58 protein-coding genes and 4 tRNA genes (2 of these 62 cut by a window edge) are annotated in these 55599 nt (G+C 68.6%); 38 read left to right on the forward strand and 24 right to left on the reverse strand.

Annotated features, from left to right (window positions below; translation table 11 throughout):
* Together dmpG and BLT25_RS11765 are read left to right on the forward strand one after the other, a co-directional pair.
* On the forward strand, positions 1-157 hold the 3' end of the coding sequence (gene dmpG, locus BLT25_RS11755) for a 4-hydroxy-2-oxovalerate aldolase (protein WP_091045788.1). 869 nt of this gene lie to the left of the window's left edge; the window shows 157 of its 1026 coding nt (coding positions 870-1026); the start codon falls outside the window, past its left edge; its stop codon occupies positions 155-157.
* A gap of 478 nt (positions 158-635) precedes the next feature.
* Positions 636-1103 (forward strand): hypothetical protein, encoded by a 468-nt coding sequence (locus BLT25_RS11765; RefSeq protein WP_091045792.1) that lies wholly within the window; start codon positions 636-638, stop codon positions 1101-1103.
* A gap of 8 nt (positions 1104-1111) precedes the next feature.
* On the opposite strand, the gene BLT25_RS11770 is transcribed toward BLT25_RS11765, so the two are convergent.
* The 3 genes from BLT25_RS11770 to BLT25_RS29865 all read right to left on the reverse strand — a co-directional run bounded on the left by BLT25_RS11770 (position 1112) and on the right by BLT25_RS29865 (position 1344).
* Positions 1112-1184 (reverse strand) — tRNA-Arg (locus BLT25_RS11770).
* A gap of 2 nt (positions 1185-1186) precedes the next feature.
* Positions 1187-1252 (reverse strand) — tRNA-Met (locus tag BLT25_RS29860).
* Positions 1253-1272: 20 nt separating this feature from the next.
* Positions 1273-1344, reverse strand: a tRNA-Trp gene (locus BLT25_RS29865).
* Between the two features lie 265 nt (positions 1345-1609).
* Between BLT25_RS29865 and BLT25_RS11775 the strand changes: the two genes are divergently transcribed.
* The 7 genes from BLT25_RS11775 to mgrA all read left to right on the forward strand — a co-directional run bounded on the left by BLT25_RS11775 (position 1610) and on the right by mgrA (position 6892).
* Positions 1610-2455 carry an LLM class flavin-dependent oxidoreductase gene (locus tag BLT25_RS11775; protein ID WP_091045795.1) on the forward strand — a complete coding sequence of 282 codons (846 nt, stop codon included), beginning with the start codon at positions 1610-1612 and terminating at the stop codon, positions 2453-2455.
* Positions 2448-3068 carry a class I SAM-dependent methyltransferase gene (locus BLT25_RS11780; protein ID WP_091045797.1) on the forward strand — a complete coding sequence of 207 codons (621 nt, stop codon included), beginning with the start codon at positions 2448-2450 and terminating at the stop codon, positions 3066-3068. Before BLT25_RS11775 ends, BLT25_RS11780 begins: the two co-directional genes overlap by 8 nt.
* Positions 3069-3239: 171 nt before the next feature.
* Complete coding sequence (locus BLT25_RS11785; protein WP_091045799.1) at positions 3240-3749, forward strand: hypothetical protein; 510 nt, start codon at positions 3240-3242, stop codon at positions 3747-3749.
* Between the two features lie 106 nt (positions 3750-3855).
* Complete coding sequence (locus tag BLT25_RS11790) at positions 3856-4095, forward strand: helix-turn-helix domain-containing protein (RefSeq protein WP_091045802.1); 240 nt, start codon at positions 3856-3858, stop codon at positions 4093-4095.
* Positions 4088-5347, forward strand: coding sequence for a type II toxin-antitoxin system HipA family toxin (locus tag BLT25_RS11795; RefSeq protein WP_091045803.1), 1260 nt, complete (start codon positions 4088-4090; stop codon positions 5345-5347). The genes BLT25_RS11790 and BLT25_RS11795 overlap by 8 nt, the downstream gene beginning before the upstream one ends.
* 79 nt (positions 5348-5426) lie before the next feature.
* On the forward strand, positions 5427-5837 hold the full coding sequence (locus BLT25_RS11800) for a DoxX family protein (RefSeq protein ID WP_091045806.1): 411 nt from the start codon (positions 5427-5429) through the stop codon (positions 5835-5837).
* Positions 5834-6892, forward strand: a complete 1059-nt coding sequence (gene mgrA / locus BLT25_RS11805) for an L-glyceraldehyde 3-phosphate reductase (RefSeq protein WP_091045807.1) — start codon at positions 5834-5836, stop codon at positions 6890-6892. Before BLT25_RS11800 ends, mgrA begins: the two co-directional genes overlap by 4 nt.
* On the opposite strand, the gene BLT25_RS11810 is transcribed toward mgrA, so the two are convergent.
* Positions 6871-7323 carry a DUF4440 domain-containing protein gene (locus BLT25_RS11810; protein WP_091045810.1) on the reverse strand — a complete coding sequence of 151 codons (453 nt, stop codon included), beginning with the start codon at positions 7321-7323 and terminating at the stop codon, positions 6871-6873. The two genes, mgrA and BLT25_RS11810, sit on opposite strands and share 22 nt — an antisense overlap.
* Before the next feature lie 81 nt (positions 7324-7404).
* Between BLT25_RS11810 and BLT25_RS11815 the strand changes: the two genes are divergently transcribed.
* The 4 genes from BLT25_RS11815 to BLT25_RS11830 all read left to right on the forward strand — a co-directional run bounded on the left by BLT25_RS11815 (position 7405) and on the right by BLT25_RS11830 (position 14182).
* Entirely contained in the window at positions 7405-8880 is a 1476-nt protein-coding gene (locus tag BLT25_RS11815; RefSeq protein ID WP_091045812.1) for an amidase, read from the forward strand.
* 81 nt (positions 8881-8961) lie between these two features.
* Positions 8962-10788 carry a serine hydrolase domain-containing protein gene (locus BLT25_RS11820; protein WP_091045815.1) on the forward strand — a complete coding sequence of 609 codons (1827 nt, stop codon included), beginning with the start codon at positions 8962-8964 and terminating at the stop codon, positions 10786-10788.
* 104 nt (positions 10789-10892) lie between these two features.
* A complete protein-coding gene (locus BLT25_RS11825) occupies positions 10893-12212 on the forward strand; it encodes a M20 family metallopeptidase (RefSeq protein WP_091045817.1) in 1320 nt (439 codons plus the stop codon).
* 170 nt (positions 12213-12382) lie between these two features.
* Complete coding sequence (locus BLT25_RS11830; RefSeq protein WP_091045820.1) at positions 12383-14182, forward strand: bifunctional metallophosphatase/5'-nucleotidase; 1800 nt, start codon at positions 12383-12385, stop codon at positions 14180-14182.
* 79 nt (positions 14183-14261) lie between these two features.
* Here BLT25_RS11830 and BLT25_RS11835 read toward each other — a convergent pair whose 3' ends face one another.
* Positions 14262-15734 carry an MFS transporter gene (locus tag BLT25_RS11835; RefSeq protein WP_218131312.1) on the reverse strand — a complete coding sequence of 491 codons (1473 nt, stop codon included), beginning with the start codon at positions 15732-15734 and terminating at the stop codon, positions 14262-14264.
* 83 nt (positions 15735-15817) lie between these two features.
* Between BLT25_RS11835 and BLT25_RS11840 the strand changes: the two genes are divergently transcribed.
* Complete coding sequence (locus tag BLT25_RS11840; protein ID WP_091045823.1) at positions 15818-16291, forward strand: MarR family winged helix-turn-helix transcriptional regulator; 474 nt, start codon at positions 15818-15820, stop codon at positions 16289-16291.
* Here BLT25_RS11840 and BLT25_RS11845 read toward each other — a convergent pair.
* Positions 16267-16968: a TetR/AcrR family transcriptional regulator gene (locus tag BLT25_RS11845; RefSeq protein ID WP_091045825.1), complete on the reverse strand. Its 702-nt coding sequence runs from the start codon at positions 16966-16968 to the stop codon at positions 16267-16269. The two genes, BLT25_RS11840 and BLT25_RS11845, sit on opposite strands and share 25 nt — an antisense overlap.
* A 144-nt stretch (positions 16969-17112) precedes the next feature.
* Here BLT25_RS11845 and BLT25_RS11850 point away from each other — a divergent pair, with 144 nt between their 5' ends.
* The 4 genes from BLT25_RS11850 (at position 17113) to BLT25_RS29870 (ending at position 19059) form a co-directional block, all read left to right on the forward strand.
* Positions 17113-17979: a helix-turn-helix domain-containing protein gene (locus BLT25_RS11850; protein ID WP_091045827.1), complete on the forward strand. Its 867-nt coding sequence runs from the start codon at positions 17113-17115 to the stop codon at positions 17977-17979.
* Between the two features lie 41 nt (positions 17980-18020).
* Positions 18021-18096 (forward strand) — tRNA-Lys (locus tag BLT25_RS11855).
* A gap of 367 nt (positions 18097-18463) precedes the next feature.
* On the forward strand, positions 18464-18667 hold the full coding sequence (locus BLT25_RS11860; RefSeq protein WP_045548871.1) for a cold-shock protein: 204 nt from the start codon (positions 18464-18466) through the stop codon (positions 18665-18667).
* Between the two features lie 245 nt (positions 18668-18912).
* Positions 18913-19059, forward strand: coding sequence for a hypothetical protein (locus BLT25_RS29870; RefSeq protein ID WP_008360628.1), 147 nt, complete (start codon positions 18913-18915; stop codon positions 19057-19059).
* Between the two features lie 5 nt (positions 19060-19064).
* On the opposite strand, the gene BLT25_RS11865 is transcribed toward BLT25_RS29870, so the two are convergent.
* On the reverse strand, positions 19065-20198 hold the full coding sequence (locus tag BLT25_RS11865) for a hypothetical protein (RefSeq protein WP_091045830.1): 1134 nt from the start codon (positions 20196-20198) through the stop codon (positions 19065-19067).
* Positions 20199-20248: 50 nt separating this feature from the next.
* Here BLT25_RS11865 and BLT25_RS11870 point away from each other — a divergent pair, with 50 nt between their 5' ends.
* From BLT25_RS11870 to pstB, 5 genes are all read left to right on the forward strand, one after another.
* Positions 20249-21115: an NUDIX hydrolase gene (locus BLT25_RS11870; RefSeq protein ID WP_091045831.1), complete on the forward strand. Its 867-nt coding sequence runs from the start codon at positions 20249-20251 to the stop codon at positions 21113-21115.
* A 187-nt stretch (positions 21116-21302) separates the two neighbouring features.
* Complete coding sequence (locus BLT25_RS11875) at positions 21303-22400, forward strand: phosphate ABC transporter substrate-binding protein PstS (protein ID WP_091045834.1); 1098 nt, start codon at positions 21303-21305, stop codon at positions 22398-22400.
* Between the two features lie 98 nt (positions 22401-22498).
* Positions 22499-23458: a phosphate ABC transporter permease subunit PstC gene (gene pstC / locus BLT25_RS11880; protein ID WP_176883818.1), complete on the forward strand. Its 960-nt coding sequence runs from the start codon at positions 22499-22501 to the stop codon at positions 23456-23458.
* Entirely contained in the window at positions 23455-24510 is a 1056-nt protein-coding gene (gene pstA, locus BLT25_RS11885) for a phosphate ABC transporter permease PstA (protein WP_091045837.1), read from the forward strand. Before pstC ends, pstA begins: the two co-directional genes overlap by 4 nt.
* Before the next feature lie 9 nt (positions 24511-24519).
* On the forward strand, positions 24520-25293 hold the full coding sequence (pstB, locus tag BLT25_RS11890) for a phosphate ABC transporter ATP-binding protein PstB (protein WP_091045840.1): 774 nt from the start codon (positions 24520-24522) through the stop codon (positions 25291-25293).
* A 99-nt stretch (positions 25294-25392) separates the two neighbouring features.
* Here the strand turns inward: pstB and BLT25_RS11895 are convergent, their stop codons facing one another.
* The 3 genes from BLT25_RS11895 to BLT25_RS11905 all read right to left on the reverse strand — a co-directional run bounded on the left by BLT25_RS11895 (position 25393) and on the right by BLT25_RS11905 (position 29293).
* A complete protein-coding gene (locus tag BLT25_RS11895) occupies positions 25393-26394 on the reverse strand; it encodes an inorganic phosphate transporter (protein WP_091045843.1) in 1002 nt (333 codons plus the stop codon).
* Positions 26395-26398: 4 nt separating this feature from the next.
* The gene (locus BLT25_RS11900) at positions 26399-27016 is read right to left on the reverse strand and encodes a DUF47 domain-containing protein (RefSeq protein ID WP_091045846.1); all 618 of its coding nucleotides are present in this window, start codon (positions 27014-27016) and stop codon (positions 26399-26401) included.
* Between the two features lie 81 nt (positions 27017-27097).
* Complete coding sequence (locus BLT25_RS11905; RefSeq protein ID WP_091045850.1) at positions 27098-29293, reverse strand: RNA degradosome polyphosphate kinase; 2196 nt, start codon at positions 29291-29293, stop codon at positions 27098-27100.
* A 122-nt stretch (positions 29294-29415) separates the two neighbouring features.
* On the opposite strand from BLT25_RS11905, the gene BLT25_RS11910 reads away from it, so the two are divergent.
* Positions 29416-30474: an alpha/beta hydrolase gene (locus BLT25_RS11910; RefSeq protein ID WP_256328556.1), complete on the forward strand. Its 1059-nt coding sequence runs from the start codon at positions 29416-29418 to the stop codon at positions 30472-30474.
* A gap of 7 nt (positions 30475-30481) precedes the next feature.
* On the opposite strand, the gene BLT25_RS11915 is transcribed toward BLT25_RS11910, so the two are convergent.
* Positions 30482-33121 (reverse strand): coiled-coil domain-containing protein, encoded by a 2640-nt coding sequence (locus BLT25_RS11915; protein WP_143033724.1) that lies wholly within the window; start codon positions 33119-33121, stop codon positions 30482-30484.
* Positions 33122-33226: 105 nt separating this feature from the next.
* Positions 33227-33586, reverse strand: a complete 360-nt coding sequence (locus BLT25_RS11920) for a DsrE family protein (protein WP_091046302.1) — start codon at positions 33584-33586, stop codon at positions 33227-33229.
* A 60-nt stretch (positions 33587-33646) separates the two neighbouring features.
* Between BLT25_RS11920 and BLT25_RS11925 the strand changes: the two genes are divergently transcribed.
* Genes BLT25_RS11925 through BLT25_RS11935 form a run of 3 tightly spaced genes read left to right on the forward strand, consistent with a single transcriptional unit; the run spans position 33647 to position 35556 of the window.
* Positions 33647-34150: a heme-binding beta-barrel domain-containing protein gene (locus tag BLT25_RS11925; protein WP_091045857.1), complete on the forward strand. Its 504-nt coding sequence runs from the start codon at positions 33647-33649 to the stop codon at positions 34148-34150.
* 5 nt (positions 34151-34155) lie between these two features.
* The gene (locus BLT25_RS11930) at positions 34156-34587 is read left to right on the forward strand and encodes a Fur family transcriptional regulator (protein ID WP_008360653.1); all 432 of its coding nucleotides are present in this window, start codon (positions 34156-34158) and stop codon (positions 34585-34587) included.
* Between the two features lie 9 nt (positions 34588-34596).
* On the forward strand, positions 34597-35556 hold the full coding sequence (locus BLT25_RS11935; protein ID WP_091045860.1) for a CAF17-like 4Fe-4S cluster assembly/insertion protein YgfZ: 960 nt from the start codon (positions 34597-34599) through the stop codon (positions 35554-35556).
* 12 nt (positions 35557-35568) lie between these two features.
* Here the strand turns inward: BLT25_RS11935 and BLT25_RS11940 are convergent, their stop codons facing one another.
* From BLT25_RS11940 to BLT25_RS11955, 4 genes are all read right to left on the reverse strand, one after another.
* Positions 35569-36135: a hypothetical protein gene (locus BLT25_RS11940; RefSeq protein ID WP_091045862.1), complete on the reverse strand. Its 567-nt coding sequence runs from the start codon at positions 36133-36135 to the stop codon at positions 35569-35571.
* 166 nt (positions 36136-36301) lie between these two features.
* Entirely contained in the window at positions 36302-37264 is a 963-nt protein-coding gene (locus BLT25_RS11945) for an ADP-ribosylglycohydrolase family protein (protein WP_091045865.1), read from the reverse strand.
* Between the two features lie 11 nt (positions 37265-37275).
* Positions 37276-38112 (reverse strand): mycothiol synthase, encoded by an 837-nt coding sequence (gene mshD, locus BLT25_RS11950; RefSeq protein WP_091045867.1) that lies wholly within the window; start codon positions 38110-38112, stop codon positions 37276-37278.
* 9 nt (positions 38113-38121) lie between these two features.
* Positions 38122-38868 carry a response regulator transcription factor gene (locus BLT25_RS11955; RefSeq protein ID WP_091045869.1) on the reverse strand — a complete coding sequence of 249 codons (747 nt, stop codon included), beginning with the start codon at positions 38866-38868 and terminating at the stop codon, positions 38122-38124.
* A gap of 122 nt (positions 38869-38990) precedes the next feature.
* Between BLT25_RS11955 and BLT25_RS11960 the strand changes: the two genes are divergently transcribed.
* From BLT25_RS11960 to BLT25_RS11985, 6 genes are all read left to right on the forward strand, one after another.
* On the forward strand, positions 38991-39266 hold the full coding sequence (locus BLT25_RS11960) for a MoaD/ThiS family protein (RefSeq protein WP_091045872.1): 276 nt from the start codon (positions 38991-38993) through the stop codon (positions 39264-39266).
* Positions 39267-39294: 28 nt separating this feature from the next.
* Complete coding sequence (locus BLT25_RS11965; RefSeq protein ID WP_091046305.1) at positions 39295-39756, forward strand: thioredoxin family protein; 462 nt, start codon at positions 39295-39297, stop codon at positions 39754-39756.
* Positions 39757-39998: 242 nt separating this feature from the next.
* A complete protein-coding gene (locus tag BLT25_RS11970) occupies positions 39999-40445 on the forward strand; it encodes a DUF4395 domain-containing protein (RefSeq protein ID WP_091045874.1) in 447 nt (148 codons plus the stop codon).
* 37 nt (positions 40446-40482) lie between these two features.
* Entirely contained in the window at positions 40483-41331 is an 849-nt protein-coding gene (locus BLT25_RS11975) for a sulfurtransferase (protein WP_091045876.1), read from the forward strand.
* Positions 41331-41630 carry a DUF1416 domain-containing protein gene (locus BLT25_RS11980; protein ID WP_091045878.1) on the forward strand — a complete coding sequence of 100 codons (300 nt, stop codon included), beginning with the start codon at positions 41331-41333 and terminating at the stop codon, positions 41628-41630. The genes BLT25_RS11975 and BLT25_RS11980 overlap by 1 nt, the downstream gene beginning before the upstream one ends.
* 117 nt (positions 41631-41747) lie before the next feature.
* Positions 41748-42572 carry a beta-keto acid cleavage family enzyme gene (locus tag BLT25_RS11985; RefSeq protein ID WP_091045881.1) on the forward strand — a complete coding sequence of 275 codons (825 nt, stop codon included), beginning with the start codon at positions 41748-41750 and terminating at the stop codon, positions 42570-42572.
* Positions 42573-42576: 4 nt separating this feature from the next.
* On the opposite strand, the gene BLT25_RS11990 is transcribed toward BLT25_RS11985, so the two are convergent.
* Both BLT25_RS11990 and BLT25_RS11995 read right to left on the reverse strand, forming a co-directional pair.
* Positions 42577-44034: a hypothetical protein gene (locus BLT25_RS11990; RefSeq protein ID WP_091045882.1), complete on the reverse strand. Its 1458-nt coding sequence runs from the start codon at positions 44032-44034 to the stop codon at positions 42577-42579.
* A 66-nt stretch (positions 44035-44100) separates the two neighbouring features.
* Entirely contained in the window at positions 44101-44661 is a 561-nt protein-coding gene (locus tag BLT25_RS11995) for a TetR/AcrR family transcriptional regulator (protein WP_091045884.1), read from the reverse strand.
* A 112-nt stretch (positions 44662-44773) separates the two neighbouring features.
* On the opposite strand from BLT25_RS11995, the gene BLT25_RS12000 reads away from it, so the two are divergent.
* A complete protein-coding gene (locus BLT25_RS12000; RefSeq protein WP_091045887.1) occupies positions 44774-45925 on the forward strand; it encodes an FAD-dependent oxidoreductase in 1152 nt (383 codons plus the stop codon).
* Between the two features lie 124 nt (positions 45926-46049).
* Here the strand turns inward: BLT25_RS12000 and cysC are convergent, their stop codons facing one another.
* From cysC to BLT25_RS12025, 5 genes are all read right to left on the reverse strand, one after another.
* Positions 46050-47237, reverse strand: coding sequence for an adenylyl-sulfate kinase (cysC, locus tag BLT25_RS12005; protein ID WP_091045888.1), 1188 nt, complete (start codon positions 47235-47237; stop codon positions 46050-46052).
* Positions 47238-47356: 119 nt separating this feature from the next.
* Positions 47357-48607 (reverse strand): sulfate adenylyltransferase subunit 1, encoded by a 1251-nt coding sequence (locus tag BLT25_RS12010; RefSeq protein WP_218131313.1) that lies wholly within the window; start codon positions 48605-48607, stop codon positions 47357-47359.
* Positions 48607-49521 (reverse strand): sulfate adenylyltransferase subunit CysD, encoded by a 915-nt coding sequence (cysD, locus tag BLT25_RS12015; RefSeq protein WP_091045891.1) that lies wholly within the window; start codon positions 49519-49521, stop codon positions 48607-48609. Before cysD ends, BLT25_RS12010 begins: the two co-directional genes overlap by 1 nt.
* A 168-nt stretch (positions 49522-49689) precedes the next feature.
* On the reverse strand, positions 49690-50538 hold the full coding sequence (locus tag BLT25_RS12020; protein ID WP_091045892.1) for a HipA N-terminal domain-containing protein: 849 nt from the start codon (positions 50536-50538) through the stop codon (positions 49690-49692).
* Positions 50538-50825, reverse strand: coding sequence for a helix-turn-helix transcriptional regulator (locus tag BLT25_RS12025; RefSeq protein ID WP_218131314.1), 288 nt, complete (start codon positions 50823-50825; stop codon positions 50538-50540). The genes BLT25_RS12020 and BLT25_RS12025 overlap by 1 nt, the downstream gene beginning before the upstream one ends.
* A gap of 90 nt (positions 50826-50915) precedes the next feature.
* On the opposite strand from BLT25_RS12025, the gene BLT25_RS12030 reads away from it, so the two are divergent.
* Both BLT25_RS12030 and BLT25_RS12035 read left to right on the forward strand, forming a co-directional pair.
* Positions 50916-52082 carry a nucleotide sugar dehydrogenase gene (locus BLT25_RS12030; RefSeq protein WP_091046310.1) on the forward strand — a complete coding sequence of 389 codons (1167 nt, stop codon included), beginning with the start codon at positions 50916-50918 and terminating at the stop codon, positions 52080-52082.
* Between the two features lie 140 nt (positions 52083-52222).
* On the forward strand, positions 52223-52594 hold the full coding sequence (locus tag BLT25_RS12035) for a phosphomannose isomerase type II C-terminal cupin domain (RefSeq protein WP_091045897.1): 372 nt from the start codon (positions 52223-52225) through the stop codon (positions 52592-52594).
* 3 nt (positions 52595-52597) lie between these two features.
* Here the strand turns inward: BLT25_RS12035 and rfbA are convergent, their stop codons facing one another.
* Positions 52598-53470 (reverse strand): glucose-1-phosphate thymidylyltransferase RfbA, encoded by an 873-nt coding sequence (gene rfbA, locus BLT25_RS12040; RefSeq protein WP_091045899.1) that lies wholly within the window; start codon positions 53468-53470, stop codon positions 52598-52600.
* 94 nt (positions 53471-53564) lie between these two features.
* On the opposite strand from rfbA, the gene rfbB reads away from it, so the two are divergent.
* Together rfbB and BLT25_RS12050 are read left to right on the forward strand one after the other, a co-directional pair.
* Positions 53565-54563, forward strand: coding sequence for a dTDP-glucose 4,6-dehydratase (rfbB, locus tag BLT25_RS12045; protein ID WP_091045902.1), 999 nt, complete (start codon positions 53565-53567; stop codon positions 54561-54563).
* A gap of 5 nt (positions 54564-54568) precedes the next feature.
* Positions 54569-55599, forward strand: partial view of a sugar nucleotide-binding protein gene (locus BLT25_RS12050; protein WP_091046313.1) — the 5' portion only. The gene runs 352 nt beyond the window's last position; only the first 1031 of its 1383 coding nucleotides appear in the window; the start codon lies at positions 54569-54571; the stop codon falls past the right edge of the window.

Below are 55599 nucleotides of genomic sequence, written 5' to 3' on the forward strand. Positions count from 1 at the left end.
CCTCCGCCACGCCGAGAACGCCTCCGCCCGCTACGGTGTCGACACCCGCGACATCCTCATGGAGTGCGGCCGCCGCGGTTTGGTGGGTGGCCAGGAAGACATGATCGTCGACATCTGCCTCACGAAGCTGGCAGAACGCGAAGCCGCAGGCGCGTAGTCGAGTCAGCCGACGTGGGAGTCCTGAGGTCAGTGGGTGACCTCAGGACTCCCACGTGGTCGGTCCTCCGCCACTCGGTTCGTCAACTTCCGCACATATGCGCGGAAGTGACGGCTGGCCGGCCGCTGAGGCCGCAAGTTCGGCGCATGTGTGCGGAAGTTGCGGAGCCGCGACGCATGGTCGCGCCCGCCAGATCCGTTGGCGGTACGAAGAGGACGGGCCGCTGCCGTTGTCCTGGCGCGAGGACTGTATGCCGGCCCTGGACCAGTTCCGGGGTGAGGTCCTTCGTGAGTGTTCCCTGCAGGAATGGACCGGGGACGACATCGCGAACGGCATGGTCGCGGTCGGACTCACCTTTGACGAAGGCGGGTTCTTGGTGAGCAACGGGCTGGATGAGAACCGGATTGACGTCGGACCGACGGGTCCGCGCTTCCGGAGGGTCCGATGAGGCGTTGTCCGACGGGTAGGGTCAGGCGCCGTGAGTTTCGATCTGTATTTCTTCGACCTCGAACCCGGCCAGAGCTGGGACGATGCACTGAAGTCGATGGAAGCGGAGGCGCTTCGCGACGACGATGCGCCGATGACCGATGCTCAGCTTCAGATCTGGGAGCGGATCAAGGGAGCGGTCGCTCCGGTACTCCCTGATGCGACCGAGCACGTCACCGAACAGAGCCGTGAGCTCACCGATGATGCGAGTGCGATTCAGGTGTCGGTGTTCGGCGACGAGCTGAGCATCACCGTGCCGTACTGGTATCAGGGCGAGGAAGCCGAGCGGCTGGTGGCGCTGTTGCGCGAGGTGGCCCGCAGGGTCGAGGAAGCCACCGGCAGGGTTGCATACGACCCGCAGGCTGACGCAGCGTTCCTGGGTACGGGTGACAAGAGTGCTGCCGTGGCGATGTCGAAGATCCGCAGATTGCTTCTCGATCGGTGGCACAGGTCTGAGTGAGACGTTCGTGCCCTCGGGAGGAGTCGAACCTCCATCTCCGGTTTCGTAGACCGGCGTCGTGATCCATTGGACCACGAGGGCGTTGCGGGGCCTGGAGTCGAACCAGGGCCACTGGGCTTATGAGGCCCACGGCGTCGCCGGACACCCGCGTCGATGGGCAGTAGCACAGCCCGGGCGGTGGGAGTCGAACCCACATTCGGCCGGAGTTGGAATCCGGTCGCCTATCCGCTGGCTCACCCGAATCGAGGCGTACGACGTCGCTACGGCCGTGCCGACGGGAGGGGCGCGACGTCAGAGAGATCGTCGCCAGGGGCGCAAGGCGGAGGGATGCGCAGCGTCGACGTGCATGTCGGGTCTCACGGCCTCTCCTCTCGCAGATCCGGCCGGGCGCCGGGCACGGAGACAACGGTAGAGCTCCGCCCGCAGCCGTTGCCAATGGTTATTCGGCAAGATCCAGCAAGAATGGTCGAGCAGCGTTGTCGGTGGTCGCGTCTAGCGTGAGAGCCATGAAGTTCGGGTTCGTCGGAAGCTTCGGTACGCCGGCTCAGCACGTCGCACTCGCCCGGGAGGCAGAGGCGCACGGCTGGGACGGGTTCTTCACCTGGGACGCGATCAGCATGGGGTCGTTCGGGCCGACCTGGGACCCGTTCGCGGTGCTTGCGTCGGTGGCGGCGGTCACCGAGCGGATCACGCTCGGGGCGATGGTCTTCGCGGTGCCGCGACATCGGCCGTGGGAGTTCGCGCAACGGGCGCTGACGGTCGACCATCTCTCCGGTGGGCGGCTGGTGCTGCCGGTGGGGGTCGGGGTGCTGGACGACCAGGGCTACACCTCGGTCGATGGGCAGCTGACCGGGCTCAAGGAGCGAGCCGAGCTGCTCGACGACCTGCTCGGTTTTCTGGAACAGTCGTGGAGCGGTGAGCCGTTCACCTTCGCGGGTAAGCACATCCATGTCGGCGAGATGGTCTTCCCGGAGCCGCCGGTGAACGGGCGCATCCCGGTCTGGCCGGTCGGGGTGTGGGACGCCGAGCGTCCCTCGGTCAAGAACCTGCGACGTACGCTGCGCTGGGACGGCATCGTCGCCCAGATCCACAGCTCGATGGAGGAGCCAGGGCCGGCCGAGATCGCGGCGCTGGCGACGTGGTTGGGCGACCACGCCGAGGAGCCGGGCAAGCCGTTCGAGATCGTGACCCCGGGGCAGCTCTCCGGCGATCGTGAGCAGGACGCCGAACTGGCTCGCGCTCGCGCCGACGCCGGCGCGACCTGGTGGATCGAGTCGTGGTGGGATCCGGAGACCACGACCTCCGAGACGTTGCTCGAGAAGGTCCGCCAGGGCCCACCGCGCCATGGCTGAGTCCGTGGTCGACGCGGTTCACCGTGCCTACTACGACGAGGAGCTGCGAGCGCGGGCTGATCGGCCGCTGACCGAGGGGCGTCGGCGTCGGGTCGAGGAGTTCGCGGCGCGATGCGGGCGCGAGGGCTTACGCAGCGTGGTCGAGGTCGGCTGCGGTGCCGGACGCGACGGCCTGGTCCTCGCCGAGGCGGGGCTGGCGTACACGGGCGTGGACCTCTCGGCGGTCGGAGTGGAGGTCTGCCGGGCGGCCGGACTCGGTGCGCAGGTCGCCTCAGCGACCGCTCTGCCGTTCGCCGCGGACAGCTTCGACGCGGGGTGGACGATGAGCACCCTGATGCATCTCGACGGCGACGGGATGTCGCTGGCACTGGCCGAGCTCGGGCGAGTCGTTCGGCCCGGCGGCGTTCTCGAGATCGGTGTGTGGGGTCGCGATGAGGACGGCGAGTGGGTCGACCGGCACGGCCGCTACTTCCGGCACCGCCCCGACGACGACCTACGCGGACTGCTCGGGGAGATCGGTGTGGTCGATGCCTTCGAGGCGACGGACTTCGGCCTGTTCGGCGCCGGCGAGGAGAACGTCCACTACCAATGGGCGCGCGTACGCATCGCCTAACGGCAAACGAGGACGGCCGGTGTTGCTAGCCCGCCCGCACAACAGCGGCTACTTCCATGCATATGCGCGGACATGACGGGCCGATCGGCGGCAGAGACCGCAACTTCGGCACGTGTGTGCGGAAGTTGCGGGAGCACGTGGCCGAGCTTCCAGGGCGGATACGGTGGTGGCGTGTTCGACATCGACGGGTTTGAGCCGGACTGGCGTAGTGGCGCGAGCACGCTCCTGCTGGCGCATGGTCAGAAGCTGGCCGAGCTCGCCGGCCGGCGCCTCACCGCATGTTGGCTTGTCTGGGATGCCAGTGATGACTCCTGGTTTGCGGATGCTCCGGTTGTGCTCGACTTCGACGGCAGCCATCTGGAGATCTGTCACAACAAGTTCGACGAGCTTGATGTCGCCTGGGACCGGATCGACCTTTCGCGCCCGATCCCTTGGCGGTATGAAGAGGACGGGCCGATGCCGTTGTCCTGGCGGGAAGACCGCATGCCTGCTCTGGACAAGTTTCGCGGCGAGGTTGTTCGCGAGTGTGTCCTGCAGGAGTGGATCGGGGAGGACATGGCGAACGGGATGGTCGCCGTCGGGCTCACTTTTGGTGGCGGCGGCTTCTTGGTGAGCAACGGACTGGACGAGAACCACATCGATGTCGGGCCGATAGATGGGCGCTTCCGTAGGGTCTCCTGAGCTGGGCCCCGCTTCCGACATGACTACCGAAAGGGAGTCAGTCGGCATGACTACGTTTTCGTAGTCGCAGCTCGTGAATACGATATCGTAGTAGCGGAGGTGAGTGATGGCATACACCGGAAAGGTCACCAGCCCGGAGTCCCTCGGGCGGATCCTGCAGCAGGCGCGACTGCTGAACGGGTGGAGTCAGCGTGAGCTCGCGGCGAGGATCGGGACGACGCAGCGCTACATCTGGGAGATCGAGGCGGGCAAGCCGTCGATCTTCGTCGACCGCCTCTTCGCGCTCATGCGGGAGACCGGGACCGAGCTGACCGCGACCATCGATCCGGGGAGCGACGATGAGTGAACTCGTCGTCGAGCTCTACGGCAAGCCGATCGGTCGGTTGGCTGGGTCGAGCACGACGTACGACTTCATCGCCTCTGCCGAAGCGGTGGAGACGTACGGCCTGGACAGCACGATCCTGTCGCTGGCCCTTCCGCTGGCTCCAGTCGCGCCCCGCGGGCGCAAGCCGCGACGGCAGAACTTCTTCGCCGAGATGCTTCCCGAAGGTCGGATGCGGTCGAGGCTCGCGGCGATGGCCGATGTCAGTGAGCGCGATGTGATCGGACTGTTGCGGGCCTACGGGCGAGACGTCGCGGGGGCGCTGCAGATCTGGGACCCGGACGTTCCCGGCGAGCCGCGGACCCCGAAGCTCGAACCGGTCGGTGAGCAAGGTGTCGCGGACCTTCTCGGCGAGGTGAGTTCCTTCCCGCTCGCCAACAAGCCGACTGGCGGCAAGACGTCGCTCGCCGGGGTTCAGGACAAGATCGTTCTGGTGCGCAACGAGGACGGCTGGCACCGAGCGCTCGACGGGTACCCGTCCACGCACATCCTCAAGCCGGTCACCACCGACTTCCCGTCGATGATCTACGAAGAGGAGTACGGCGCTCGGTTCGCGCAGGCCTTGGGGCTGACGACGTACGACACGTTCATCGAGGAGTTCGCGGGCGTGCCGGCGCTGGTGATCGAGCGATATGACCGGGGCGATGCGGTCGATGGTGTTCCGAGTCGAGTGCACCAGGAGGACTTCAACCAGGTCCTTGGTGCTCGAGGAGATCAGAAGTATCAGAAGTACGGGGGCAAGGTCTCGCTGAAGCGGATCGCCGGCGAGTTCAGTGCGCTCGGTGACTCCGACTCGCTGCGGAAGCTGGCCCGGATGACCGTGCTGGCGGCGGCCATCGGAAACCTGGACATGCACGCGAAGAACATCTCGCTTCTCCATCACCCGGACGGCTCGGTCGAGATCGCTCCCGCCTACGACGTGGTCCCACAGCGGCATCTGCCGAACGACGGCGAACTGGCGCTCGCGGTTGACGGGGTCTATCAGCATGCGGCAATCACTCGCGGCAACCTCGTCGCCGAGGTCGCCTCGTGGCGCCTCCGTGATGCGGAGGAACTGGTCGATGGTGTTCTGGCGGACATTGCCGAGATCATCGCGGCCGAGACTCCCGCCTCTGGCGCATATCCGGGTCTGGTCGAGGACGTTCGAACCTTCACCGCCAATCTGCGGGCCGGGCGCTCAGCGGGAGCGGAGCTGAGCAGATCGCGGGAGTCATGAGGCGGTGTCCTGAGACTGTCGAAGGGTCAGTGGGTGACTCCGCGACTCCCGGGTTGGCGGAGCGTGGCAGAGTCATCCCGTGAGCAAAGAGTCTTCTTCTTCGCTTGACCTGCCACTGGTCGGTCTGGCTGCGTTGTTCCTGGGGTCCGGGACCCTGCATCTGGTGAGGCCGCAGGTCTTCGAGCCGATCGTGCCGCCGGCGCTGCCGGAGCCGCGCAAGGTGGTCGAGGTCTCCGGGGTCGCGGAGATCGTGTGCGGGCTGGGGCTGCTGCACCCGCGGACCCGCAGGATCGCGGGGCTCGCCAGCGCTGCGCTACTGGTGGGGGTCTTCCCGGCCAACGTGCAGATGAGCGTCGACGCGGGGATGCGGGCGAACCGGAAACGGACCGCGAAGGCGGCCGGATTCTTCGCCGGCACCGTCGCGCGGCTGCCGTTGCAGTGGCCGATGATCAAGGTGGCGCTGCGCGCCGGAAAGAGGACCGACGCATGACGTACGCCCCGGCAGAGGATCGCTACGACTCGATGCAGTACCGGCGGACCGGGCACAGCGGGCTGGATCTGCCTGCGGTCAGCCTCGGGCTGTGGCACAACTTCGGTGACGACCTGGCGTTCGAGCGGCAGCGGGCGATCCTGCGTACGGCTTTCGACGCGGGGATCACCCACTTCGACCTGGCCAACAACTACGGTCCTCCCTACGGCTCGGCGGAAGAGAACTTCGGCCGCCACCTGCGCGGCGACTTCGCCGGGCTGCGCGACGAGCTGGTGATCTCGACCAAGGCCGGCTGGGACATGTGGCCGGGGCCGTACGGGAAGATCGGCGGCTCGCGGAAGTACCTGATCTCCAGCCTCGACCAGTCCCTGAAGCGGATGGGGCTCGACTACGTCGACATCTACTACCACCACCGTCCCGACCCCAGCACACCGCTGGAGGAGACGATGGGCGCCCTCGACCAGATCGTGCGCTCCGGGAAGGCGCTCTACGTCGGGTTGAGCTCCTACTCCTCGGCGCTGACCCGCGAGGCGGCGGCGATCCTGCGCGACCTCGGTACGCCGCTGCTGATCCACCAGCCGTCCTACTCCGTCCTCAACCGCTGGCTCGAGACCGACGGGCTGCTGGACACGCTCGACGAGGTCGGGGCCGGTGCGATCTCGTTCTCGCCGTTGGCGCAGGGTCTGCTCACGAACAAGTACCTCGGCGGCAGCGTCCCCGAGGACTCACGCGCCGCCAAGGCGCGGTTCCTGACTCCGGATGCGCTCACGCCCGAGACGCTCGCCGGCATCGAGTCGCTCAACGCCCTCGCCGCCGACCGTGGCCAGACCCTCGCCCAGATGGCGCTCGCCTGGGCGCTGCGTGATCCACGGATGACCTCGGTCGTCATCGGCGCCTCCCGTCCGGAGCAGGTCACCGACTGCCTCGGCGCGCTCTCCGGTCCCGAGCTCACCACCGAGGAGCTGGCCAGGATCGACGAGTACGCCGCTTCCACCGGCATCGACCTGTGGAAGCGCGACCGGGTCGAGGGGGACTACCGCGAGATCTTCAACTGACGCTCGTCGTCCCAGGCCGCCGAGCTGATCCGCCAGCCGTCGTCGGTGCGTACGAACGACATCGTCTTCATCCCCCTGCCGGTGTGGACCTCGCCTCCGGCGAGCCAGCGCTTGCCGTAGGCACCCCACCAGTGGGCGATGTCGCCGAAGACGTCGATACGACCGGGCTCCGGCCATTCCTCGAACTCCTCGATCTCGCCGCTGGTGAGGAGCGCGAGACGCGGAGCGATGAAGGACTCGATGTCGTAGACCTCGACCGGCAGCCCGCACGTGCGCACCACGGTCGCGCCGGGAATCATGATCCGGCGCAGGTCGTCCAGGCGGGCCGCCGCGTCCGTTCCTGCGGTGAACGCCGAGAAGAAGGCGCGCACCAGCTCCTCGACCGCGGTCTCGTCCGACGTCGCTACGGCGTTCTCACCGGTGGTGGCCATGGCCGGAAAGATAGCCACACACCTCGGCAACGGCACGTCATTTCGGGGCGCGGATCGCCAGGCATGCCCTAGCCTGCGCTCATGCGGGTCGATGAGTATCTGACGTACGACGCCACCGGGCTGGCTCAGCTGGTCGCTGCCAAGGAGGTGACCGCGGCCGAGGTCCTGGCCGCGGCGCGGGAGCGGGCGAAGGCGGTCAACCCGCGGATCAACGCGATCGTCGCGGACATCCCCGAGGCCGACGACCAGGTCGCCGGCGACGGCCCGAGCGGGCCGTTCGGCGGGGTGCCCTTCCTGGTGAAGGACCTGGCCCAGGAGTATCGGGGACACCCGACGACCTACGGCTCCCGGTCGCTCGTCGACGACGTCGCCGAGGAGCACTCCTACTTCACCCAGAGCGCCCTGGACGCCGGTCTGGTGATCTTCGGCAAGACGAACACCCCGGAGTTCGGGTCGAAGGGGATCACCGAGCCGGAGCTGTTCGGCGCCGCACGCAACCCGTGGAACACCGACCACACGCCCGGCGGCTCCTCGGGTGGGTCCGGGGCCGCCGTGGCCGCCGGGATCGTCCCGGCCGCCGGCGCAAACGACGGCGGCGGGTCGATCCGGATCCCGGCGGCCTGCAACGGCCTGGTCGGGCTGAAGACCACCCGCGGGCTGCTGCCGCTGGGCCCACAGAGCCTGGATGCCTCCAACGGCTTCGTCGTCCAGGGCGTGCTGACCCGGACGGTGCGCGACGCGGCCGGGCTCTACGACGCCCTCATCGGTGACCGGCCGATGGCGATGATCCACGCGCCGCACCCCGGTGCATCCTTCTCGGAGGACATCGCGACCGCGCCCCGCAAGCTCCGGATCGGGTTCACCTCGACGTCCTCGATCACCGCGCCCGACCCGGAGGCGATCGCGGCCGTCGAGGATGCGGCCAAGGCCCTCGAAGCGCTCGGCCACGAGGTCGAGGAGGTCGAGGCGCCCTATGACGCCGCCGAGCTCGGCCGCGACTTCCTCACCATCTGGTTCGCCTCGGCCGCTGCCGAGGTCGCCGAGGCCAAGCTCCGGGTGGGGGCCACCAACAAGGACTTCGAGGCCGACACCCTGGCCGTGGCCGAGCTCGGCCGGGCCGGGGGAGTGGTCGCCGTCGAGCTCGCACACATCAATCGCCGCAACCATGTACGCCGCCTGAGCGCGTTCCACGAGACGTACGACCTGCTGCTGACGCCGACGCTGGCGAAGCCGCCGCTGAAGGTCGGGCAGCTGACCACGCCCAAGGCGCTCCAGACCGCGGCACGGGTGCTGCACAAGGTGCATGGCGGGCGGATCATGCGCGCGACCGGGATGATCGACCAGCTGGTCGACGAGAACCTCGGCTGGGTGCCCTACACCCAGCTCGCCAACATCACCGGACGCCCGGCGATCTCGGTGCCGACCTACCGGACCGCAGCCGGGCTGCCGCTGGGCATCCAGCTCTCCGGGCAGCTCGGTGACGACGGCCTGCTGCTGCAGGTCGCTGCCCAGCTGGAGCAGGCGAAGCCGTGGGCGGAGGCCGGCCCGACTCTCTGAGGCCGCAGCTCTGATGGCGGGTGCGTGAAAGAAAATTTCCTTTCCCGCACGAACCTCCCGCCGGAGCGGCAGTATCGGGGCATGACACCGTCTCCGGACATGCTCATGACCTCTCGGCGCACGCTTCTCGGCGGCACCCTGAGCGGAGTCGCGATGACTCTCCTCGGTGGTGCCGCGGTGGCCTCGACCCCGGAGGACCCGACCAGGGCGACCAGGATGCTCGCCTCGCTGGCCGGCGGGCCACCGACGATCACGCCTGACGAGCTGACCTTCACCCCGCGCACCGTCCTGCGGCCCGGCCACGCGCGCCAGGTCGGCCTCGACCCGGCGCCGATCGCGAGGATCCGCACCGAGCTGACCCGGTTCCTCGAGCCGACGACGGAGAACCCCGCCCACCCCCTGTACGCAGGGGCCACCGCGATCGCCGTCAAGGATGGCGTCATCGTCGCCCACGAGAGCGTGGGCAAGGCGCTCAGGTACGGCCTCGACGGCACCGCCGTCATCGAGCTCCCGGCCGAGCAGCAGGTCGCGGCCGGGCTGGACACGATGTGGGACATCGCCTCGATGTCGAAGCTCTTCACCACGACCGCGATCCTGCGGCTGATGGAGCAGGGCAGCCTCGACCTCGAGGCGCCGGTGGTCACCTACCTGCCCGAGTTCGCGCCGCACGGCAAGGACGCGATCCTCGTACGTCACCTCCTCACCCATGTCTCCGGCCTGCTCGCCGGTCCGTCGCCGTCGCTGTGGGCGGGTTACGACACCTACGCGGAGCGGGTCGCGGCGATCATGGACACGACCCCGACGCACGCGCCCGAGCAGGTCTACCGCTACTCCGACATCAACCTGATCACGCTCGGGCTGCTGGTCGAGCGGCTCTCGGGGAAGAAGCTCGACGTCTACGTCCGCGACCACATCACCGAGCCGCTCGGGATGCGCGACACCATGTACAACCCGCCCGCCGACCGCCTCGACCGTGTCGCCGCCACCGAGTACCAGCCGTGGGCCGGCCGCCCGATGATCCGTGGCGAGGTGCACGACGAGAACGCCTGGGCGCTCGGCGGCGTCGCCGGCCATGCGGGCGTCTTCTCGACCGCCGCGGACATGGCCAGGTTCGGCCAGATGTTCCTCAACGGCGGCGTCTACAACGGCACCAGGATCCTGGACGAGGACACCGTCAGACTGAGCCTGCGCGACTACACCGGCGCCCAGTTCCCCGGCAGCTCCCGTGGCCTCGGCTGGGAGCTCGCCACGACCTGGTACCACGGCCCGATCTGGTCCCCGGTCTCCTTCGGTCACACCGGCTACACCGGCACCAGCATCGTGATGGACCCGATCGGCCACCAGCTCGTCGTACTGATGACCAACCGCGTCCACCCCAGCCGCGACTGGGGCAGCAACAACCCCTCCCGTCGTGCCGTCTCCGACGCGCTGGGGATGGCCTCGGCCGTCCGGCCGGCGAGGGGACGTACGTCGTGGTTCTCGGGTCGCACGAACGCGAAGAAGGCGACGCTCGACGTGCCGCTGCCAGCCACGAACGGCGCGAAGGTCGCCTTCGACTATCGCTTCGACACCGAGCCACGCTTCGACTTCGGCCGGCTGCAGTACTCCACCGACGGCACCACCTTCAGCCCGCTGCCCTGGACGCTCGAGGGTGGCGACTGGAGCTGGGAGACCAGCGAGGCGGTCAACGGCTACGGCGGCCGCCGGTGGCTGTGCGGCCGCGCCGAGCTCCCGGACGGCACGACCGCGGTGCGGTGGACCTACGAGACCGACTCGTCCTCCCAGGGGCGCGGGATCCACGTCGACGGCATCGTGGTCAGCCAGGGGCGGCGTACGTTGTTCGACTCCTCCCGACCCGCCGACGAGGCACGTATCGTCGCCGACGGCTGGGCCCTCAGCGATCGGTGACACATCACCGATAGCCTCGGCGCCATGAGCGAGCGCCAGCGAGTGACCATAGGCCTCAGGCCGCCGTTTCGGTATTCTTTGCTTTCCTATTCCGAGGCGGCGGCATGAGTCAGCCGCAGCAGCCGAACCCGTTCCTGGTCAATCAGCTCCGCGACGAGACCGACGCCAAGGCGCTCATCACGAAGGCGGCCGAGTCGAGCTCGGCGGGTGCGCCGAGAGGGATCCTGGATGCGCTCCGCGACAAGCTCGTGGACCTGGGCCCCGAGCTGGTCGCGGTTTCCCACGACCTCGCCGAACACCCCGAGACCGGCTTCGAGGAGCACCGGAGCTCGGCCGGGCTGGCCGAGTTCGTCGAGGCTCACGGCATCGAGGTGGCCCGCGGTGCCTACGGCCTCCCGACCGCCCTCTACGCCTCGGCCGGCGGCACCAAGGACGGCCCGACGATCGCCGTGCTCTCCGAGTACGACGCGCTCCCCGGCATCGGCCACGGCTGCGGTCACAACCTGATCGCCACCGTCGGCGTGGGCGCGTTCCTGGCCATCGCGAGCGTGATCGACCGCCTCGGTGGCCGCGTGATCTGGCTCGGCACCCCCGCCGAGGAGGGCGGCGGCGGCAAGGAGCTGATGGCGCAGAAGGGCGCCTTCGAAGGCGTCGACGCCGCGATCATGGTCCACCCGTTCACCTACGACAGCTCCGAGCCGGTCTTCCTCGGTCGCAGGCAGCTGAAGGTGACCTACGTCGGGGTGCCGGCGCACGCCTCCATCCAGCCGTTCATGGGGCGCAACGCCCTGGACGCGGCCAACCTGCTCTACACCGGCGTCGCGCTCAACCGGCAGCAGATGCCGCCGACCGACCGGGTGCACGCGATCATCACCGACGGCGGCCTGCGCCCCAACGTGATCCCGGAGCACGCCTCGATCCAGTTCTACGTACGCTCCGCCTACCCCGAGACGCTCAAGATCCTCTCCCAGCGGCTGGAGGAGATGGCGATGGGCGCGGCGCTGATGACGGGCTGCGGTGTCGAGTTCAGCTGGGACGAGTCGCCGGTCTACCTGCCGATCCGCAACAACAGCGGGCTGGCGCAGGCGTGGAACCGCCGCTACCAGGAGCGCAACCACACCGTCCTCGCGCCCGGCGTCGTCCCGGACCTGCTCGCCGGGTCCACCGACTTCGGCAACGTCTCCTTCCGGGTCCCCGGCCTGCACGCGATGGTCAAGATCGCCGAGCCCGACGTGTCGCTGCACAGCCGCGAGTTCGCCGCTGCCGCGGTCACGCCGTACGCCGACGAGGTGCTCGTCGATGCCGCCTACGGTCTCGCCGGGGTGGCCGCCGACTATCTCTCCGACGCGAAGCTGCGGGAGACGGTCCGCGACGAGTTCGAGGAGGCCGGCGGGGCGGTGGATGTTACCGAATTTTTTGGCTGAAGCGGAGCCCGAAGCGAAATATGCTGCTGATTAACGGTTGATGACGATTCGGCGGCGGTAACCGGATTACCTCTTCACAAGAAGAACCCGAAGGGGCATCGTTCCCTTCGTCGATCACTGAGATGGGGAGCCCAGCAATGCCTCGTAACATCCGAAAGCTTCGTCCTGTTGTGGCCGTTGCCGCCGTCGCTCTCGCGGCCGCCGCAGTCGCCACCCCGGTCGGGACCGCGTCCGCCAAGCCGGGGAAGCATCTGGTCGATGTCCAGCTGCTCTCGTTCAACGACTTCCACGGCAATCTCGAGGCGCCGTCGGGTTCGAGCGGGCGCCTGGTCACCGGCCACCACATCGACCCGGCCACCGGTGCGCCGGTCGACGAGACCGTCAACGTCGGCGGCGTGGAATACCTCGCCTCCCACCTGGCCGAGGCCCGCAAGGGGCACAAGCGCTCGCTGACCGTCGCCGCCGGTGACCTGATCGGCGCCTCGCCGCTGCTCTCGGCCGCCTTCCACGACGAGCCGTCCATCGAGGCGCTCAACGAGCTCGGCCTGGACGTGACCTCGGTCGGCAACCACGAGTTCGACGAGGGCTACCAGGAGCTGCAGCGCATCGCCAAGGGTGGCTGCATCGACGATGGCGACGGCGAGGACAACCAGAACTCCTGCGCCGCCCACGAGTACCAGGGCGCTGACTTCGACATCCTCGCCTCCAACGTGGTCGAGGACGCGAGCGGCAAGACGATCCTGCCGTCGTACGCCATCAAGGAGGTCGACGGCGTCAAGATCGGCTTCATCGGCATGACCCTGGAGGGCACTCCCGACATCGTCACCGCCGAGGGGGTCAAGGGCCTCACCTTCAAGGACGAGGTCGAGACCGCCAACGCGCTGGTGCCCAAGCTGAAGAGGAAGGGCGTCAAGGCGATCGTCACCCTGATCCACGAGGGTGCCAACCTGCCGAGGGAGAAGTGGACCGACCCGGCCACCGGCAAGGTCTACGACGTCAACGCCAGGTACGACTACACCTGCGAGGGCGGCGGCGAGCTGGTCGCGGGCTCGCCCATCGTGCCGATCGCCGAGAACCTCGACCCCGAGATCGACATGCTGGTCACCGGCCACACCCACAACCCCTACGTCTGCGACGTACCCGACCCCAAGGGCAAGTCCCGTCTGGTCACCTCGGCCTCGTCCTTCGGTCGGCTCTACACCGAGACCAACCTGAAGTACGACCTCAAGAAGCGCGACATCGTGCGCTCCTCGGTCCAGGGGTCCAACCTGCTGGTCACCCGTGACGTGGCCAAGGCCCCGGAGCAGACCACGCTGATCAACACCTACAAGGAGCTGGTCACCCCGATCGCCTCCCGGGTGCTCGGTTCGATCTCCGGTGACATCACCCGCACCGCCAACGCCTCCGGCGAGAGCGCCCTCGGTGACCTCATCGCCGACGCCCAGCTCGCCGACCAGTCGACGGTCGTCAACGGGCAGACGCCGGTGATCGCGTTCATGAACCCGGGCGGCATCCGCGCCGACCTGACCGCGGCCAACTCGCCCTACGGTGAGGCTGTCGGTGATGTCACCTACGACGAGGCGTTCACGGTCCAGCCGTTCAACAACTTCATGGTCTCGCTGACCATGACCGGCCAGGACATCTACGACCTGCTCACCCAGCAGGTCACCGGCGCCAACGCCGCGTCCCACAAGATCCTGCAGGTGTCGGAGGGCTTCTCCTACCAGATCAGCCCCTCGGGTCCCGTCGACGGTTCGGTCACGCTCAACGGCCAGCCGATCGACAAGGCCGCGTCCTACCGGGTCGTGACCAACAACTTCCTGCAGGGCGGCGGCGACGCGTTCGCGGCCTTCACCAAGGGCACCGACCCCTACTACGGCGGCCTCGACATCGATGCCTTCTCCGCCTACCTGGAGGCCAACTCGCCCTACACCCCGGGCCCGCTCGACCGCATCACCGGGACCCACTGAACGAAGATCCGTTCGTACGCAGCGGGCCCGACCAGCTCAGTGCTGGTCGGGCCCGCTGTCGTATCGGCGTGCTGTCGAGTCAGTGCGATCCGGCGAGCACCGCGTCGTCCGCGGTGTCGTCGGCCGCCTCCCGCCGAGGCCTGGGGATGAGGAGCACGATCAAGGCACCGACACCGGCCGCCAGCGCCCCGATCACGAAGCAGAGCTGGAACGCGCCCGCGGTCGGGATCTCGGGCGCGCCGGGGGCGAGCACGGTGGTCTGGCTGGTGAGCACGATGGCCATCACCGCGCCCGCGACCGTGGTGCCCATCGAGCGCATCAGGCTGTTCAGCCCGACGCTCGCGGCGGCCTCGGCGGCCGGGACGTTGCTGAGGATGAGCGTGGGCATCGCGGCGTACCCGATCCCGACGCCTGCCGAGGCGATGCAGGAGGCGAGCATGAGCTGCCACGGGGCATCCATCAGGAAGACCGCGACGACGTAGCCCGAGGCCAGGACGACCGCGCCGATCGCCATCGTGCCGCGTCCACCGAGGCGGGTCAGCAGTCGCGAGGAGACCGGGGTGAAGAGCATCATCATCAGACCCCCCGGCGCCATCCACATGCCGGCCTGGAAGATCGTCTGGCCCAGGCCGTAGCCGGTGGCCTCGGGCATCTGGAGGAGCTGTGGGACCACGATCGACTGCGCCATCATGCCGAAGCCGATGAGGACGGCCGCGATGTTGGTGAACAGCACCGGCTTGCGCGCGGTGGTGCGCAGGTCGACGAGCGGGTCGTCGTGGCGCAGCTCGTACCAGCCCCAGAGGAGCAGGATCACGACTCCACCGATGATCATGCCGAGGGTCTCGGGCTCGACCCAGCCCCAGTCGTTGCCCTTGGAGACGCCGACCAGGACGCCGACGAGCCCGGCCGCGAGCCCGAGCGCGCCGACGATGTCGAGGCGGCCGGGGTGGGCGTCGCGAACGTGCGGGACCACGGCCGCGGTCAGCACGGTGACGACGAGGGCGAGGCCGGCGGAGACCCAGAAGAGGGTGTGCCAGTCGAAGTCCTGGGCGATCCAGGCGGCCAGCGGCAGGCCGAGTGCGCCGCCGACGCCGAGGGTGGCGCTGACTCCCGCGACCGCGGTGTTGCGCAGGTGCTCGGGCGCGACCTCGCGCACGAGGCTGATCGCGACCGGGATGTAGCCCATCGCCATGCCCTGGAGCACGCGGCCGACCAGGACCGGGCCGACGGCGTCGGAGAGGGCGACGATGACGGAGCCGAGCACCAGGATGATGCCGGAGATCACCAGGACGGGCTTCTTGCCGTAGAGATCGGCGAGGCGGCCGGTGACGGGCATCGTCACGCCGGCGCCGAGCAGCGTGGCCGTGACCACCCAGGAGGCGGTGCTGACCGTGGTGGAGAGCAGCTCGGGGAGCTCGCTCTGGATCGGGATGACCAGTGACTGCATCAGCGCGGCGCAGAGGCTGCCGAAGCAGAGCACCATGATGACGGCCACGGCGCCACCGGTCGAGCGCGTGGTCGGCTCGCGGGTGGTGGACGGGGAGGAACTCAAGACACACCTCTGATGTGTAATCTACATATTGACGTATGTATGCTACACATCATGAGGTCAGAACGACAATGCCTGGAGATGTGATGCCGTCCACAACGCCCTCTGCCGGGGACCCGCTCTTCAGGAAGATCAGTCCAGACCTGACCGCCGACCGCCGTCTGGCCTCCCTGATCGGGCGACTCGAGGTGCACCGCCGTCTCGCTGAGGACCGCAGTGCGCTCAACCACGCCGACGGTCGCCTGCTCTGGTTCCTCTCCGACGGTCGGCCGCGTACGCTCCGCGAGATCGCCGACGGGCTCAACCTCGAGCAGTCGACCGTGAACCGGCAGGTGAACGCCGCGCTCTCCGCCGGCCATCTGCGGAGGTTCGCCGAGCAGGGGCGTTCGGCGCGACTGATCGAGCCGACCGAGGAGGGCCTCGCGGTCTATGAGGCAGCCTCGGCGCGGGCACTGGGCGCCTATGCGGACGGGCTGGCGGCTCTGGGGGAGGGGTCCGAGAAGTTCCTCGAGCTGCTCGAGCGCTTCGTGGGTGCCTACGGTGAGGCCGTACGGGAATGACGATCGCCCACGAGGGGTGTGGCGGCCGAGGCCGCCGCGGCGATACGTGAGTCGGGGATCCCGCACGCGCGTAGGCAGGTCGAGGCGATGAGGCCGGCGGTCGCGTCGTCGATCGGCACGCCGCTGCTGCGAAGCCTCGTGGTGACCTCGACCAGATGCATGAGCATCTCGCCGAGGTGGCCCTGCTCGGCCGCCGCGGCGACGCCGGGCGTCGCCGCCCGGGTGGCCATCCGCCCGTAGGCCTCGGCGAGCTCGGCGCGAACGCTGCGAAAGGCATCGAAGGCGTCGCTGCTGGTCACGTCGGGGTGAGTGGCCAGCATGCCGATGTTGTCCGGCGCCTCGGCGAGCGTGTGGATGTCGACGAGGGCCAGCAGGTAGAGCGCGGCCTCGGGACTCGTGGACGCGGTCAGCTGCTCGATCTGGTCGATCCGATCGACGGTGGGTCGGACGGATCGCTCCAGGAGTTCGGCGAGGATCTCGTCCTTGCTGGTGAAGTGGTAGTAGAGCGACGCCTGCCTGATCCCGACCCTGTCGGCGATCTCCCGCGTCGAGGTGGCCGCGAAACCCTTGGTCACGAACAACTGCGCCGCGGCATGAAGCACCTGCTCGCGCGGTGGGGCAGCCGTGCTCGAGGGGACGAGGCGAGGTCGTCCGGGGTGGGTTCGTCGGATGCTCATCGAAGCCCTGCCTTCCTGTCTGCGTCGACCCCGAATCCAGTAGAGCATAATATGTTGATGCTGCCAATCATGATGTGCATCTGGACGTCGGGTATGCCCATCCGGCACGATGGTGGTTCCGATCCGTAGAAGGAGGCTGTCGCCGTGCCCCGCCCCAACCGTCGAGCCCGTGAAGCACTGACCGAGGCGCTCCGGGAAGCCCGTCGCGCCGCCGGCCTGACCGGGGCCGGTCTGGCGAATGCGCTGGGCTCGGGCTGGTCCCAGCCCAAGGTGTCCAAGATCGAGTCGGGTCGGCAGTCGGTCTCCGAGGCCGAGGTCCGTGCCTGGGCGGCCGCGGTGGGTGCCGACCGGGAGATGCTGCTCGCGCTGCGCGCCCGCGCCGACCAGGAGCATGCCGCGTTCCGTGACGCTCATCCGGCCGGCGGCGATGCGGAGCAGCACCAGGATGCGTACGCAGCGACCGAGGTGGCCGCCAAGGTCCTGACCAGCTACCAGCCGCACAGTGTCCCCGAGCTGTTGCAGACCCCCGGCTACGCGCGTGCCCTGCTGGCGTTGGCAGGTGGTTCGCGTGACCGAGACGGCGTTGCCGAAGAGGTCTCGCACGTGATCGCGGCGCGGCTGCGTCGCTCGGCGATCCTTTACGAGCCCGGCCGGACGATCACCATCCTGGTCGGCGAGGCCGCCCTGCACCACCTGGTGGGATCGCCCGAGATCATGCGTGCCCAGATCGATCACATCGCGAATCTGGCGACCACCACCCAGGCGAGGATCGGGATCGTCCCCTTCGAGAGCTTCCCCGTTCTGGTCCAGCACGGCTGGGACCAGCGCGACCGGATCGTCACTGTCGAGACGAGCGCCGGCGACCTCGAGATCGCGGACCCGGTCGAGGTCGCCCGCTACGAGCGCTGGACGCAGCTCCTGCTCGAGCATGCGCTCACGGGCGAGGCGGCCGCCGAGCGATGTGCCCGGATCATCGGCGAGCGCGGAAAGGTCGTCGACGCGGCCGGGTGACCTCGAATAGGAGACGGCTGCTGCTCCGGTAGACTCCCGGCGGGCCGTTAGCTCAGTTGGTAGAGCAGTGGACTTTTAATCCATGGGTCGTCGGTTCGAGACCGACACGGCCTACCAAAAGAAGACCCTCGCCCGGCCTCGGGCGGGGGTCTTCTGCTCTCCGGAAGTGCTCCGAAACCCGGGGGCGTACGTCCCGCTGAGCGGCCGTTTCGCGGCTCTGTTGGGCAACCTTCACCGGTTCGCGCGTAAAACGATCGGTCAAGGGGGGTTCGCTCAGGCGCGTGAGTTGCTAGTGTCACTCCCGCAACAGGTGCAAGTTCCAGAAGGTCTGACGCCTGCGGAGTTTGTGATCCAACGGCGTTTCTGCTCTGTGCCCGCCCGGACCCCGGTCCGGGAACACAGGTCGGAGCGACGTGTCACCCGCCCCTGATGCGGGGCTGCCGAACCTGGTGGCCTCTCGCCCCGACTAAGGAGTAACGAGCAGATGGCTCAGGGCACCGTTAAGTGGTTCAACGCCGAGAAGGGTTTCGGCTTCATTGCGCAGGAGGACGGCGGCGACGACGTCTTCGTTCACTACTCTGCGATCCAGACCAACGGCTACAAGTCGCTGGACGAGAACCAGAAGGTCGAGTTCGACGTCACCCAGGGTCCGAAGGGCCCGCAGGCGGAGAACGTTCGCCCTCTCTGAAACAAGGCTCAATGAGTAGCTAAGGCGATCTCGGGTTCGGCACCTGCCGACAATGATCATCTGCAACGAGGCCCCAGCCGTTCGGCTGGGGCCTCGTGGTCTGATTGGAGCCCTCTCAGGCTTCTGTGTCACGCTTGATGTGACAACTTTTGATGGTTCTTGGTGGATCAGCGCGCAGATACCCCGAGACTGGGCGATGATGTGAAGACGAGTCTTTTCGAGCGTGACCTGAGGAGGTGGCGGGCGTGGCTGATCAGTTCGATGTGACGCTGGAAGATCCCGAGCTGCTCCTCGAGGTCGAGCTCACGACCAACCTCATCGTCGCCGCCAGCGAGTCCGAGGATCACCTCTCCCAGGACGAGATCGACCGCATCCTCGGGATCATCCCCTAAAGACGTCAGCAGGTCGCGAAGAGCAGCGGCCCGTTCGCGAGGTCGGAGAGCACGGGCGCGCCGTCCTTCGGCCGCAGCTGCATGGTGACGACCTCGTCCTCGGCCGCGACCTTCCCGAGCTCGAACCGCTCGTCGAAGGTGCCGCCCTGGCCGGGTGCCGGACCGACGGCGAGCTTGGCCCGGGTGTCGGCGTTCGTACGCGCCTGGTCGTCGTTCTCGAACGACATGGCGACGCGTACGTCCCCGTTCGGCTCGGCCGCCATGGCGAAGCCTGCGATCGGGTTGATGTCGCCGGCGGCGTCGACGAGACCGTCGGCCTGGTCCTGGTCGGCGGCCGAGGCGCCGCCCAGCCCGATCTCGGTGCAGGTGAAGTCGCCGTCGTAGACGAAGGCCGAGAGGGGGTCGTCGAGCCGGTCGGCGGCGTCGGTCATGGGCTCGTGCAGGTCGCCGTCGCCGAGGCTCTCGACCTGGTCGCTCAGGTAGCGCCGGCCGTCCGAGGCCAGGATGAGGTCGTGCTCGGGCAGAAAGGCGATGTAGGTGAGCTTCGGGCTGATCGTCGAGTCGATCCCGGAGTCGGTGAAGTTGGAGAAGGGGACCAGGGTGCCGTCCCAGACGCCGCCGTCCGCGGGGTCGTCCCCGGGGGCGGTGAACCCCATCGAGGTGAGCTGCTCGACGAGGTGGTCGGCGTCCATGTCCTCGAGGTGTCCGATCATGAGCGCTCCCTCGGTCGACTGGGTGTAGAGCTCCCAGTCGAGGGTCGCCGGTGACCAGCCGAAGTGCTGCTGCAGCAGGCCGGAGGCGTCAGGAAGCACCGAGGTCGAGGTGAGGTCCTTCGTATAGGCGGCGTCGATCATCTCGTGGACCTCCTCCGGGGTGGAGTCGGCATCGAGGTCGGCGCCGACGCTCTCGCGGATGCCCGTCCAGTCGGTGAAGGAGACCCGCGTCGCCTCGGCGGGGGCCAGCCGCAGCGCCTCGTCGAGGTCGCCTCCACGGGTCGCCCATGCGCGAGCGAGGAAGATGACGAGCGCAACGATGACGACGCCCACCGCGATGGTCAACAAGGGGTGGGCGCGTACGACTCGGGATGACCGGTCGGCCCACATCCTGGGGCGGCCGAGAAGCTGGGGGGTGCTGAGCATTGCGACGAACCTTAGACGAATCAGCCACCTTCTCGACATACCCTGTGCGCATGCCCGAGATACCGGCCGCCGGCGTAGTGGTTCTCCGCGAGCACGACAACCTCTCGGAGGTGGCGCTGGTCCACAGACCCAAGTACGACGACTGGTCCTTTCCCAAGGGGAAGGTCGACCCCGGCGAGACGGTGCCGGTGGCTGCGATCCGCGAGGTGCGCGAGGAGACGGGCCTACGGGTCGCGCTCGGCCGCCCGCTCCGGCCGCAGCGCTATCCCGTCGAGGCGGGGCAGAAGGTGGTCCACTACTGGGTCGGCCGCACCGCCGCCGGCGCCGATGACGATGTAGACGGCTACCTGGTCAACGACGAGATCGACGACGTCGAGTGGCTTTCGGTCGAGAAGGCTCGCACCCGGCTCACCTACCCGCACGATCGGGCGACGCTGCAGCAGGCCGAGGACGTACGCGATCCCACCACGCCCCTCGTGATCCTCCGTCACGCCTCGTCCGTCGGCCGTTCGGCCTGGTCGGGTGCAGACGAGGAGCGGCCGCTCGACGACACCGGACGGGCCCAGTCGGTCACGCTTGCCGGCCTGCTGATGGCCTACGACATCCACCGGGTGATCACCTCGCCGAGCGTCCGCTGCGCGCAGTCCGTCGCGCCGTACGCAGGGCTGGTGGGCACCGCTCCCGCGATGGTGAGACTGCTGAGCGAGGAGGGTGCGGACGAAGGTAGCGTGTCGGCCCTGGCCGCGGAGACCCTGCGTGACCTGGAAGTTCCGACCGTGATCTGCACGCACCGACCGGTGCTGCCGTGGGTCTTCGACGGGCTGGGCATGCGTGACCCGAAGCTGGCGAAGGGCGAGCTGATGGTGCTGCACGTGCGCGCAGGAGAAGTGCGCGCTGTCGAGGCATTTCAGGTCTAACTCGGGTCTAACAGAGGCTCGAGGCCTGCCTGTTCATCTCCTGTGCCCGTAACTGACACAGATTTGCCACCGACTTTGTGTTCCTCGTTCAGGCTGCGTTCACCTTCACCGAGTTTCCCGTCCACCTCGGCTCCCTACGGTCATCGCGACAACTCCGAATCGACTGCATCATCACCAGGAGAATTGCGTGAACACCACCTCGCTGCGCCGGGCACTCGTCCCGGGCATCACGGCTGCGGCCCTCGCTCTCGCGATCAGCGCCTGCGGCGCTGCCAACGAGCCGACGGGTGACAGCGAAGGCGAAGGCACCCTCTCGGGCACCATCAAGGGTGGCGGCGCCTCCTCGCAGGAGAAGGGCCAGGCGGCGTGGGTCGCCGGCATCCAGGACGCGAACCCCGACCTCAGCGTCGTCTACGAGCCCGTGGGCTCCGGCTCGGGTCGTGAGGGCTTCATCACCGGCGGCTACCTCTTCGCCGGCACCGACTCGGCTCTCAACGACGACGAGGGCGAGCTGAGCAAGGCCAAGGAGCAGTGCGGCGCCGACCCGATCCAGGTCCCGGGCTACGTCTCGCCGATCGCCGTCGTCTTCAACGTCGAGGGCGTCGACGAGCTCAACCTCGACCCCAAGACGCTCGCCGACATCTTCGCGGGCAAGATCACCAAGTGGAACGACCCGGCGATCGCCGCGACCAACCCGGACGCCACGCTTCCGAACAGCGCGATCACCCCGGTCCACCGCTCGGACGACTCCGGCACCCAGGAGAACTTCACCGAGTACCTCGCGGCCGCCGGTGGCTGGGCCGAGGAGCCCTCCGGTGAGTGGCCCGCCTCCATCAAGGGCGGCGAGGGCGGCGACGGCACCTCCGGTGTCGTGACCGCCATGCAGGGCGCCGGCTACATCGGCTTCATGGACGAGTCCGCGGCGCGCGAGAACGACCTCGCCACCGTCAAGGTCAAGGTCGGCGAGGAGTTCGTCGCGCCGAGCGCCGAGGCCGCCTCGAAGATCCTGGCCGCCTCGAAGCCGGTCGGCACCAGCGACAGCGACCTGGCCGTCGAGGTCGCTCGCACCACCACCGAGGCCGGCGTCTACCCGGTCGTGCTGGTCTCCTACCTGCTGGCCTGCCCGACCTACGAGAACGCCGAGGACGCGGCCAACGTGAAGGGCTACCTGGAGTACATCCTCTCCGAGGAGGGCCAGGAGGTCGCCGCCGAGGAAGCCGGCTCCGCACCGCTCGACCGTGAGATCGCCGACAAGGCGCTCGACCTGGTCGGCGGCATCAAGTAAGTGCCGGTAAGTCTGATCTGATCGCCGTTCGGGCGGTGGCCGCGGCCGCCGCCCGTACGGCTGTCTTGAGAACCTAGAAGAAAGTCGAGGAATGCCTTGTGACTGTCGCCGCTGACCCCGGCGCCGACCCTGGCGTTGACCCGAAGTCGGAGCTCATCTCCGGCCGTGGCTCGGTGGGTGATGTCGTCTTCCGAGGCCTCGCCGTCATTGCAGCCACTCTCATCATGGTGGCGCTGGCAGCCGTCTTCATCTTCCTGGGCATCGAGGGCATCCCGGGCTTCAGCGTGGACGAGCAGCACTACGCCGGCCAGGGCTCGTTCCTGGGCCTGGTGGTGCCGCTGCTGTTCGCGACGATGTACGCGGCTGTGCTGGCCCTGATCGTCGCGGTCCCCTTCAGCGTGGCGATCGCGCTCTTCATCAGCCACTACGCCCCGCGCCGGATCGCCACCCCCGTTGCGTACGTCATCGATCTGCTCGCCGCGGTCCCGTCGGTCGTCTTCGGCCTGTGGGGTGCGGTGGTGCTCGGTCCGTACCTGGTGCCGACCCATGCGTGGCTCTCCGAGAACATGGCCTGGCTGCCGTTCTTCGACGGCCAGCCCTCCGGCAACGGCCGTACGCTGTTCACCGCAGCGATCGTGCTGGCCGTGATGATCCTGCCGATCATCACCTCGATCTGCCGCGAGGTCTTCGCGCAGACGCCGCGACTGCACGAGGAGGCGGCGCTGGCGCTCGGCGCGACGCGCTGGGAGATGGTCCGCTACGCGGTCTTCCCCTACGCCCGCTCCGGCATGGTCTCCGCGGTCATGCTCGGCCTCGGCCGAGCTCTCGGCGAGACCATGGCGATCGCGATGATCGTCTCTCCGAAGGTCCTCATCTCGCTGTTCATCATCGGCACCAACAACCCGCAGACCATCGCGGCGCACATCGCCCAGGGCTACAAGGAGAGCACGCCCGACCGGCTCTCCGTGCTGATCGCGACCGGCCTCGTGCTGTTCGCCTTCACCTTCCTGGTCAACGCGCTCGCCCGCTGGATCGTCGCCCGAGGGAGGGCCAAGTGACCAACACCGAACCTTCTCTGAACGAGCCGCAGCTGTCCCACGCCACGCTCCCGCGTGGTGCCCAGTGGCTGGTCGGCGTCGCCGCGGTCGCCCTGGGCGGCCTGGCCCTGGTGCTCGGTGTGGGCATCGTCGGGGCAGCCGTCATCGCCTTGCTCGGGTTCCTCATCGGTTACCCGCTGTGGGCGCTGCTGGTGGAGAACCGGCGCTCGGCGACCGACAAGCTCGTCACCGGTCTGGTGTGGACGGCCTTCGCGGTCGCGGTCATCCCGCTGATCTGGCTGGTCTACACGGTTGTCTCCAGGGGCGCCGCGACCCTCAGCCCGGAGTTCCTCACCTACTCGATGCGTTCGGTCACCGGCGACGAGCAGGGCGGTCTCTACCACGCACTGATCGGCACCTTGATCGTCACCGGCATCGCCGCGGTGATCTCGATCCCGATCGGCATCATGACCGCGATCTACCTGATCGAGTACGGCAAGGGCAACCGCCTCGCCAAGACGATCACCTTCCTGGTCGACGTGATGACCGGCATCCCCTCGATCGTCGCCGGCCTGTTCGCGTTCGCGCTCTTCACCCTCCTCGTCGGACCGGGCACGCGCTTCGGCTTCGGCGGCGGTATCGCGCTCTCGCTGCTGATGATCCCGACCGTCGTCCGATCGACCGAGGAGATGCTGAAGCTGGTCCCCGACGACCTGCGCGAGGCTGCGTACGCCCTCGGGGTGCCGAAGTGGCGCACCATCACCAAGATGGTGCTCCCGACCGCGATCGGCGGCATCGTCACCGGTGTCGTGCTCTCGATCTCGCGAGTGATCGGTGAGACCGCGCCGCTGCTGGTCGCCTCCGGGTTCAACCCGAACCTGAACACCAGCGCATTCGACGACAGCCCGATGATGACGGTGCCGGTCTTCATCTACACCCAGCTGTCCGAGGCCACGGCCAAGGGCGTCGAGTACGCCTGGGGTGGAGCACTGGTGCTCTTCATCCTCGTCATGGTCCTCAACCTCATCGCCCGTATCGTCGGCACGATCTTCGCCCCCAAGACCGGGCGCTAGGAGAAACACATGTCCATTCAAGTCAAGGACGCCAGCATCTTCTACGGCGACTTCAAGGCCGTCGAGGACGTCTCCATGTCCATCAAGCCGAAGTCGGTGACCGCCTTCATCGGGCCCTCCGGCTGCGGCAAGTCGACCTTCCTGCGCACGCTCAACCGGATGCACGAGGTCATCCCCGGTGCGTACGTCGAGGGGAAGATCCAGATCGCCGGCCAGGACATCTACGGGCCGAACGTCGACCCCGTGGCCGTACGCCGCAAGGTCGGCATGGTCTTCCAGCGGCCCAACCCGTTCCCGACGATGTCGATCTACGACAACGTGCTCGCCGGCAACAAGCTCAACTCCAAGCGGATCAAGAAGTCCGAGGCGGACTCGATCGTGGAGGGCGCACTGCGCGGCGCCAACCTGTGGAACGAGGTCAAGGACCGTCTCGGCAAGCCCGGCATGGGTCTCTCGGGTGGTCAGCAGCAGCGGCTCTGCATCGCCCGCGCGATCGCGGTCCAGCCGGAGGTGCTGCTGATGGACGAGCCGTGCTCGGCCCTCGACCCGATCTCGACCGCCGCGATCGAGGACCTCATCCACGAGCTGAAGTCCGACTACACGATCGTGATCGTCACCCACAACATGCAGCAGGCGGCCCGTGTCTCCGACGACACCGGCTTCTTCAACCTGAAGGCCGCCGGCCAGCCGGGTCACCTGGTGGAGTTCAACCCCACCAAGCAGATGTTCACCAAGCCGGACAACCCCGACACCGAGGCTTACATCTCGGGTCGCTTCGGGTAAACGCTCCTGAAATGCAGCCGAGTCGGCGCATCTGACCCCGTGCCTCGCGAAGCGAAGCGAGCGAGAGGGGTCGGATGCGCCGACTCGGCGTTTGTGCTTCTACGGCAGCTGAAAAACGAAGTGGCAGAGCAGGTAGGTCAGGGCTGCGACACCACCGGCCGCGGGGAAGGTGAAGATCCAGGCGGCGACGATCGACTTCGCGATGCCCCAGCGGACCGCGGAGAACCGCTTGGTCGCGCCCACACCCATGATCGCCGAGGTGATCGTGTGAGTGGTCGAGATCGGGGCCTCCCAGACGTACGCCGTGGTGTAGAGCACCGAGGCGGCGACCGACTCGGCGGCGAAGCCGCGGGAGGGGTCCAGGTGGATGATGCGACGGCCGAGGGTGCGCATGATGCGCCAGCCGCCGGACATGGTGCCGAGGGAGATCGCGGTCGCGGCCGCGGCGATGACCCAGAACGGCAGGTCGTCGTCGGCCGAGAGGAAGCCACCGGTGACCAGGGCCAGGAAGATGACGCCCATCGTCTTCTGGGCGTCCTGCAGGCCGTGACCGAGGGCCATCGCGGCGGCCGAGATCGTCTGGGCGATCCGGAAGCCCTTCTGTGCCTTGTGCTGGTTGGCGCGGCGGAAGATCCACATGATCGCGAGCATCACGCCGAACCCGAGGCCGAACGCGACCACGGGTGAGATGAACATCGGGATGACGACCTTCTCCAGCACCGTCATCCAGTTGACGAACGCGCCGGCGGCGATCGCCGAACCGGCCAGACCACCGATGAGCGCGTGCGAGGAGGACGAGGGGAGACCGAAGTACCAGGTGATCATGTTCCACGCGATCGCGCCGAGCAGGCCGGCCATCACGACGGTCAGACCATGTGCCCCTGATGGTGGCGTGATGGTGTCGGAGACGGTGTGGGCGACCTTCTGGCCCAGGAAGGCGCCGACGAAGTTCATCACCGCCGCGAGCAGGAGGGCGATGCGCGGCGTGAGCGCGCGCGTGGAGACGGAGGTCGCGATGGCGTTGGCTGCGTCGTGGAAGCCGTTGGTGTAGTCGAAGACCAGGGCGACGACGACCACCGCGATGACGATGGCAAGTTCCACGGTGTCAGGATTCCTTGACGGCGATCTGCTCGACGGTGTTCGCGACCTTCTCGAAGCCGTCGATCGCGTCCTCGAGGGACTCCACGATGTCCTTCAGCTTGAGGACCTCCATCGCGTCGTACTCACCGGAGAAGAGCTTGGCGAGGATGCGACGGTGGTTCTTGTCGCCCTGGTTCTCGAGACGGTTGATCTCGATCCAGTACTCGGAGAGCTCCTTCATGGAGCGCAGCTTGGGCATCGCCGCCGCGGTCAGCTCGGCGCAGCGCTGGAGCACGGTGACCTGGTCGGAGAGCTCCGGGGGCAAGATGTTGACGCCGTAGACGAAGATCTGGTCGACGACCTCGTCCATCGAGTCCATCACGTCGTCGAGACCGGAGCCGAGGGCGTAGATGTCCTCGCGGTCGAACGGCGTGACGAAGGTCGAGTTGACCTTCTTGACGATCTCGTGGGTGCTCTCGTCGGCGGCGTGCTCCGCGTCGCGCATCCGTCTTGCGACGTCCTCGCGATCGGCTGTGTCGCTGAGCATCTCGGCGAGCAGCGAGACACCGCCGACGAGGTGGTTGGCGGACTCGGTGAACAGGTCGTAGAACGACGTGTCGACCGGGCGGATTCGGAAACGCACGGGGGGCTCCTGGCTGGATGAGGCAGACCTGCGGGCTCATGTTAGGCGAGTCCGCTTGACACGACGAAAGCCAGGGCGTGTTCAGCCTGTCGCGGCGCGCCTGCGCTGGCGCTGGCGTGTGATCAACATCGCCTGGAGGTGGTCCGGAGCGTGGTTTCGGGCCCACGTCCCGTCGGGTCCGAGGATCCAGGCGTCCGTGGTCGGTTCGAATGCCAGGTCGAACAGTGCGCCGACCTCGGCCACGAGCTCCGGGGTGGGGAGGCGTACGAGGGCCTCGACCCGGCGGTCGAGGTTGCGGTGCATCATGTCGGCCGAGCCGATCCAGGCGGTCGGTCCGTCGCCGTCCTCGGTGGCACCGTTCTCGAACCAGAAGATCCGGGAGTGCTCCAGGAAGCGGCCCAGGATGGAGCGCACCTCGATGGTCTCGCTGAGTCCCTCCACGCCGGGGCGGAGTGCGCAGATGCCCCGGACCAGGAGCTGCACGGGCACGCCCGCCTGGGAGGCCAGGTAGAGCGCGTCGATGATCGCCTCGTCGACCACCGAGTTGGCCTTGAGTCGGATCCTCGCCGGCCGCCCCGCCAGGTGGTGGGCGATCTCCGCGTGGATCTGCTCGATCAGGCCGTTGCGTACGTTGCCGGGGGCCACCAGAAGCTGCTCGTACGTCGCCTCCCGGCTCCAGCCGGAGAGGTTGTTGAACAGGTGGGCGACGTCCTCGCCGATCCCCTCGTTGGTGGTGATCAGGCCCATGTCCTCGTAGAGCCTGGAAGTCTTCGGGTTGTAGTTGCCGGTGCCGATGTGGGTGTAGCGACGGATCGTGCCGTCGGGCTCCTCGCGGACCACCATCGCCAGCTTGCAGTGGGTCTTCAGGCCGACCAGGCCGTAGACCACGTGGCAGCCGGCCTGCTCGAGCTTGCGCGCCCAGCGGATGTTGGCCACCTCGTCGAAGCGCGCCTTGATCTCGACCAGCACCAGCACCTGCTTGCCCGCCTCGGCGGCGTCGATCAGGGCGTCGATGATGGGGGAGTCACCGGAGGTGCGGTAGAGGGTCTGCTTGATCGCCAGCACCCGCGGGTCGGCCGCGGCCTGCTCGATGAAGCGCTGCACGCTGGTCGCGAACGAGTCGTAGGGATGCTGGAGGAGTACGTCACCCCGTCGAGCCGCCTTGAAGACGTCGACCGGCGCGGCGCTCTCGACCGGCGCGAGCGCCGGGTGGGTGCTCGGCACGAAGGCCGGATACTTCAGCTGCTCGCGGTCGATGTCTGCGATGCCGTGCAGCCCGCGCAGGTCGAGCGGACCGGGCAGCCGGAAGACCTCCTTGTCGGAGATGCCGAGCTCGGAGACCAGCAGGTCGAGCGTCGAGTCGGTCATCGACTCCTGCACCTCGAGGCGTACGGGAGGGCCGAAGCGCCGCCTGAGCAGCTCCTTCTCCAGTGCGGTGAGGAGGTTCTCGGTGTCGTCCTCCTCGACCTCGAGATCCTCGTTGCGAGTGACCCGGAAGGTGTGCACCTCGAGGATCTCCATGCCCGGGAACAGCTTGGACAGGCGCTCGCTCATGACCTCCTCGAGCGGTACGAAGCGGTCGTTGCCCAGCGGCACGAAGCGGCTGAAGATCGGCGGGACCTTCACCCGGGCGAAGTGCTTCTTCTTGGTCTTCGGGTCCCGCAGCCGGACGGCGAGGTTGAGCGAGAGACCGGAGATGTAGGGAAACGGGTGTGCCGGGTCGACCGCGAGCGGCGTCAGCACCGGGTAGACCCGCTCCTTGAACAGCTTCTTGCAGGCCTTGACCTCCTCCGGGGTGAGGTCCTCCCAGTGCAGCAGCTGGATGCCCTCCTCGAGCAGCGCCGGCTTGATCTTGCCGCGGAACACCTCGGCGTGCCGCTCGGAGAGCTCTCGGGTCTTCTTCCAGATCAGCTCGAGGACCTCCCGCGGCATCAGGCCGGAAGCGGCCTTGACCGCCACCCCTGCCGCGATCCGCCGCTTCAGGCCCGCCACCCGGACCATGAAGAACTCGTCCAGGTTGGAGGTGAAGATCGCCAGGAAACGTACGCGCTCGAGCAACGGCAGCGTCTCGTCCTCCGCCAGCTCGAGCACCCGCTCGTTGAACCGCAGCCAGGACAGCTCGCGGTCGAGGAACCGGTCCTCGTACTTCTCGACCTCGGCCAGCGCCTCATGATCGGGGATGTATTCGGGCTCGACGTCGAACGGCTGGTCGGGAACCGCGGTCAGGCTCACGGTGTCCTCGGCCGACCGGGTGGGGGCCTGCGGGTCGAGACTCATGAGGCTAGTGTGACTCACTTGCGTGTCCTTGTGGGAGACACGATCCGAACTCTGGCCGTTGGCGCGGACGTCTGGCGAACTACCTGTTACACGATGTCCCTACTAACGGGTAGTTTGGGCGCATGTCGATTCTTGCGCGTGCGTCCTCCGTGATCGATCCGCTGCTGGCGCCTGTGGTGACCCCGATCAAGGGTCTGGCATTTGCGGGGGCGTTGAACCTTCCGGCCGCGGTGCAGCGGCGGCTGGTCGGCAAGCCGGTGACGTACGACGGGCAGACGCTCGCGGTGGACACGCAGATCATGCTGGCGCTGATGAAGGTGTCGGGGGAGCCGGACCCGTCGACGCTGCCGATCCCGAAGGGGCGGGTGGCGCTGCTGCGGCAGTCGCAGCTCGGCGGCGGGCGCCAGGAGATCGGGTCGGTGCGCGAGCTCTGGGCCGCGGGCCTGAAGGCGCGGCTCTACGTCCCGGAGGGCGCCTCGGGCAATGCGCCGCTGCTGGTCTTCCTGCACGGTGGCGGCTTCATCTTCGGTGACCTCGACAGCCACGACGCTCCCTGTCGCCTGCTGGCCAGTGAGTCGGGGGTCAAGGTGCTCTCGATCGACTACCGGCTGGCGCCGGAGTCACCGTTCCCAGCGGCGTACGACGACTCGGTCGCAGCGTTCCGGTGGGCGGTCGAGCACGCGGCGGAGCTCGGTGTGGACCCGGCCCGGATCGGGGTGGGCGGCGACTCTGCCGGCGGCAACCTGGCGGCCGGGGTCGCGCTCGCGGTCGGCGAGGACTGCGCCTTCCAGCTGCTCATCTACCCGGTGACGCAGTCGGAGGCCGCGACGAAGAGCCGCGAGGACCTCAGCGAGGGCTTCTACCTGACCTCGGACTTCATCGCGGCCGCCACCGACAACTACCTGCCGGAGGGCGTCGACCGCCGCGACCCGCGCCACGCCCCGCTGTACGCGGAGATCCCGGCGAGCGGGGTCGCGCCGGCCTACGTCGCGACCGCGGGCTTCGACCCGCTGCGCGATGAGGGCGAGGCGTACGCCGTCAAGCTCGAGGAGGCCAAGGTCAAGGTCGCGCGCAAGCGCTTCGCCGACCAGATCCATGGGTTCTTGAACGTGGTCGGCGCCGGACGTACCTCACGCGCGGCAGTCCTCGAGATCGCTCGAGTACTGAAGGACAACCTGTAACGAACGCTCAGCCGGCCATGTCGGGGCGCCAGCGGAGCACTTCGCGCTGGAACGCCTCGGGGTCGACCATCGACTTGTCGACCTGGACCGCACCTGCCTCGTCCGTGTTGAACTCGACGACCCACTCGTCGGTGGCCGGCTCGCCCTTGATGGTGATGTCGGTGTCGGTGTCGTAGAGGTCGTAGGTGTGGGTCTGCTCGTCCTTGCGTACGTCGAGCACACCCTCCTCGGTGACCGTGACGGTGCTCTCGGTCATGAGCGAGCCGTCCTCGGGCCTGAAGGTGCGGACGGTGAGCCTCTTGGCGCCGAGTGGCTCGCCCTCCGTGTCGTCGCCAGAGATGGCGCCCTCGGGAGCTTCGGGGGCGGCGCTGCCGGCACCCGGGATCTTGGCGCCGGGGAACTTGCCGGACTCGGCGAGCTTGACCGCCGCCAGCCAGCCGCTCGAGCGGTGGGGGAGCGAGTCGCTCGGGGTGTCGGGCAGGTCCGCCAGCTCCGCGCGCGAGTCTCCGGACTGCCTCGTGTTGCCCTGCTTCTTGCCGGTCGGCCGCTCGGGCAGCGTCACGGGCGCGGTCGGAGGACCGGCCGTCGGCGCTGCCGGTGAGTCGACCGGTGCCGGAGCGGTGATCTCGACAGGCTCGACCAACGGAGTGCGCGCGACCGGCTCGAGGGGCTCGACCACGAGCGGCTCGTCAGGAGCGTCCGGGATGGGGAGCTGCGCCTCGGGCGGCGACGGGGTCGCGGCGAGGGTGAGCTCGAGGGCCTGCATCGCACGCTTGTTGGTGCTGCCGCCCTTGACCGCGAGCATGACGGCCTCACGCAGGTCGGCGAGCTGCTTGGCGAGCTGGGCGCTGCGGCGCTCGGCGATCTGCCGGTCCACGATGGCCTGCTCGACCAGCTGGGTGTTGTGCAGGATCGAGGCCTCGACGGCCTGACGGTCGATCGCCTTCTGTCCGGCGACCTCCTCGGCCTCGGTCCGAAGGCGTACGGACTCGGCGGCCTGCTCCTGGACGTCGGCGAGACGGTTCATCATCTCCGTCATCCGGCGCTCCGCCTCTTCGCGCTCGCGGGCCTGACCGGTGATGAGCTCGGTCATCGACTCGTGAGCGGTACGCAGCGCGGACTCCGCCGCTCGACGACCCTCGTTGGCCTCGGTCGCGGCGCGCTCGGCGGCGCGGCGGCCCTCCAGGGCCTGCACCGCGAGATCGGCGTGCTCGGAGGCGCGCTGGTCGGCCCCCATCCGGGCGAGGTTGGCGGATTCGGCCGCCTGCTCGGCCTGGGAGGCGAGCTCGGTGAGCTGCCGGTAGCGCTCCTCGTTCTCGTTGGCCTCGTGCGCGGCGGCAGCGGCGAACTCGGCGTACTGCTTCGCGCTCTTCTCCGCCTCGAGACGGGCGTCGTTGGCAGCGTCGGCGGCCTTGAAGGCGCGCAGCGCGGCCTCCTCCGCCTCGGTGCGTGCGGCAAGCGCCTCGGCTGCCACGGCGTACTGGTCGGCCGCGGTGGCCTCGGCCGCAGCCCGGGTCATCGCGTGGTCCTCGGCGTTGGCGTCGGCGGCCTTGCGCTCCTCGAAGGCCTCCTTCGCCGCTTCCTCGGCCTCGGCTCGGGCGGTCGCGGCCTCCTCGGCTGCGGCATAGGCGGCCTCGGCCGCAGCCTCGGCGTCCTTGCGGGCCTGCTCGGCGATCTCGGCCTGCGTCGCCATCGCGACCGCGGACTCCTCGGCCGTGATGCGCGCGGCGGCGGCCTTCTCGGCCTCGGTCGCCCGGTCGTTGGCAGCCTGTTCGGCGGCCTGGCGTGCGGTGAACGCGGCCAGCGCCTCGTCGGCCCGGCCGGCCGCGGCCGCGTCGGCCTCCTCGCGCATCCGCGCGAGGTCCTCGGATCGGGTGTCGGCGGCGGCGCGAGCGGTGTAGGCGGCCTCGGCGGCAGCCTCCGCCTCGCTGCGTGCCTCGTAGGCGGCGCGAGCCTCGTCCGCGGCCTTGCGGGCGGCCTTCTCAGCCGCCGCCAGCGCGTCGCGAAGCTCGTCCATCTCCTCGAGGCGGTCCTCGGCGGCGGCCTCCGCGACGCTGCGTGCGGCGTAGGCGGCCTGGGCCAGCTCGGCGTGCTCGGCTGCCTTGGTGTGGGCCTCGGCGGCGGAGGCGGCTGCGGTGGCGGCCTCCTCGGCCTTGGAGTGGGCGGCCTCCTCGGCCTCGGTGCGGGCGATGGCCTGCTCCTCGGCGACGCGAGCCGCCTCGAGCAGGCGGCGCTCGGCCGCCTCCAGCTCCTTACCTCTCGCGAGCGCGGCCTCCTCGGCCTCGGCGCGCTCCTTGGCGCGGGTGTCGGCGAGCTTCTCGGCCTCGACCCGGGCGCGGGCGTACTCCTCGGCTGCCTTCTCCGCTACCTCGCGCGCCTGATGGGCGTCGGCGGCCAGCTCGGCGTGGAGCTTGGCGGTTTCGTCGGCCTTCGCGCGGGCGGTTGCGTGCTGGGCGGCGGACTCCTCGGCCACCAGCCGCTCGGCCGCCTGCTCGGCGGCCGCCTGCTCGGCTGAGATGCGAAGTGACTCGGCTGCGGCAGCGGCGCGGGCCAACTCCGCAGCGCGCGCCGTCAGGTCCTCGTCGTCACCCGGCTGGGCGGCCGAATCACGGCTCCACCACTTGCCACTGGGGGTCTGCGTGCTCACGAGGGTGAATGCTAACGGCGAAGTAGGTGGTGTGTGGAGTCTCCGAGAGGATTAACACGCTCGCTACCTGGAACTACACTTATGTAATTCTGGGTGGTGCCGACTTCAGTAGACGATCGCCTGTACGCCCTCGCGCAAGATCTCCTCGGCGAACACGAACGCGCCCTTGATGACCACGCCATCGATCAGGTCGTCCTCGGTGAGATCGCGACGAGAGGCGCACTGGCTGCACACGGTCACCTGGCCGGCTTCCAAGACCAGCCCGATCAGCTCCTGCAGCGGCGCCGCGTTCTCGAGCGTGAACTCCTCCGCCTTCCCGGGCACCGCGAACCAGGTCGCCTCACCGGTGAGCCACAGCGACACCTTCGCGCCGGCGGTCGCGGCCGCCGAAGCGACCGTGAAGGCCTGGTTCGTACGCTCAGGCGTCTCGGCGCCGACGGTCACCTTCACCACGAGTTCTTGCATGCCGAGCACACTAGCGCTTGCGTTTCGGGTCGTAGCCGACGTACGGCCTAAACTCGGGGTGTGGCTTTCGAACTTCCGGAGAACCTTCACCCCGATGCCGGTCCCTGTGCGTGGATGCTCGGCACCTGGCAGGGCAACGGGCACGGTGACTATCCGACGATCGACAAGTTCGAGTTCGGGCAGGAGCTGATCTTCACCCACGACGGGCGTCCGTTCTTCCACTACTTCGCGCGCTCGTGGATCATCGACCCGGAGACGGGGGAGAAGGTGCGCGACGCGGCGCTCGAGACCGGTTTCGTGCGCTTCCGCCCCGAGGGCGAGGTCGAGTGGGTGATGACGCACAACACCGGCATCGTCGAGGTCTGGTACGGCAAGGCCGAGGGCGGCAAGCTCGACCTCACCACCGACGCGGTCGCCCGCACGGAGACCGCGAAGGAATACACCGCCGGCAAGCGCCTCTACGGCAACGTCGAGGGCGACCTTCTCTACGCCTTCGACATGGCCGCGATGGGTCAGGCGCTGCAGCCGCACCTGTGGGCGCGGCTCAAGCGGGTCAACAAGTAGTCGCGATGACCGAGGCGGCTGAGGACTGGCGCGAGGCCCTTCGGGCGAAGGGCTACCGGCTCACGCCCCAGCGCGAGCTGGTCCTCGGCGCCGTCGAGCGGCTTCGGCACGCCACCCCCGAGGAGGTGCTCGCGGTCGTACGCGAGTCGTCCTCGGCGATCAACCTCTCCACCGTCTACCGCAACCTCGAGGTGCTCGAGGAGTTGGGCCTGGTGCGGCACGCCCACCTGGGCGAGCGCGCGTCGACCTACCACTCGGTCTCCGGGCGGCCACATTTTCATGCGGTTTGCAGGAAGTGTCAGAAGGTCACCAGTGTTGACCCCTCAGTGGCCGACGGTATCTGCGAGCGGCTGCGTGAGGAGTACGCCTTCGAGGCAGATGTCGCTCATCTGACCGTCTTCGGGGCGTGCGTCGACTGTTCTTCCGAGCCCACGTAGGAGCACAGCATGATGACTGCCAGCCCGCTTCTGTCCCTGCCCGGTGCCGTCGCCGGCGACGGTGCCGACGCACCCGTCGCGGCGCACTACGGATCGTTCAACCTGGAGCAGCGGACGCTGGCCTCCGGCGAGGGATTCGTCGACCTCTCCCACCGTGACGTCCTGCGGATCGCCGGGCCCGACCGGCTCACCTGGCTGCACTCGCTGACCTCGCAGGCTTTCGAGGGACTGGCTCCCGGGGCCTGGACCTCGGCCCTGATCCTGTCGCCGCAGGGGCATGTCGAGCACTTCTTCTCCGGCGTCGACGACGGCTCCTCCTTCCTGGCGTGGACCGAACCCGGGGCCGGTGAAGCTCTGGTCGCCTACCTGGAGCGGATGAAGTTCTGGTCGGATGTGACCGTGACGGCCGAGCCGTCGCAGGCCTCCGTCTGGCGTCCCTCGCAGGGCTACTCGTTCGTCCCACGCGAGTCCCTGGAGACGTACGCCGCTGCCGCGGGCCCCGCCTGCGGGTTCTGGGCCTTCGAGGCCCTCCGGATCGAGCGCGGTGAGCCGCGGTTCGGTGTGGACACCGATACGCGCACGATCCCCAACGAGGTCGGCTGGGTGCCGGGATCGGAAGAGACCGTCGGCCCGGAGTACGCGGTCCATCTCGACAAGGGCTGCTACCGCGGCCAGGAGACGGTCGCCCGCGTCCACACGCTCGGTCGCCCGCCGCGGCGCCTGGTGCTGCTCCACCTCGACGGCTCCGAGAACCGGCTGCCCGCCGCCGGGTCGGAGCTGGTCTTCGGTGAGAAGTCGGTGGGCTTCGTCGGCTCGTCGGCTCGCCACCACGAGCTCGGCCCGATCGCGTTGGGGCTGGTCAAGCGCAACGTACCTGTGGACGCGCAGCTCGTCGTGGACGGAATGCCCGTCGCCCAGGAGGTCCTCGTCGACCCCGAGATCGGCCTCCACATCCGCCCGCTCCGCTGATCGGTCCCGCGGTCAGAGCCGTCCGTTCGATCGGACGGGTACGTCCGCGCTCAGCCAGTCGCGCGAGCTTCTGTAGGCCGCCTGGGACGCAGTGCGTTCGGGGCGGCCCGGCTGTTGGATCACGCTCGAAGGTGCGCCCCACAGGATCCAGCGCCGACGGGGCGGGAGGGGCAGCCAGGTGTCCTGGAACGAGTCGAACCAAGGCCCCGGCGGCTCGAGGCGGAAGCGGCCCTCGTCATATCCGGTGATCTCGGCGCCGACAGCCGCCCAGTCGCCGACGACACCGATCAACGGGTGCCGCATGCCCGTTGCCGGGTTCAGGCTGCTGTGCCAGGCGAGATAGACCGAGGTCGGCAGCGGTAGCCGCCACGGTCCGGCGACGGCACGACCGCGATCGCTCCACGCGGCGTCGACGTCGAAGGACTGTGTCCTCCCGACTCTGACGACGAACGGGCGCCAGCGGTCGAGCTCTGGGAGTGCGCACTCAGGGCGGTCGAGGAGCCGGTCGAGTCCCTGCTCGTCATAGAGAAGCGCGCTCCCTTGCTTGGTGGCTGGTCCTGCAAGCCCGGCCGCGAGCACGCGCCCCGCATCTCGGCAGCCCGGGCGGTGAGTTTCATATCGCGACGGTAGGCCCGAGCACCGACAGTTCCGTGTGTCTCTCGCGGCTACATCAGTGGGCGGTACCTTGTGAATCGTTCACAAGGTGCCGCCCACTGATGTAGTGACGGCCGACCGGTGTTGGTGCTCAGCGTGCCCGACCGGCGGCAACAGCATCCAGGGCGAGGGTGGCGAGGGCGTCGCCGGGGATGCCGGGGTAGCCGTGGCTGAGGGCGCGCCAGTCGGCCGGGATGGCGGAGGCGCCCCAGCGGGCGCCGAGGAGGCCACCGGCGATGGCGGCGACGGTGTCGGTGTCGTTGCCGATCCGGATGGCGGTGTTCAGGGCCTCGACGTAGTGCTCGGGCCCGGTGGCCGGGGTCTGCGCGATCGAGGACCACGCCGCCTGCAGCGCGGTCACGACCCAGCCGTTGGGGTTGAAGGTCGACGGCGGCTCGGTCTCGGCCTCGTCGAGCTTCTCGGTCCAGAAGGTGGCCTCGGCGGGGGAGAGGTGGGAGAGGCCGGAGCGTACGTCGAGCTCGCCGTGCATGACCGCGTGCTCGATGGCCAAGGACCACAGTGCGCAGCCGGACCGGGCGTGCTCGTCCCAGTGGGTCAGGGCGCTCACCGCGGCGGCGGCCTCGGCGACGGCCGCGCGGTCGCCCAGATAGCGGAGCGGGACCGGCGCGGTACGCATCAGCGAGCCGTTGCCTCCCGTGTGGCCGGTCATCTCGTGCAGCTTCTCCGCGACGTGCTGCAGCTGCGCGGCGGTCGGCGCGGGCCCGGCGGTGTCGAGCACCCGGGCGGTCTGGTTGCCGATGTCCTTCGGATCCGACTCCGCCCAGGTCCGGAAGTTGTGGGCGACCGCGGTCAGCCCCTCCTCGGTACGCAGATCGAGACCGCGCGCGGCGTCGAGGATGCACCACGCCATCGTGGTGTCGTCGGTCCACTCCCCGGGCGCGAACGGGCCGAGCCCGCCGCCGAGCATCTGCGCCTTCTCGTCCGCGCCGAGCCGGGGCCGGTCGAACTCGTAATGAGCCCCGAGCGCATCCGCCACCGCGGTCCCGACGATGGCCCCGACGGCCCGGTCACTCTGCGCTTCGGTCAGCTTCACGCGACCAGAGACTAGCTGCGTGTGTATTGAACGTGCGTGTCCGCCGCGGCGCGGGTGAAACCGAGGCCTTCGTAGAGACGTACGGCCGTGGTGTTGTCGCCCTCTACGTAGAGATGGATCCGCTCGACGCCGACCGTCGCGAGGTGGTTCAACCCGAGGAGGGTGACCAGCTTGCCGAGACCGCGGCCCTGCGCGGCGGGATCGACGCCGACGACGTACACCTCGCCCTCGGTCTCGCTGTGGCGCTTGGTCCAGTGGAACGCGAGCAGCTTCTCGCCCTCCCAGGCGGTGACCAGCCCCGACGGATCGAACCAGGCCTCCGCCATCCGCTCCCGCAGACCGGCCTCGTCCAGCGACCCCTGCTCGGGATGGTGCGCGAAGGCGGCCGCGTTGACCCGGAGCAGCTCGGCCTCGTCGCCGGGCTCGAAACCGCGTACGACGATGCCCTCCGGAGTCTCCGGAGCCGGCGGGAGCCCGGCGACCGGGCGCCGCATCACCCACAGCTCACGGGTGCGCTCCCATCCCTGGGTCGCGGCCAGCCGGGCAGCCGCCGGGTTGTCGCCGTGTGACCACGCCGTCGTCCCGGCAGGAAGCGACGGCGCCCGGAGCAGCAGCTGCCGACCCAGGCCGACACCGCGATGCTGGGTCAGCACCACAAGGGAGAGCTCTCCTTCGGTGGTCGAGCCTGTCGAGACCAACAGCCCGAACCCACGTACGTCCCCCCAGATCGTGGCGTCCTCCGGACGGTTGCGCAGCGTCAGGAGGGTCGCCTCGTCGAGCGGCGCCACGCCGTCGTACGCCTCGGTCGCCTTCGCGATGGCCAGGACCTGATCGACGGTGAGTGCCATGGGTGCAGCCTAGGCGTCGGCCCCCAGGCGAGGAGACGGGGTCAGCCGAGCGCCGTCGGCGGCGGCCTCGTTGTTCTTCGACGGCAGCACGAAGCGGTAGCCGACGTTGCGGACGGTGCCGATGAGGGTCTCGTTCTCGGGGCCGAGCTTGGCGCGCAGACGACGTACGTGGACGTCGACGGTGCGGGTGCCCCCGAAGTAGTCGTAGCCCCACACCTCCTGGAGCAGCTGCTGGCGGGAGAAGACGCGGCCCGGGTGCTGGGCGAGGAACTTCAGGAGCTCGAACTCCTTGAAGGTCAGGTCGAGCGGGCGGCCGCCGATCTTGGCGGTGTAGGTGGCGTCGTCGACGACGACCTCGCCGGAGCGGATGACGTGGGCCTCGGGGTCGGAGGCCTCGCGGGCCGCGGAGATGCGGCCGATCGCGAGCTTGATCCGCGCCTCGAGCTCGGCCGGCCCGCAGGTGTGCAGCACGACGTCGTCCATGCCCCAGTCGTGGGCGACGACGGCGAGGCCACCCTCGGTGGCGACCAGCAGAACGGGGATGTCGGTGCCGGTCGTGCGGATCAGACGACACAGGTCACGGGCCTGGGCGAGGTCCTGCCGACCGTCTACGAGCAGCAGGTCGGAGTCGGGCGCCTCGAGAAGCGCGCTACCTTCAGCAGGAAGGATCTTCACCTGATGGCCGAGGAGCGAGAGCCCGGGAAGGACATCTGCCGAAGGCTGGAGCGAACTGGTCAACAACAGAAGCGAGCTCATGGGGGGTGCCTCTCGGTCAGAGAAAGAGGAGCACCGAAACGCAACATTGAGCCTCGGTGAGGTGATCGTTGCACCATATTAACGAAACCTCACGGTGACATAGGAAGGATGTCCACGAGAAAGTGACGAATGTTATAGAGGTCCGATACTGGGCGGCGGCCAAGTCCGCGGCCGGGACTCCGGCCGACCGGATCGAGGTCGACGGCCCGTTGACGCTGGCCGAAGTCGTACGCCGCGCCGCGGAGCTGCACGCCGACACCCGCCTCCCCGAGGTGCTGAAGGTCTGCTCGGCACTCATCGGTGACCGCCCGGTGGGATCGCAAGATCCGAGTGCGGTCTCGGTCGAGCCCGGGGAGAGGGTCGAGTTCCTGCCGCCGTTCGCCGGGGGCTCGGAATGAGTTCACGCGATTCGGGGTTGTGCCCCTCGTGAGCACAGGAGCCTGGATCGCCGTCATCGCGGTCGTCGCCGCCCTCGGGTTCGGTCTTTTCCGGCTGTTCACCGATGGCCGGTTCAGAGGTACGAAGGAGCTGCACGTGACCCAGGAGGTTCACGCACCCGAGCCGCACGCCTGGGATGCGGTCACCGACGCGCTGGGCGAGACCGAGCTGGGTGCGCGGGCGACGCTGGTGCAGTTCTCCTCTGCCTTCTGCGCCCCGTGCCGGGCCACCCGGCGGATCCTGGGCGAGGTCGCCGAGATCGTTCCGGGCGTGGTGCACCTCGAGGTCGATGCCGAGCACCACCTCGATCTGGTGCGCCGCCTCGACATCCTGCGTACGCCGACGACGTTGGTCATCGACGGCGCCGGGAACGAGATCGCGAGGGCCGCAGGGGCTCCGCGCAAGGAGCAGGTGCTGAGCGCGATTCCTGCCCTCAATCTCGAATCCTGACACGCTCGTCCATATGACGAGACATTCGTTTCGTGGCCGTCGGCCGTCGCGCTACTGTCATCGCATGTTCTCGACCATGCTGACCAAGCGCCGCGCAGTGGATCACTGCCGCGTGCGCTCGGCGCTGTGTCGTTCCTGCCGCTGATTCCCTGAGATTTGTCGACCGAGTCGACCCAGGGGACCGCTTTCGCCTGTCAGGCTCGTCCTGACGATCTCCCCTCCACTCTCGCAGGAGCACACCTATGTCCGAGACCACGAGCACGACGGCTACACAGACCGGAATCGACCCCCGCGGCCCGCAGTTCACTGCAGCGGTGACCGTTGTCGTGCTCATCCTGGCCCTGCTGCTTCCGCAGCCATGGGCTCTGGTGGTCACGGTCATCCAGACGGTGCTCTTCGCGATCGGGGCAGGTCTCGGCGTTCAGCGGACCCCGCACGCCTGGCTCTTCAAGAAGTTCGTACGTCCCCGCCTCGGGGCCCCGGACGAGCTCGAGGACCCGGCCCCGCCCCGATTCGCCCAGGGGGTCGGCCTCGCCTTCCTGCTGGTCGCGCTCGTGGGCTACCTCGTCAGCGCCACCCTCGTGGCGCAGATCGCCCTCGGCCTCGCGCTCGTCGCGGCCGTTCTCAATGCCGTCTTCCGGTTCTGCCTCGGCTGCGAGATCTACCTGCTGATCAGGCGTTTCGCCTAGTCCCCTGAACGCAAGAAACACAACGAAAGGTACCTAGATGACCCGCGAGAACTCCCTCGTCTCCGCCCAGTGGGTGGAGGAGCACCTCGATGACCCGAAGGTGGTGCTGATCGAGGTCGACGAAGACACCACCGCCTACGACAAGGGCCACATCAAGGGTGCGATCAAGCTCGACTGGACCACCGACCTGCAGGACCAGGTGCGCCGCGACTTCGTCAACAAGGACCAGTTCTCCGCGCTGCTCTCCGAGCGTGGCGTCGCCAACGACGACACTGTGGTGCTCTATGGCGGCAACAACAACTGGTTCGCCGCGTACGCCTTCTGGTACTTCAAGCTCTACGGCCACCAGGACGTCAAGCTCCTCGACGGCGGCCGCAAGAAGTGGGAGCTCGACTCCCGCGAGCTGACCGACGAGACCGTCACCCGTGAGGCGGCCAGCTACACCGCCCAGGACCAGGACCTCTCGATCCGCGCCTTCCGCGACGAGACCGTCGAGGCCATCGGCGTCAAGAACCTGGTCGACGTGCGCTCGCCCGACGAGTTCGCCGGCCGCCTCCTCGCCCCGGCCCACCTCCCGCAGGAGCAGGCCCAGCGCGCCGGTCACATCCCGACCGCGGCCAACGTCCCGTGGTCCAAGGCGGCCAACGACGACGGCACCTTCCGCTCCGACGAGGAGCTCAAGGAGATCTACTCCGAGGCCGGCGTCGACTGGAGCAAGGACACCATCGCCTACTGCCGCATCGGCGAGCGCTCCTCGCACACCTGGTTCGTGCTCAAGGAGCTCCTCGGCCAGGAGAACGTGAAGAACTACGACGGCTCGTGGACCGAGTACGGCTCCCTCGTCGGCGTTCCGGTCGTCACCGGCGACGAGCCGGGTGTCGCCTGATGTGCGGCGCGACTGAGGGCGGGCTCTCGCTCGCCGGCGTCGACGTCGCCAACGAAGCAGTCATCCAGGGTCAGGTGACCCGTGGCGGCGAGCCCGTCCACGGTGCCTACGTCCGGCTGCTCGACCGCACCGGCGAGTTCACCGCCGAGGTGCCCACCTCGGCCACCGGCCACTTCCGGTTCTTCGCCGGCGACGGCGAGTGGACCCTGCGTACGCTCGCGCCGAAGGCGGAGCCCGTGGACAAGAAGGTCCACGCAGCGGTCGGCAACGTCGCCGAGGTGACGATCCCGATCGGCTGACGGTCCCTGACGTGGGAGCCCCGGTGTCATCGGTTGACGCCGGGGCTCCCACGTCGTTTTGCCCTCTTGCGGTGGAGATATTGCGGCCAGGTGCTTGATTGGCGCTAGATTGTCCGGGTGACTGGACTGCTTGTGACCGTGGCGCCTACCGGGGCGGAGACCGCGAAGGAAGACTGCCCGCAGCTGCCGACGACGCTGGAGGAGCTGGTGGCGACGGCCGTCGAGTGCGAAGAGGCGGGGGCGCGGATGATCCACGTCCACATCCGCGACGACGACCATACGCCGACGCTCGACCTGGGACGCCTCACCGAGACGGTCGACGCGCTCCACGAGAAGACCGAGCTGATCGTGCAGCTCTCCACCGGCGGATCGGTCCACGACCCGCTGGACAAGCGGCTGAAGGTGCTCGACGCCGGGCCGGACTCGTGCTCACTGACGATGGGCACGACCAACTTCGGTGACGACGTCTTCTCCAACCCGTGGCCGTTCATCGCCGAGCTCTACCAGCTCACCCAGGAGCGCGGCGTGGTGCCGGAGTTCGAGCTCTTCGACCTGGGACACGTCGCTGCGCTGCAGCGGCTGCTGGGGAAGTACGGGCTGCCCGCCGGCGGCAAGGTCCACGTCGACTTCGTCATGGGTGTGCCCGGTGGCATGCCCGGCACCTCCGCCGCACTGGTCTCCGGTGTCGCCGCGCTGCCGGCCGAGGTGACTTCGTGGTCGGCGACCGGCATCGGCCGCTCGACCCTCCCGGTCATGCTCACCTCACTGGCCATGGGCGGCCACTTGCGAGTCGGGATGGAGGACGTACTCACCCTCGCCAAGGGTGTCCCCGTCGACGCCAACCGCCAGCTCGTCGAGCGGGCCGTCGAGGCCGCCGCGGTCTCCCAGCGCGCCCCGATGAGCACCGACGAGGCCTGGGCCCTCCTCGGTCTGAAGCGGTGACGACTCAGCCGCCAAGCCTGCTCGCCAGCCTGCCGTGGATCGGGGCGTCGTCGCTGTACTGCTGATCGGCGCTCACGCCCGGCTGTGGGGCCAGTTGCGGTGACACGTCCCCGGACGGGGTGCCCTCGTCCACCTCCTGTGCGGTTTCGTCCAGGTGTTCGCCGATCTGCTGATCGACATCGCCGATGGCTCCAGCGTGCTCAGCGAGGATGCTCCCCGCCTCGACCATCTCGGCCCCCGAGCTGTTCACGAAGGTGTAGATGACCTCGAGCAGGTCGTTGAAAGCGCCGCGCGCACGACCACCGTCGCCGACGCTCCAGTCGCCGCGCTCCCAAGGTCCATCACCGGCCGCGTCCATCATGATGTCGACAGCCTTGGCCGCAACCCAGACGACGTCGGGGACGTACGCCGTGCCCACCCGGCGAAGCACATCGACATCGATTCGGATCTCAGCGGCGGCGTCGGTGAACTTCTTCGACAGTCCGACCGAACCATGGATGTGGAACGGGGAGGGACCTTCGGTACGCATCGCCTGAACCATCTGTCGGGACATGTCGTGGACGAGGTCCTCGGCGACGTGGATCCTCTCCTTGAGGTCGCCGATCGCAGCCACGAGGCTGTCTTCGACCTCGAGGTGGCTGCTGCCGTCGAGTGCTGGCACGGGGTCCGGGTTGCCGCCCTCGTTCGCGGTGAGGAGATCCGTGGCGGTCTTGACGATCGGAAGCGCCTTGTTGAGCGCGTCGTTGGCGGCCTTGGGAAGGAGCTCTTTCACCGCTTCGGCGACCGCCAAGATGCAGTTCCAGGGGCTGATCTTCGACTCGCCACCGCGTGCGTTGAAAGATGTCTCGGCGTCCCGAGCGAGAGCGATGACGTCCTCGCGGGCGCGGTGCCACATCTTCTGTTCTGCGAGCAGGGCGCAGTTGGCCACCAGGACCGCCTGGCGCAGATTCTCGAAGAGGATGGTCATCTTCATCGGGCCATAGGTCTTGGTGTACATCAACACCATGTCGCTCGTCTGCCCGGCCAAGGCGTCAGCGACGACCTGGATGTTGCCGGTCAGGCTCCCGTCGCTGGGGGTGAAGCCCGACTCTCCGTTCCGCACGTCGGTCTGCCCGTGCAGCGTGAACATCGTGAGGGCCTTCTCGATAGCGGCCACCCCGGCATCGAAGCCCTTCGGGTCGGGGATCTCCTTGAAGCAGGCGAAGTGTCGCTCGATCGAGCGGAACCATGGCTGGTAGACGTCGCGGCCGGGGTTGATGGTCTCGCCCTCGTAGGTGATGTCCGCGGTCGGGCCGTCAGCGATCGGCGGCCAGACGACACCTCCGGGCTCGCCGTTGCCGACGCGGCCGCCGGAGGCCTCCTGGCCGAAACCCCAATCGTCGAGCTGCCAGCGGATCGCCGCCTCGGCGATCTTCCGGACGTACTCCGCCAGCCGATTCTCGTAGTCGTCGCCTGTGACCATGACAAGGTCCTCCCGCTTTCTGGTGAACTCGGATCGAGGTTCCACCAGCGGGCTTTCACTTCACTGTCACTCCGGCGCGGTCAGGTAGCGCTGGACGGTCGGCGCGACCCAGTCGACGATCTCCTCGGGGGTCATGTCGACGATGGGGGGAAGCACGAGTACGTAGCGGCTCAGCGCGATCCCGAGGAGCTGCGAGGCGGCCAGGGCGGCGCGACGTGGCACCTGGGACGGGTCGGGGCACACCGGGGCCACGGCGCGGGCGACCTGGGCGGCGAACATGCTGCGCATCTGCTCTGCCGCGCCGGCGTCCGAGGCGGCGCGGCGCAGGAGTGCCATCAGGGTGCCGTCGGAGTCCCACATGCGTACGAAATGGGTGACCATCGTCCGGCCGACCTCGTCGACGGGAACCGCGGTGAGGTCGGGGAGAGCGAGGTCGATCGAGGCGGCTGAGGTGAAGAGCTCCTCCTTGCTGCCGAAGTAGCGCATCACCATCGACGGGTCGATCTGCGCCTCCGAGGCGATCGCTCGGATGGTGGTGCGGTCGTATCCCTGGCGCGCGAAGTGCTCGCGTGCGACGGCGAGGATGCGCTCGCGGGTCTCGGCTCCGGATCGGCGGGTCTCGGTCATGCCAACAAGTGTAGGCCAACACCCGTTGACGTCAATGGCGGCGGCGCGCTAACTTGGTCAACACCGGTTGGCCAACACTCGTTGACCAACGACCCGAAGCAAGGAGAGCATCATGTCCACCATCACCACTGATGTCCTCGTCACCGGCGCCGGCCCCACCGGGCTGGCGGTGGCGGCCAAGCTGGCCGCGGCCGGAATCGACGTCACCGTCATCGACAACCAGGCCTCCGGGGACAACACCTCTCGGGCCGCCGTCGTCCACGCCCGGACCCTGGAGGTCCTCGCCGACCTCGGCGTCTCCGAGCGTCTCACCAAGGAGGGGATCGAGGCGCCGACCTTCACCATCCGCGACCGCGACAAGATCCTGGTGCCGATCCGCTTCGACGACCTGCCCAGCGAGTTCCCGTACGCCCTCATGGTCTCCCAGGCGGTCACCGAGCGCGTGCTGCTCGAGCGCCTCACCGAGCTCGGCGGTCACGTACGCCGCCCGGTCACCCTCGTCGACCTCCGCCAGGACGACGAAGGCGTCACCGCCACCACCGAGGACGGCACCGAGATCCGGGCGCGCTACCTCGTCGGTGCCGACGGCATGCACTCCATCGTGCGCGACAAGGCCGGGATCGGCTTCCCGGGAGGCAAGTACGCCGAGTCGTTCAGCCTCGCCGACGTACGCATCGAGGGTGACCTGCCGCACGACGAGGTCATCCTCTACTTCTCGCCCGAGGGCACCCTGGTCTCCGCGCCCCTGCCCGACGGCTCGTTCCGGTTCGTCGCCCCGGTCGTCGAGGCGCCGGCCGAGCCCGACGTCGACTACGTCCAGGGTCTCCTCGACCGCCGCGGTGGCGTGAAGAGCCCGGTCAAGGTCACCGAGGTCGTGTGGGGATCCCGGTTCCGGGTCCACCACCGCGTCGCCGACTCCTACCGCGTCGGGCGGGTGCTGATCGCGGGCGACGCGGCCCACGTGCACAGCCCCGCCGGCGGCCAGGGCATGAACACCGGACTCCAGGACGCGGTCGTGCTCGGAGACGCGCTCGTCGCCACGATCGCGAACGGTGACGAGGCTGCGCTTGACGACTACGCCGCACGCCGCCGGCCGGTCGCCGAGGAGGTCATCGCGCTCTCCGACCGGCTGACCCGGTTCGGCATCGCGCAGGGGGTCCGGCGCAGCGTACGGAACCTGGTGCTGTCCACGCTCGCGAAGCTCCCGCGCTTCCGCCGGATGCTCGCCTGGCGCCTGTCCGGGCTGGTCTATCGCGACCGGTAGACGGTGCGGATGCTCACCGAGGTAACTCGGTGGACGCTCACTGCCCTCGTGGAACTCCGCGAGGTCAGTGAATGCTCACCGAGGTACCTCGGTCAGCATCCCCGCCCGCCCGTGCCACGTACACCTAAAGGCTGAGGAAGCCTGCCGCGCGGAGACCGGCAATGACGTCGTCCAGGGCCTCCTCGATCGAGCGGCCGGTGGTGTCGACGCGTACGTCGGCGTCGGCCGGCTCCTCGTAGGGCGAGGAGATGCCGGTGAACTCCGGGATCTCGCCGCGACGGGCCTTGGCGTAGAGGCCCTTGCGGTCGCGCCGCTCGCACTCCTCCAGCGGCGTGGCCACGTGGACCAGGAAGAAGGCGCCGCCGGCGTCGTCGACATAGCCGCGTACGTCCTGGCGGGTCGAGTCGAACGGAGCGATGGGGGAGCAGACGGCGAGGCCGCCGTGGCGGGAGATCTCGGCCGCCACCCAGCCGATCCGGCGGATGTTGGTCTCCCGGTCCTCCTTGGAGAAGGTCAGCCCGGCCGACAGGTTGCGGCGCACGACATCGCCGTCGAGCGAGGTGACCGTACGCGCACCCTGCTCCAGGATCCGGTCCATCAGGGCGCGGGCGAGGGTGGACTTGCCGGAGCCGGACAGGCCGGTGAAGAAGATGACCAGGCCCTGCTCCTCGGGAGCGGGCTGGTCGCGGTCGATGACCGCGGCGATCTCGTCGGGGTAGTCCTCCGAGGTGGGAGCGGCCAGCGCGTGGACCGGGTCACCCCCTGCGTACGCCGCGACGACCGCCACGCCGAGCGCGTGGTCGGCCTCGGGGTCGTCGTGAGAAGCCAACGGCACCGCGACCACGGCCGCGTCGGGCAGTGCATCCGCGGCCAGCAACGAGGCTCGCAGCAGTGCGACGGGGGAGAGCGACGGGGTGCCGTGCCCGACGAGAGCGAGCAGCAGCACCGGCCCGAGGGCCGCGATCTCGGCGATCTCGGCGGTGGTGAGCGCGTCGGTGACCGGCACGACCGTCCGCCCGGCGTACGCCTCGCGGGTCTGCTCCGGAGTCAGATAGAGGCGTCGGAAGGGGCCGTAGGCGGGAGAGGAGAGACCGGTGACCTCGCCGGCGGGCCAGGTGACCCGCGCGATCGGCAGTCCCTCGGGGTCGACGACCTCCACCGCGCCGTCCGCGGCCGCGCTCTCGGCAACGGACGCGGGGAGGGCCAGCGTCAACGCAGACCCGGGAGCGTTCAGCGAACCCGGGAGGGCGCCGGAGACGATCAGCTCGATGTCGTCGAGCTCGCGCGGCGTGGGAGAGAACTGCTGAGGCACAAGATCACCTGATGAGGTCGGTTGAGGTGGCCGGCGGCGTTTGCCAACGCCGAGTCGGCGCAATCCGGTCCTCGCTTCGCTCCGGTCCGTTTGCGCCGACTCAGCGTTGGCTGAACGCTTCAGTCGTTGATCATGCCCGCGCCGACGGTGACGCCGGTCGCCTCGTCGATGAGGATGAAGGAGCCGGTGGTGCGGTTCTTCGAGTAGGGGTCGCACAGCAGCGGCTTGGTGGTGCGCAGCTGCACGCGGCCGATCTCGTTGAGGCCGAGCTCCTTGGTCTCCAGGTCGCGGTGGAGGCTGTTGACGTCCAGGCGGTACTGGATGTCCTTGACCAGCGCTCGCGCCGAGTTGGAGGTGTGCTTGATGGCCAGCTTCTGCCGCGGACGCAGCGGAGCGTTGGTCATCCAGCAGATCATCGCGTCGATGTCCTGGCTCGGCTCCGGGGCGTTCTTGACCCGCGAGATCATGTCGCCGCGGCTCACATCGACGTCGTCCTCGAGCCGGACGGTCACCGACATCGGCGGGAACGCCTCGGGGATCTCCTGGTCGAACAAGTCGATCCCGGCGATCCGGCTGGTCATCCCGGAGGGGAGCACCATGACCTCGTCGCCCGGCTTGAGTACGCCACCGGCGACCTGACCCGCGTAGCCGCGGTAGTCGTGGTGGTCGTCGGACTTCGGCCGGATGACGTACTGCACCGGAAGGCGGACGTCGACCAGGTCGCGGTCGGAGGCGACGTGGACGTGCTCGAGGTGGTGGATCAGCGTCGGGCCGGAGTACCAGTCCATGCTGGTCGAGCGGGTCACCACGTTGTCGCCCTGGAGCGCCGAGATCGGGATGACCTCGAGGTCCGGGATGTTGAGCTTGGTCGCGAACGCGGTGAACTCGGCGGAGATCTTCTTGTAGACCTCCTCGGAGTAGTCCACGAGGTCCATCTTGTTGATGCACAGGACCAGGTGGGGCACGCGCAGCAGCGAGAGCAGCACCGCGTGGCGGCGCGACTGCTCGGTCAGACCGTGGCGAGCGTCGACGAGCACCAGTCCGAGGTCGGCGGTGGAGGCACCGGTGACCATGTTGCGCGTGTACTGCACGTGGCCCGGGGTGTCGGCGATGATGAACTTGCGGTTGGGCGTCGCGAAGTAGCGGTAGGCGACATCGATGGTGATGCCCTGCTCGCGCTCGGACCGCAGTCCGTCGGTCAGCAGCGACAGGTCGACGTAGCCGTGGCCCTTGTCCTGCGAGGTCTTCTCGACCGACTCGAGCTGGTCGGTGAAGATCGACTTCGAGTCGAACAGCAGCCGCCCGATGAGGGTGGACTTGCCGTCGTCGACCGAGCCGGCGGTGGCGAACCGCAGGAGGTCCATGGCCATCAGAAGTAACCTTCCTTCTTGCGGTCCTCCATGGCAGCCTCGGAGAACCGGTCGTCACCGCGGGTCGCGCCACGCTCGGTGACCCGGGCGGCGGCGACCTCCTCGATGATCTGCTCGATGGTCGACGCTGTGCTTTCAACGCAACCGGTAAGTGTCATGTCGCCGCAGGTGCGGTAGCGGACCGTACGCTCGGTGACGACCTCGCCCTCGCGCAGCGGGTTGAGCGGGGTCTCGGTCAGCAGCATGCCGTCGCGCTCGAAGACCCGGCGCTGGTGGGCGAAGTAGACGTCGGGGATCTCGATGCCCTCGTGGCCGATGTAGTCCCAGATGTCCAGCTCGGTCCAGTTGGAGATCGGGAAGACCCGCATGTGCTCGCCCTCGTGCAGGCGGCCGTTGTAGAGCGACCAGAGCTCGGGGCGCTGCATCTTGGGGTCCCACTGGCCGAACTCGTCGCGGTGGGAGTAGACGCGCTCCTTGGCGCGGGCCTTCTCCTCGTCGCGGCGACCGCCACCGAAGGCGGCGGTGAAGCCGTTCTCCTCGATCGCGTTCAGCAGGGTGGGCGTCTGGAGCCGGTTGCGCGAGGTCTTGCCGTCGTCGACGACGATGCCGCGCGCGATGGCGTCATCGATGCTCGCGATCACCAGGCGTACGCCCAGGCGGCTGACCCAGCGGTCACGGGTCTCGGCGACCTCGGGGAAGTCGAGGCCGTTGTCGATCTGAAGGACCGGGAACGGGATCTTGGCCGGGAAGAAGGCCTTCTCCGCAAGTCGCAGCATCACGATGCTGTCCTTGCCGCCCGAGAACATCAGGACAGGCTTCTCGAACTCTGCCGCGGCCTCGCGGAAGATGTGGATCGACTCGGCTTCCAGCTGGTCGAGCTGGCTGAGCCGGTAGTCGGCGTGTGTTGCAGTCATTACGGAACCAGAGGACCTCTCCGTCAGGTTGAGGCGCCCATGCTAGTGGCGGCTTCCACGGCACGGCGAAATGTCCCATCCCCGCGTGGGCAGGAATCCGAGTGTACGCAGGCGTGGGCCCTGGTCCGGAAGCGCCACTCGCACCGTGAGATGCGGCGTCGGGACGGGTCAGCGCCGTGGCGCCACGACGACCCTGTCCCCGGCGAGCAGGAAGGCGATCCTGCCGACGTCATCGACCGCGGACCCCGCCAGACCGAGCCGCAGGAGCAGGTCGCGTACGCCGCCGGGGTCGATGTCCTCGCCAGCCCGGACACCGAGCGCCTGGCGGATCGTCTCGGCGTGGATGCGCCGGCCGCCGAGCCGGTCCCAGCGCTCCGCGACGAGCGCTGCCTGCGCGCCGAAGGTGACCAGCTCGGTGCGGGTGGCGGGGATCCCGCCGGAGCGCGCCCGCCCCAGGTCCGCGATCCTCGCCGAGGCCTCCTCGGGCGTGGTCGGCCGCAGGATGTGCGTCGAGGGATGCTCGTACGTCGGCCAGAACCACTTCCCCGAGGCCCGCCGCAGCGCGAACTTCCCCTGGTGACCACCGAGCGAGAACCGGGGCCGGGCCCGCTGGTCGAGCCACGAGGTGGGCTGGTTGCGCAGGGCCGCGAGCCGGGTCGCGATCTCGGGCAGTGGCGCCTCGACGGCGTGCGGTGCCCGGCGCCACGGCAGGTCGGGGTCGGCGGAGAGCGAGACCGCGCCGGGGAGGTCGTCGCCGTAGGAGGCGAGCAGCGTCATCGGCTCGGTGTCCGGCAGGCCTCGTTCGCGCGCCCATCTGCGGCGTACGTCGTCGCGGGTGGGGAGCAGGTTGTCGAGCCAGGCGCGGGCGGCCCCCGGGGCTGCCGGACCGGTGCGCGGGAGGGAGAGCGAGATCGGGGTCGGGCCGGCGGACTCGGCGTAGCTGAAGTCGACCCGGTCGCCGACCTGGCGGAAGGTGCCCATCCGGCGGCGGCCGGCGAAGGCGTACAGCTCTCGCATCAGGGGCCGGTCAGACAGTGGGCCAGAACAGCGTCGAGATCGACGTCCTCGAGGGGCGGGGCGATCGGGGAGAGCTGCGTGGGCGCCAGGTAGACGTCGAGGACCTCCAGCAGCGCGAGCGCCTTGCCGAGCTCGGCGCGCGGGTGGCCGGACTCGACGTCGACGACGAACCGTCGGCCCACCCCGGCCCGGTGGGCCAGGTCGCTCTGGGTGAGGCCGGCGCGGCGCCGGGCCGAGCGCACGGCCGACCCGAAGGCGTCCGGCGAGGTCAGGTACGGCGACGGCACGATGAACACTGTACGCGATGTTCCCGTACGGGAACACGGTCGCCGGAGTTCCTGTGACCCCGCCTCACACCGCTGCTTACAGTGCCGAACATGAAGATCACCGTTGTCGGCGTGGGCTACGTCGGGATGTCGCTCGCCGTCCTGCTCGCCCAGAAGCACGACGTCGTCGTTCTGGACATCTCCCAGGAGCGGGTCGACCTGGTCAACGCGGCCAGGACCCCGATCGAGGACGCCGAGATCACCGGCTTCTTGGCCACCAAGGAGCTCGGCCTGCGCGCGACCCTCGACAAGGAGGACGCCTACGCGGACGCCGCGTACGTCATCGTCGCCACCCCGACGAACTACGACGAGGCCTCGAACTACTTCGACACCTCCACCGTCGACAGCGTGATCGCGGACGCGGTGAGCTACGCGCCGGAGGCTGCGATCGTGGTGAAGTCGACCATCCCGGTCGGCTACATCGCGGCCAAGCGTGACCAGCACCCCGAGGCGACGCTCTTCTTCAGCCCCGAGTTCCTCCGCGAGGGCAAGGCGCTCCACGACAACCTGCACCCCTCTCGCATCGTCGTCGGCGACGACTCCCCGGCCGCGAAGGGCTTCGCCGAGCTGCTGCTCGAGGGCTCGCTCGAGCCCGACGTTCCCGTGCTGATGACCGGCGCCACCGAGGCCGAGGCGATCAAGCTGTTCGCCAACACCTACCTCGCACTGCGGGTCGCCTACTTCAACGAGCTGGACACCTACGCCGCGACCCATGGCCTCAACACGCCTCAGATCATCGAGGGCGTCGGCCTGGACCCCCGGATCGGCTCGCACTACAACAACCCGAGCTTCGGCTACGGCGGCTACTGCCTGCCCAAGGACACCAGGCAGCTGCAGGCCAACTACCAAGACGTCCCGCAGAACCTCATCTCGGCGATCGTCGAGGCCAACACCACGCGCAAGGACTTCGTCGCCACCGACATCCTGCGACGCGAGCCGAAGGTGGTCGGCGTCTACCGGCTGATCATGAAGTCCGGCTCGGACAACTTCCGCGAGTCCTCGATCCAGGGCGTGATGAAGCGGATCAAGGCCAAGGGCGTCGAGGTGGTCATCTTCGAGCCCGAGCTCGACGAGCCGACGTTCTTCCACTCCGAGATCATCAAGGACCTCGACGAGTTCAAGCAGCGAGCCGACGTGATCATCGCCAACCGGCGCACCGACGTGCTCGCCGACGTCGCCGACAAGGTCTACACGCGCGACATCTACGGCCGCGACTGAGGCCCTCCGGCGGAGAGATCTGCTCCCGTGGGCGACCTGCGGGTAACGGACCGGTGAACATCGGTTCGCAATGAACCGTGCGCGGATGCGTACAGTTATTGTCGCGTCTTCTGCTCAGTGTCTAGGAATGAGGCAACATCATGGCTGGTGACTCCGAGACCCGCCCCTGGGGTTCGTGGCACGTCATCGACATCGGTCCGGGCTACAAGGTCAAGCGGATCGAGGTGCTGCCCAACAGCCGCCTCTCCTACCAGACCCACACCCACCGCTCCGAGCACTGGGTGGTCATCTACGGCAAGGCCACCTGCATCATCGACGGCGTGACCACCATCGCCGGCCCCGGTGAGTCCGTCGACGTCGCCGTCGGCCAGGCCCACCGGATCTGCAACGAGACCGACGAGCCGCTCTCGATCATCGAGGTCCAGCGCGGTGGCTACACCGGCGAGGACGACATCGTCCGGCTCGAGGACGACTTCGGTCGGGCCGAGCAGAAGATCACGGCAGAGGCCTGAGCATCAGGCCAGCAGCCCGAGCAGGTACTTCCCGTAGCCGCTCTTCAGCAGCGGCTGGGCGAGCTCGGAGAGCTCCTCGTCGGAGAGCCAGCCCTGGCGCCAGGCGACCTCTTCGGGGGCACCGATCTTGGTGCCCTGGCGGTGCTCGATGGCGCGGATGAAGTTGGCGGCCTCGTTGAGGTCCTCGAGGGTGCCGGTGTCGAGCCAGGCGGTGCCGCGGGGCAGCACCTCGACCGAGAGGGTGCCGGCCTCGAGGTAGATCCGGTTGAGGTCGGTGATCTCGAGCTCGCCGCGCGCGGACGGCTGGAGGTTGCGGGCGTGCTCGATCACCGAGCTGTCGTAGAAGTAGAGGCCGGGGACGGCGTACGGGCTCTTCGGCTTCTCCGGTTTCTCCTCGAGCGAGATCGCTTTGAAGGACTCGTCGAACTCGACGACGCCGTAGGCGCGCGGGTCGGCGACGCGGTAGCCGAAGACGGCACCGCCGGTGATCGTCTTGAAGCGGGCCAGCTGGGTGCCGAGGCCGGGGCCGTAGAAGATGTTGTCGCCCAGGACCAGCCCGACACCGTCCTCGGAGGAGTTGAGGAAGCCGACGTCGGCGCCGATCGTGAACGCCTGGGCGAGGCCGTCGGGGGAGGGCTGCTCGGCGTAGCTGATGTTGACGCCGAGATGGCTGCCGTCACCGAGGAGCCGGTGGAAGCCGGAGGCCTCATGAGGGGTCGTGATCACCAGGATGTCGCGGATGCCGGCCAGCATCAGCGTGGTCAGCGGGTAGTAGATCATCGGCTTGTCGTAGATCGGCATCAGCTGCTTGCTGATCGCGAGCGTGATCGGGTGCAGACGTGAGCCGGTGCCTCCGGCGAGGATGATCCCCTTCATGGTCAGTTGATCCTACGTATGTTCACCCGACGTTCTAGGGAACCCACCGGGGCGAGGCGACCACCGGCGGATTAATTCTGCCTACGATGAACCGGTGAGACGGATTCTTGTGACAGGCGGGGCCGGGTTCATCGGCTCCAACTTCGTGCACCACCTCGTGGCCAACACCGATGCGTACGTGACGGTGCTCGACAAGCTGACCTATGCCTCCTCGGAGGCATCGCTGGCGGGGCTCCCGGAGGACCGGGTGAAGCTCGTGGTCGGCGACATCGCGGACGCCGCGGTCGTCGAGCCGCTGGTGGCGGAGTCGGACGCCGTGGTGCACTACGCGGCCGAGTCGCACAACGACAACTCCCTCTCGGACCCGGCTCCGTTCGTCCAGACCAACATCGTGGGCACCTTCGTGCTCCTCGAGGCCGTCCGTCGTCACGACGTACGTTTCCACCACGTCTCCACCGACGAGGTCTACGGCGACCTCGACCTCGATGACCCGAAGCGGTTCACAGAGGACACGCCGTACCAGCCGTCCTCGCCCTACTCGGCCTCCAAGGCCGGCTCCGACCACCTCGTCCGCGCCTGGGTGCGCTCCTTCGGCGTGCGCGCGACGATCTCCAACTGCTCCAACAACTACGGCCCCTGGCAGCACGTGGAGAAGTTCATCCCGCGCCAGGTCACCGAGGTGATCGAGGGGCGCCGGCCGCGCGTCTACGGCGACGGGCTCAACGTACGCGACTGGATCCACACCGACGACCACTCCTCGGCGGTCTGGACGATCCTGGAGAAGGGCCGGATGGGGGAGACCTACCTGATCGGTGCCGACGGCGAGAAGTCCAACGTCGACGTCGTCCGCGCGATCCTGCGTCACTTCGGGCGCCCCGAGGACGACATCGAGTGGGTCACCGACCGCGCCGGCCACGACCGGCGCTACGCCATCGAGTCCGGCAAGCTGCGCAGCGAGCTCGGCTGGGAGCCGAAGTACCAGGACTTCGACAAGGGTCTGGCCGCGACGATCGCCTGGTACCAGGAGAACGAGGCCTGGTGGTCGCCGCTCAAGCACGAGACCGAAGCCAAGTACGCCGCGAAGGGGCAGTGATCTCGGTGGCTGAGCTTCGCGTCGAGGAGACCCCGATCCCGGGTCTCCTGGTAGCCCACCTGCCCGTGCACGGTGACGCTCGCGGCTGGTTCAAGGAGAACTGGCAGCGCGAGAAGATGGTCGCCCTGGGGCTGCCGGACTTCGGGCCGGTGCAGAACAACATGTCCTTCAACGCCTCCCGTGGCGCGACCCGAGGCATCCACACCGAGCCGTGGGACAAGTTCGTCTCGGTGGCGTGCGGGCGGGTCTTCGCGGCGTGGGTCGACATGCGGGAGGGGGAGTCCTTCGGGACGACCTTCTCCGTCGAGATCGGGCCCGAGACCGCCGTCTTCGTGCCGCGTGGGGTGGGCAACTCCTACCAGGCGCTGGAGGACCTCACCGTCTACTCCTACCTGGTCAACGACCACTGGCGCCCCGGATTCGCCTACCCGGCGCTTCACCTGGGTGACGAGACGGCGGCGATCCCGTGGCCGATCCCGCTGGAGTCCGCCGAGATCTCCGAGAAGGACCTCACCAATCCGCGGCTGGCCGAGATCACCCCGATGAAGCCGAAGAAGACGCTGATCATCGGCGCCAACGGCCAGCTCGGCCGCGCGCTGGTGTCGGTCTTCCCGGACGCCGACGCGGTCGACCTCGACGAGCTCGACATCTCCGACGAGAAGGCGGTCGCGGCCTGGCCATGGCCCGACTACCAGCTCATCCTCAACGCCGCCGCCTACACCGCGGTCGACGTCGCCGAGACCGCCGACGGCCGGCGCACCGCTTGGGCCGCCAACGCGACCGCCCCGGCGCTGCTCGCCCGGGTCGCGACCGAGCACCGGCTGACCCTGGTGCACTACTCCACCGAGTACGTCTTCGACGGCACCGCCACCGAGCACACCGAGGACGAGCCGGTCTCGCCCCTCGGCGTCTACGCCCAGTCCAAGGCCGCCGGTGACATCGCCGTCGCGGGCACCGCTCGGCACTACCTCCTGCGCACCTCCTGGGTCGTCGGTGACGGCAAGAACTTCGTACGCACCATGGCGGCTCTCGCCGA

The sequence above is a fragment of the Nocardioides sp. YR527 genome, assembly GCF_900101045.1.
Classification (GTDB): Bacteria; Actinomycetota; Actinomycetes; order Propionibacteriales; family Nocardioidaceae; genus Nocardioides.

Bases quoted from the DNA above. Each gene is read 5' to 3' on its own strand.
- BLT25_RS11775 (WP_091045795.1), top strand. From the start codon at position 1,610: ATGAAGTTCGGGTTCGTCGGAAGCTTCGGTACGCCGGCTCAGCACGTC.
- BLT25_RS11780 (WP_091045797.1), top strand. From the start codon at position 2,448: ATGGCTGAGTCCGTGGTCGACGCGGTTCACCGTGCCTACTACGACGAG.
- BLT25_RS11790 (WP_091045802.1), top strand. From the start codon at position 3,856: ATGGCATACACCGGAAAGGTCACCAGCCCGGAGTCCCTCGGGCGGATC.
- BLT25_RS11795 (WP_091045803.1), top strand. From the start codon at position 4,088: ATGAGTGAACTCGTCGTCGAGCTCTACGGCAAGCCGATCGGTCGGTTG.
- mgrA (WP_091045807.1), top strand. From the start codon at position 5,834: ATGACGTACGCCCCGGCAGAGGATCGCTACGACTCGATGCAGTACCGG.
- BLT25_RS11810 (WP_091045810.1), bottom strand. From the start codon at position 7,323: ATGGCCACCACCGGTGAGAACGCCGTAGCGACGTCGGACGAGACCGCG.
- BLT25_RS11815 (WP_091045812.1), top strand. From the start codon at position 7,405: ATGCGGGTCGATGAGTATCTGACGTACGACGCCACCGGGCTGGCTCAG.
- BLT25_RS11820 (WP_091045815.1), top strand. From the start codon at position 8,962: ATGACACCGTCTCCGGACATGCTCATGACCTCTCGGCGCACGCTTCTC.
- BLT25_RS11825 (WP_091045817.1), top strand. From the start codon at position 10,893: ATGAGTCAGCCGCAGCAGCCGAACCCGTTCCTGGTCAATCAGCTCCGC.
- BLT25_RS11840 (WP_091045823.1), top strand. From the start codon at position 15,818: ATGCCGTCCACAACGCCCTCTGCCGGGGACCCGCTCTTCAGGAAGATC.
- BLT25_RS11845 (WP_091045825.1), bottom strand. From the start codon at position 16,968: ATGAGCATCCGACGAACCCACCCCGGACGACCTCGCCTCGTCCCCTCG.
- BLT25_RS11860 (WP_045548871.1), top strand. From the start codon at position 18,464: ATGGCTCAGGGCACCGTTAAGTGGTTCAACGCCGAGAAGGGTTTCGGC.
- BLT25_RS11865 (WP_091045830.1), bottom strand. From the start codon at position 20,198: ATGCTCAGCACCCCCCAGCTTCTCGGCCGCCCCAGGATGTGGGCCGAC.
- BLT25_RS11870 (WP_091045831.1), top strand. From the start codon at position 20,249: ATGCCCGAGATACCGGCCGCCGGCGTAGTGGTTCTCCGCGAGCACGAC.
- pstB (WP_091045840.1), top strand. From the start codon at position 24,520: ATGTCCATTCAAGTCAAGGACGCCAGCATCTTCTACGGCGACTTCAAG.
- BLT25_RS11905 (WP_091045850.1), bottom strand. From the start codon at position 29,293: ATGAGTCTCGACCCGCAGGCCCCCACCCGGTCGGCCGAGGACACCGTG.
- BLT25_RS11910 (WP_256328556.1), top strand. From the start codon at position 29,416: ATGTCGATTCTTGCGCGTGCGTCCTCCGTGATCGATCCGCTGCTGGCG.
- BLT25_RS11920 (WP_091046302.1), bottom strand. From the start codon at position 33,586: ATGCAAGAACTCGTGGTGAAGGTGACCGTCGGCGCCGAGACGCCTGAG.
- BLT25_RS11930 (WP_008360653.1), top strand. From the start codon at position 34,156: ATGACCGAGGCGGCTGAGGACTGGCGCGAGGCCCTTCGGGCGAAGGGC.
- BLT25_RS11935 (WP_091045860.1), top strand. From the start codon at position 34,597: ATGATGACTGCCAGCCCGCTTCTGTCCCTGCCCGGTGCCGTCGCCGGC.
- mshD (WP_091045867.1), bottom strand. From the start codon at position 38,112: ATGGCACTCACCGTCGATCAGGTCCTGGCCATCGCGAAGGCGACCGAG.
- BLT25_RS11955 (WP_091045869.1), bottom strand. From the start codon at position 38,868: ATGAGCTCGCTTCTGTTGTTGACCAGTTCGCTCCAGCCTTCGGCAGAT.
- BLT25_RS11970 (WP_091045874.1), top strand. From the start codon at position 39,999: ATGTCCGAGACCACGAGCACGACGGCTACACAGACCGGAATCGACCCC.
- BLT25_RS11975 (WP_091045876.1), top strand. From the start codon at position 40,483: ATGACCCGCGAGAACTCCCTCGTCTCCGCCCAGTGGGTGGAGGAGCAC.
- BLT25_RS11980 (WP_091045878.1), top strand. From the start codon at position 41,331: ATGTGCGGCGCGACTGAGGGCGGGCTCTCGCTCGCCGGCGTCGACGTC.
- BLT25_RS11990 (WP_091045882.1), bottom strand. From the start codon at position 44,034: ATGGTCACAGGCGACGACTACGAGAATCGGCTGGCGGAGTACGTCCGG.
- BLT25_RS11995 (WP_091045884.1), bottom strand. From the start codon at position 44,661: ATGACCGAGACCCGCCGATCCGGAGCCGAGACCCGCGAGCGCATCCTC.
- BLT25_RS12000 (WP_091045887.1), top strand. From the start codon at position 44,774: ATGTCCACCATCACCACTGATGTCCTCGTCACCGGCGCCGGCCCCACC.
- BLT25_RS12010 (WP_218131313.1), bottom strand. From the start codon at position 48,607: ATGGCCATGGACCTCCTGCGGTTCGCCACCGCCGGCTCGGTCGACGAC.
- cysD (WP_091045891.1), bottom strand. From the start codon at position 49,521: ATGACTGCAACACACGCCGACTACCGGCTCAGCCAGCTCGACCAGCTG.
- BLT25_RS12020 (WP_091045892.1), bottom strand. From the start codon at position 50,538: ATGCGAGAGCTGTACGCCTTCGCCGGCCGCCGCCGGATGGGCACCTTC.
- BLT25_RS12030 (WP_091046310.1), top strand. From the start codon at position 50,916: ATGAAGATCACCGTTGTCGGCGTGGGCTACGTCGGGATGTCGCTCGCC.
- BLT25_RS12035 (WP_091045897.1), top strand. From the start codon at position 52,223: ATGGCTGGTGACTCCGAGACCCGCCCCTGGGGTTCGTGGCACGTCATC.
- rfbA (WP_091045899.1), bottom strand. From the start codon at position 53,470: ATGAAGGGGATCATCCTCGCCGGAGGCACCGGCTCACGTCTGCACCCG.